This is a genomic window from Arsukibacterium sp. UBA5043, assembly GCA_002415085.1.
Classification (GTDB): domain Bacteria; phylum Pseudomonadota; class Gammaproteobacteria; order Enterobacterales; family Alteromonadaceae; genus Alishewanella.
Genome location: DIBV01000006.1, coordinates 494,026 through 550,733, shown reverse-complemented (window position 1 = coordinate 550,733; position 56,708 = coordinate 494,026). Strand labels below are relative to the sequence as shown.

General features: G+C 46.8%; 46 protein-coding genes and 1 tRNA gene (1 of these 47 running past the window's edge). 18 read left to right on the top strand and 29 right to left on the bottom strand.

Annotated features, from left to right (window positions below; translation table 11 throughout):
* Positions 1-184 precede the first annotated feature (184 nt).
* Positions 185-1,315 (bottom strand): GNAT family N-acetyltransferase/peptidase C39 family protein, encoded by a 1,131-nt coding sequence (locus tag B2Q61_RS09035; RefSeq protein ID WP_290618531.1) that lies wholly within the window; start codon positions 1,313-1,315, stop codon positions 185-187.
* Between the two features lie 162 nt (positions 1,316-1,477).
* Here B2Q61_RS09035 and B2Q61_RS09030 point away from each other — a divergent pair, with 162 nt between their 5' ends.
* Entirely contained in the window at positions 1,478-2,944 is a 1,467-nt protein-coding gene (locus tag B2Q61_RS09030) for a RimK family protein (protein WP_290618533.1), read from the top strand.
* A gap of 38 nt (positions 2,945-2,982) precedes the next feature.
* Here B2Q61_RS09030 and B2Q61_RS09025 read toward each other — a convergent pair.
* The 5 genes from B2Q61_RS09025 to B2Q61_RS09005 all read right to left on the bottom strand — a co-directional run bounded on the left by B2Q61_RS09025 (position 2,983) and on the right by B2Q61_RS09005 (position 9,244).
* Positions 2,983-3,068, bottom strand: a tRNA-Leu gene (locus B2Q61_RS09025).
* A gap of 126 nt (positions 3,069-3,194) precedes the next feature.
* The gene (locus B2Q61_RS09020; protein ID WP_290618535.1) at positions 3,195-4,142 is read right to left on the bottom strand and encodes an isopenicillin N synthase family dioxygenase; all 948 of its coding nucleotides are present in this window, start codon (positions 4,140-4,142) and stop codon (positions 3,195-3,197) included.
* Positions 4,143-4,158: 16 nt separating this feature from the next.
* On the bottom strand, positions 4,159-5,355 hold the full coding sequence (locus B2Q61_RS09015; RefSeq protein ID WP_290618537.1) for a NupC/NupG family nucleoside CNT transporter: 1,197 nt from the start codon (positions 5,353-5,355) through the stop codon (positions 4,159-4,161).
* 17 nt (positions 5,356-5,372) lie between these two features.
* A complete protein-coding gene (gene udk, locus B2Q61_RS09010; RefSeq protein WP_290618539.1) occupies positions 5,373-6,005 on the bottom strand; it encodes a uridine kinase in 633 nt (210 codons plus the stop codon).
* 125 nt (positions 6,006-6,130) lie between these two features.
* The gene (locus B2Q61_RS09005; RefSeq protein ID WP_290618541.1) at positions 6,131-9,244 is read right to left on the bottom strand and encodes a TonB-dependent receptor; all 3,114 of its coding nucleotides are present in this window, start codon (positions 9,242-9,244) and stop codon (positions 6,131-6,133) included.
* A 364-nt stretch (positions 9,245-9,608) separates the two neighbouring features.
* On the opposite strand from B2Q61_RS09005, the gene B2Q61_RS09000 reads away from it, so the two are divergent.
* Positions 9,609-10,739: an endonuclease/exonuclease/phosphatase family protein gene (locus B2Q61_RS09000; RefSeq protein WP_290618543.1), complete on the top strand. Its 1,131-nt coding sequence runs from the start codon at positions 9,609-9,611 to the stop codon at positions 10,737-10,739.
* Positions 10,740-10,780: 41 nt separating this feature from the next.
* Here the strand turns inward: B2Q61_RS09000 and rlmM are convergent, their stop codons facing one another.
* The 6 genes from rlmM to mutY are packed head-to-tail and all read right to left on the bottom strand — an operon-like array spanning position 10,781 to position 15,129.
* On the bottom strand, positions 10,781-11,863 hold the full coding sequence (gene rlmM, locus B2Q61_RS08995) for a 23S rRNA (cytidine(2498)-2'-O)-methyltransferase RlmM (RefSeq protein ID WP_290618545.1): 1,083 nt from the start codon (positions 11,861-11,863) through the stop codon (positions 10,781-10,783).
* Positions 11,860-12,237, bottom strand: a complete 378-nt coding sequence (locus tag B2Q61_RS08990) for a DUF423 domain-containing protein (RefSeq protein WP_290618547.1) — start codon at positions 12,235-12,237, stop codon at positions 11,860-11,862. The genes rlmM and B2Q61_RS08990 overlap by 4 nt, the downstream gene beginning before the upstream one ends.
* Positions 12,212-12,832, bottom strand: coding sequence for an alpha/beta family hydrolase (locus tag B2Q61_RS08985; RefSeq protein WP_290618549.1), 621 nt, complete (start codon positions 12,830-12,832; stop codon positions 12,212-12,214). Before B2Q61_RS08985 ends, B2Q61_RS08990 begins: the two co-directional genes overlap by 26 nt.
* Complete coding sequence (locus tag B2Q61_RS08980; RefSeq protein ID WP_290618551.1) at positions 12,813-13,748, bottom strand: transcriptional regulator GcvA; 936 nt, start codon at positions 13,746-13,748, stop codon at positions 12,813-12,815. The genes B2Q61_RS08985 and B2Q61_RS08980 overlap by 20 nt, the downstream gene beginning before the upstream one ends.
* Before the next feature lie 20 nt (positions 13,749-13,768).
* Complete coding sequence (locus B2Q61_RS08975) at positions 13,769-14,044, bottom strand: oxidative damage protection protein (protein WP_414631469.1); 276 nt, start codon at positions 14,042-14,044, stop codon at positions 13,769-13,771.
* Between the two features lie 2 nt (positions 14,045-14,046).
* Positions 14,047-15,129 carry an A/G-specific adenine glycosylase gene (gene mutY / locus B2Q61_RS08970; protein ID WP_290618553.1) on the bottom strand — a complete coding sequence of 361 codons (1,083 nt, stop codon included), beginning with the start codon at positions 15,127-15,129 and terminating at the stop codon, positions 14,047-14,049.
* 137 nt (positions 15,130-15,266) lie between these two features.
* Between mutY and trmB the strand changes: the two genes are divergently transcribed.
* From trmB to B2Q61_RS08955, 3 genes are read left to right on the top strand one after another with little or no spacing between them, the layout of a single operon-like run.
* Entirely contained in the window at positions 15,267-16,007 is a 741-nt protein-coding gene (gene trmB, locus B2Q61_RS08965) for a tRNA (guanosine(46)-N7)-methyltransferase TrmB (RefSeq protein ID WP_290618555.1), read from the top strand.
* Positions 16,007-17,026 (top strand): class I SAM-dependent methyltransferase, encoded by a 1,020-nt coding sequence (locus B2Q61_RS08960; protein WP_290618557.1) that lies wholly within the window; start codon positions 16,007-16,009, stop codon positions 17,024-17,026. Before trmB ends, B2Q61_RS08960 begins: the two co-directional genes overlap by 1 nt.
* A 4-nt stretch (positions 17,027-17,030) precedes the next feature.
* Positions 17,031-17,366, top strand: a complete 336-nt coding sequence (locus B2Q61_RS08955; RefSeq protein WP_290618559.1) for a hypothetical protein — start codon at positions 17,031-17,033, stop codon at positions 17,364-17,366.
* Here B2Q61_RS08955 and B2Q61_RS08950 read toward each other — a convergent pair.
* Positions 17,363-17,761 carry a DUF3293 domain-containing protein gene (locus tag B2Q61_RS08950; RefSeq protein WP_290618561.1) on the bottom strand — a complete coding sequence of 133 codons (399 nt, stop codon included), beginning with the start codon at positions 17,759-17,761 and terminating at the stop codon, positions 17,363-17,365. The two genes, B2Q61_RS08955 and B2Q61_RS08950, sit on opposite strands and share 4 nt — an antisense overlap.
* A 146-nt stretch (positions 17,762-17,907) precedes the next feature.
* On the opposite strand from B2Q61_RS08950, the gene B2Q61_RS08945 reads away from it, so the two are divergent.
* Together B2Q61_RS08945 and arcA are read left to right on the top strand one after the other, a co-directional pair.
* Complete coding sequence (locus tag B2Q61_RS08945) at positions 17,908-19,617, top strand: HAMP domain-containing sensor histidine kinase (RefSeq protein ID WP_290618563.1); 1,710 nt, start codon at positions 17,908-17,910, stop codon at positions 19,615-19,617.
* A gap of 195 nt (positions 19,618-19,812) precedes the next feature.
* On the top strand, positions 19,813-20,520 hold the full coding sequence (gene arcA, locus B2Q61_RS08940) for a two-component system response regulator ArcA (RefSeq protein WP_019676687.1): 708 nt from the start codon (positions 19,813-19,815) through the stop codon (positions 20,518-20,520).
* Between the two features lie 22 nt (positions 20,521-20,542).
* On the opposite strand, the gene B2Q61_RS08935 is transcribed toward arcA, so the two are convergent.
* Positions 20,543-22,834, bottom strand: coding sequence for an ATP-binding protein (locus B2Q61_RS08935; protein ID WP_290618566.1), 2,292 nt, complete (start codon positions 22,832-22,834; stop codon positions 20,543-20,545).
* Positions 22,835-22,873: 39 nt separating this feature from the next.
* On the bottom strand, positions 22,874-24,715 hold the full coding sequence (locus B2Q61_RS08930) for a cyanophycinase (protein ID WP_290618568.1): 1,842 nt from the start codon (positions 24,713-24,715) through the stop codon (positions 22,874-22,876).
* 420 nt (positions 24,716-25,135) lie between these two features.
* Here B2Q61_RS08930 and B2Q61_RS08925 point away from each other — a divergent pair, with 420 nt between their 5' ends.
* The 7 genes from B2Q61_RS08925 to B2Q61_RS08895 all read left to right on the top strand — a co-directional run bounded on the left by B2Q61_RS08925 (position 25,136) and on the right by B2Q61_RS08895 (position 38,125).
* Positions 25,136-28,063 (top strand): TonB-dependent receptor domain-containing protein, encoded by a 2,928-nt coding sequence (locus B2Q61_RS08925; RefSeq protein ID WP_290618570.1) that lies wholly within the window; start codon positions 25,136-25,138, stop codon positions 28,061-28,063.
* 74 nt (positions 28,064-28,137) lie between these two features.
* On the top strand, positions 28,138-29,622 hold the full coding sequence (gene yfcC / locus B2Q61_RS08920; protein ID WP_290618572.1) for a putative basic amino acid antiporter YfcC: 1,485 nt from the start codon (positions 28,138-28,140) through the stop codon (positions 29,620-29,622).
* Positions 29,623-29,632: 10 nt separating this feature from the next.
* The gene (gene iadA / locus B2Q61_RS08915; RefSeq protein ID WP_290618574.1) at positions 29,633-30,814 is read left to right on the top strand and encodes a beta-aspartyl-peptidase; all 1,182 of its coding nucleotides are present in this window, start codon (positions 29,633-29,635) and stop codon (positions 30,812-30,814) included.
* 401 nt (positions 30,815-31,215) lie between these two features.
* Positions 31,216-35,679 carry a glutamate synthase large subunit gene (gltB, locus tag B2Q61_RS08910; protein WP_290618576.1) on the top strand — a complete coding sequence of 1,488 codons (4,464 nt, stop codon included), beginning with the start codon at positions 31,216-31,218 and terminating at the stop codon, positions 35,677-35,679.
* Positions 35,680-35,695: 16 nt separating this feature from the next.
* The gene (locus B2Q61_RS08905; protein WP_290618578.1) at positions 35,696-37,108 is read left to right on the top strand and encodes an FAD-dependent oxidoreductase; all 1,413 of its coding nucleotides are present in this window, start codon (positions 35,696-35,698) and stop codon (positions 37,106-37,108) included.
* A 257-nt stretch (positions 37,109-37,365) separates the two neighbouring features.
* Positions 37,366-37,848: a putative 4-hydroxy-4-methyl-2-oxoglutarate aldolase gene (locus B2Q61_RS08900; protein ID WP_290619490.1), complete on the top strand. Its 483-nt coding sequence runs from the start codon at positions 37,366-37,368 to the stop codon at positions 37,846-37,848.
* 55 nt (positions 37,849-37,903) lie between these two features.
* The gene (locus B2Q61_RS08895) at positions 37,904-38,125 is read left to right on the top strand and encodes an addiction module protein (protein WP_290618580.1); all 222 of its coding nucleotides are present in this window, start codon (positions 37,904-37,906) and stop codon (positions 38,123-38,125) included.
* A gap of 266 nt (positions 38,126-38,391) precedes the next feature.
* Here the strand turns inward: B2Q61_RS08895 and B2Q61_RS08890 are convergent, their stop codons facing one another.
* The 9 genes from B2Q61_RS08890 to B2Q61_RS08850 all read right to left on the bottom strand — a co-directional run bounded on the left by B2Q61_RS08890 (position 38,392) and on the right by B2Q61_RS08850 (position 46,089).
* The gene (locus B2Q61_RS08890; protein WP_290618582.1) at positions 38,392-38,733 is read right to left on the bottom strand and encodes an antibiotic biosynthesis monooxygenase family protein; all 342 of its coding nucleotides are present in this window, start codon (positions 38,731-38,733) and stop codon (positions 38,392-38,394) included.
* 56 nt (positions 38,734-38,789) lie between these two features.
* Positions 38,790-39,008, bottom strand: coding sequence for a DUF6500 family protein (locus tag B2Q61_RS08885; RefSeq protein WP_290618584.1), 219 nt, complete (start codon positions 39,006-39,008; stop codon positions 38,790-38,792).
* A 19-nt stretch (positions 39,009-39,027) separates the two neighbouring features.
* Entirely contained in the window at positions 39,028-39,399 is a 372-nt protein-coding gene (locus tag B2Q61_RS08880; protein WP_290618586.1) for a DUF4440 domain-containing protein, read from the bottom strand.
* Between the two features lie 182 nt (positions 39,400-39,581).
* A complete protein-coding gene (locus tag B2Q61_RS08875; protein WP_290621869.1) occupies positions 39,582-40,514 on the bottom strand; it encodes a retron St85 family RNA-directed DNA polymerase in 933 nt (310 codons plus the stop codon).
* Entirely contained in the window at positions 40,504-41,436 is a 933-nt protein-coding gene (locus tag B2Q61_RS08870) for a retron St85 family effector protein (RefSeq protein WP_290618590.1), read from the bottom strand. The genes B2Q61_RS08875 and B2Q61_RS08870 overlap by 11 nt, the downstream gene beginning before the upstream one ends.
* A 418-nt stretch (positions 41,437-41,854) precedes the next feature.
* A complete protein-coding gene (locus B2Q61_RS08865; protein WP_290618592.1) occupies positions 41,855-43,501 on the bottom strand; it encodes an ATP-dependent nuclease in 1,647 nt (548 codons plus the stop codon).
* A 350-nt stretch (positions 43,502-43,851) separates the two neighbouring features.
* On the bottom strand, positions 43,852-44,316 hold the full coding sequence (locus tag B2Q61_RS08860) for an alpha/beta fold hydrolase (protein WP_290618594.1): 465 nt from the start codon (positions 44,314-44,316) through the stop codon (positions 43,852-43,854).
* Between the two features lie 46 nt (positions 44,317-44,362).
* Positions 44,363-45,007, bottom strand: a complete 645-nt coding sequence (locus B2Q61_RS08855; protein ID WP_290618596.1) for a hypothetical protein — start codon at positions 45,005-45,007, stop codon at positions 44,363-44,365.
* Positions 45,008-45,180: 173 nt separating this feature from the next.
* On the bottom strand, positions 45,181-46,089 hold the full coding sequence (locus B2Q61_RS08850) for a CPBP family intramembrane glutamic endopeptidase (protein WP_290618598.1): 909 nt from the start codon (positions 46,087-46,089) through the stop codon (positions 45,181-45,183).
* Positions 46,090-46,375: 286 nt separating this feature from the next.
* On the opposite strand from B2Q61_RS08850, the gene B2Q61_RS08845 reads away from it, so the two are divergent.
* The 3 genes from B2Q61_RS08845 (at position 46,376) to B2Q61_RS08835 (ending at position 51,317) form a co-directional block, all read left to right on the top strand.
* Entirely contained in the window at positions 46,376-47,833 is a 1,458-nt protein-coding gene (locus tag B2Q61_RS08845) for an FAD-binding oxidoreductase (protein ID WP_290618600.1), read from the top strand.
* A 147-nt stretch (positions 47,834-47,980) separates the two neighbouring features.
* Complete coding sequence (locus B2Q61_RS08840) at positions 47,981-49,021, top strand: RDD family protein (protein ID WP_290618602.1); 1,041 nt, start codon at positions 47,981-47,983, stop codon at positions 49,019-49,021.
* Between the two features lie 151 nt (positions 49,022-49,172).
* On the top strand, positions 49,173-51,317 hold the full coding sequence (locus B2Q61_RS08835; RefSeq protein ID WP_290618604.1) for a prolyl oligopeptidase family serine peptidase: 2,145 nt from the start codon (positions 49,173-49,175) through the stop codon (positions 51,315-51,317).
* A gap of 145 nt (positions 51,318-51,462) precedes the next feature.
* On the opposite strand, the gene B2Q61_RS08830 is transcribed toward B2Q61_RS08835, so the two are convergent.
* From B2Q61_RS08830 to B2Q61_RS08820, 3 genes are all read right to left on the bottom strand, one after another.
* Positions 51,463-51,996 carry a PRC-barrel domain-containing protein gene (locus tag B2Q61_RS08830; protein ID WP_290618606.1) on the bottom strand — a complete coding sequence of 178 codons (534 nt, stop codon included), beginning with the start codon at positions 51,994-51,996 and terminating at the stop codon, positions 51,463-51,465.
* Positions 51,997-52,107: 111 nt separating this feature from the next.
* On the bottom strand, positions 52,108-52,761 hold the full coding sequence (locus B2Q61_RS08825) for an alpha/beta hydrolase (protein WP_290618608.1): 654 nt from the start codon (positions 52,759-52,761) through the stop codon (positions 52,108-52,110).
* Positions 52,762-52,794: 33 nt separating this feature from the next.
* Positions 52,795-53,607, bottom strand: coding sequence for an MBL fold metallo-hydrolase (locus B2Q61_RS08820; protein ID WP_290618610.1), 813 nt, complete (start codon positions 53,605-53,607; stop codon positions 52,795-52,797).
* A 270-nt stretch (positions 53,608-53,877) separates the two neighbouring features.
* On the opposite strand from B2Q61_RS08820, the gene B2Q61_RS08815 reads away from it, so the two are divergent.
* Entirely contained in the window at positions 53,878-55,362 is a 1,485-nt protein-coding gene (locus B2Q61_RS08815) for a hypothetical protein (protein WP_290618612.1), read from the top strand.
* Positions 55,363-55,416: 54 nt separating this feature from the next.
* On the opposite strand, the gene B2Q61_RS08810 is transcribed toward B2Q61_RS08815, so the two are convergent.
* Positions 55,417-56,478 (bottom strand): lipocalin-like domain-containing protein, encoded by a 1,062-nt coding sequence (locus B2Q61_RS08810; RefSeq protein ID WP_290618614.1) that lies wholly within the window; start codon positions 56,476-56,478, stop codon positions 55,417-55,419.
* Positions 56,479-56,481: 3 nt separating this feature from the next.
* Positions 56,482-56,708 carry the end of a hypothetical protein gene (locus tag B2Q61_RS08805; RefSeq protein WP_290618616.1) on the bottom strand. 2,188 nt of this gene lie beyond the right edge of the window, so only the last 227 of its 2,415 coding nucleotides appear in the window; its start codon lies beyond the right edge, outside the window — the gene reads right to left on this strand; the stop codon is at positions 56,482-56,484.

The window sequence follows — 56,708 nt, the reverse complement described above, 5'->3', positions numbered from 1 at the left end:
TTTTTTAAGATTTTTGCAATCCGGCTTATCTCACCTGAAGCCTGCTTAGCGCAGCACCCCGTGGCATGGCGGGCATTATAGGGCGTTTTTGCAGAGCTGCAAGCGGTAAATCAATAAAAACCTGCGGCAATGAATCGTTTGCACAAAAAGCAGACGGATTAATCAAAATACCTACAGAACCCGCTTATTTTTTCTGCGCTCCGATAATAACAGCTGCCTTAAGTCGCTTTTTGCCATAGCTGAAAGCTTTGCTAAACACTTTATATTCGATTGGAATATATTGTCGCTCAGCTGTCGACAACCAGGGAATATCAGCCGTATCAGGATCGTTAATATAAATAAAATTATCATCGGCAGCGCACACTACTACCCAATGAGGTGCTTTGCTCTTATCAAATTGCCAGGTACTGATCAGAGCAATGATCAGCTTATCTTGTTGCAGGTACTGCTTAATTGCAGTTACAGTGAGTTCAGCATGATGAACTGTGACACCTTGCTGCTCAGTTTGTTGCCTGAAGGAATCATGTACCCGCTGTAATACTGCCTTCTTAGCTTCGCTGCGCACGCTATCACCAAACAGCAAGCCATCGTTGTTAAGATACACTTCTGTAGAAAAACCTCTGCGGTGCGCTGCAAGCGCTAACCCCCTGGGGCCACAGCCCCCATGACCACTAGTCATAAATATAGTAGTTGCCTCTCTCCATAGTTCAATTTCATGCTGATAAGGATTAAATAGCCCTGGCTTAAAATAATTGAAAGCCATTAATAAACTGGCAGGGCCGCAAGTAAACGGGGTGGTTTGAGCGATGTAAGGAACCTGTCTGGTAACCGAATCGCGCTTAAACTGAATCACTTGCTTCTGCATACAGATTGCATCAGCGTGATCTTCATAGAAGTCATGTTTTATCGCAAACTCATGATACTGCAATTTCTTATAGAGCTTTATTGCCGCTTCGTTGTCTTTGCGTACTTCTAACCGAAGCAGTGCGCAATGACGGTTCGCTGCTTGCACCTCAGCTTCAGCCATCAGCTTTTCGGCCAAGCCTTTTTGTCTGAATGCCGGGTCTACGGCTATTGAATACAACCGCGCCAGACTCGTGCCCCTGCGATAGATCAATAGAAAATACCCCGCAAGCGCCTCGTCAACCTCAAGCGCAATCAGGTCGCTACGTTTTTCAGTAATGAACCGTCGGAAACTACGTACACTTAACTTGTCTGAACTAAAGCAACGTTGCTCCAGCACCTGTAAAGCGGGAACATCAGCCAGCATCGCAGGTCGTAATCTGATATCGTGGTCCTGTTCTGACTTACCCATAAAATTTTTACCCTTAACATCATTCTCAATAATGGCACTACACGCATCTCACCAGTTATGCGTTTGAAATGCCAGTAAGAAATTCTGATGCTATGCTGAAAATAAATTTGCTGTCTTTCACTGCGATAATCAGTCAGGCTTGACATGCTAACAGGAGGCAACATGGCGAAACTGATAATAATAGTAGATAAAGCTCAGGACTGGGCACCTTTTCATCAATATGACGGCGTAATGAGTTTACCCGCCTACCTTAAGTGGTCTGCCAAGCAAAAGCAGCGGGTGCGGGTGATTAACCTGTGTCGCCAGTCACACTACCTGGGCAGTGGCTATTATTGTTCGTTACTGGCTGAAGCACGCGGCCACAATGTTATGCCCTCCGTTCGAGCATTCAATAAGTTTAACCGGCATGAAATTGCCGATATTGCTGATGAAGTGCCATTGGCTCTACTACAGCAATTAAATAAAGATCTGGCTGAAGAAACGGCAAGCCAGCTAACGTTTAATATTTACTTCGGAGAAACCGAGCATAAAGCGTTAAAAAAGGTTGCCTCTTATCTGTTTGAGGCTTTTCCGGTACCCATCCTCAGAGTAGAACTGCAGAAAAAAACCCGCTGGCAGGTTAAAACCCTGAAAATTGGTAGTGTTAACAAACTTACTGAAGCGGAGCAAAGTCTTTTCGGCAATATTCTGGAAAAATACAGCCATAAGATATGGCGGCTGGAGCCCGCTAACCGCAAGTTTAAATATGACTTAGCCGTGTTAGTTGACCCGAAAGAAAAGTTTCCGCCTTGTACGCCAAAGTCACTAGAATTGTTTGTCCGGGCAGCTAAAAAAGCAGCAATGGACGTTGAGCAAATCACGTCGAAGGATATTCACCGGCTTGCCGAGTTCGATGGCTTGTTTATCAGGGAAACAACAGCGGTAAATCACCATACATTTCATATGGCACAAAAAGCAGAACGCGAGGGATTGGCAGTAGTTGACGATCCCAGCTCTATCTTACGCTGTGGTAATAAAGTCTATCTGCATACCTTGTTTGAACAGCATAAAGTGCCTATGCCTGACGGTATTATGTTATTCAAGCAAGATGAGGACAACCTGGAACGCGCAGCCGATAGCCTTGGCCTGCCACTGGTGTTGAAAATACCTGATGGCAGTTTTTCCCGCGGCGTAATAAAAGTAAAAACGCTGACCGAATTACGCTCTACTCTGGACACTCTGTTCGAACAAAGCGCGATTATCCTGGCGCAGCGGTATACCTTTACCGAATACGACTGGCGAATTGGTGTGTTGAACGGCCAGGCTATATTTGCCTGTAAGTATTTTATGGCACGAAACCACTGGCAAATTTATAAACATGGCAAAGCCAAAACCGAAAGTGGTGGTTTTAGCACCTGCGCAGTAAATGAGGTACCGGCTCATGTATTAGATGCCGCCATTCGCGCTTGTGCTCCGATTGGGGATAGCTTGTACGGCGTAGATGTAAAACAAGACGGTGATAAGGTGTATGTTATTGAAGTAAACGACAACCCGAATATTGATGATGGTGTGGAAGACCTGCACCTGGGCAACAAACTGTACGATATTCTGGTAGAAGACTTTATCCGCCGCATCGAATTAAAACGGTAACATGTAGATGCAAAAAAACCGGCCAGGGCCGGTTAATTTGGTGCAGATGGAGAGACTCGAACTCTCACGCCTTGTGGGCACAAACACCTGAAGCTTGCGTGTCTACCAATTCCACCACATCTGCGTTATGTTTTGCACCAGGTGCCTAACATGGCGAGCAGTATAGCGATTCAAAATAACTAGTCAACTATTGAATTCAACTATTCTGCTCGTTTTTAACCGTTCGCCTATTTGCTGAGCAAGGCGCTATTTATTTCGCCTTTTTCAGCAAGCCAATTTCCTCTAAACGCTGCATTAAATAGTCGTTAGAGTTAATTGGCTCTGGATAGCGATTCGGCCGCTCCTCACTGATACACGTATCCAGTGTTTCAATCACAAAATCTGGATTAGGATGCATAAAAAACGGAATCGAATAGCGTGGCTCGCCCGCTGCCATATCCGCCGGATTTACCACCCGATGGGTGGTTGATGGCAATACATGGTTGGTTAAGCGCTGCAGCATATCGCCGATGTTGACCACTATGGTGCCTTCAATAGTCGTTACCGGCAACCAGCTGCCATCACGTCGCAGAATTTCCAGGCCCGCTTCATTAGAGCCAACCAGCAATGTGATCAGGTTAATATCTTCATGTTGGCCAGCCCGAATAGACTCGGTTGACGTATCTTTAATTGGCGGATAATGGATGGGTCGCAAGATCGAATTGCCGTAATCTACTTTATCAGCAAAATACTGCTGTGGTTGGCCAAGGTATAGCGCTAACGCCTCCAACACCCGATTGCCTAACTTTTCCAGTTCAGCAAACAAGGTGTACGTAGCCTCTTTAAAGCCAGGCACTTCAGCAGGCCAGATATTAGGGTATAAGCTTGGATGCGGAGCTGGACCTTCCAGCTCGCGCCCAACATGCCAGAACTCTTTTAAGTCAGGATGATTAGAGTCTTTTGCCTTCTCTACCCCAACGGCGGTATAACCCCGGGCACCGCCCTGCCCGGGCTTATGGTATTTTGTCTTAACCTCGGTCGGTAACGCGAAAAACTGCTTAATCGCACTGTAGGTATTTGCTACCACTTCATCCGGAATACCGTGGCCACTAATGCCGCAGAATCCAAACTCAGTGTAGGCCTTGCCAATTTCGGCAACAAAGTTATCTTTGTCGGTGGCAAACCGTCTTATATCTAACGTTGGAACTTGCTGTGTCATATAAAAGACCTGTTTGTTAGCCTAAGGAAAAAAAGAACCCTGCAATTGCAGCGCTCATTAAGTTGGCCAATGTTGCAGCAAGCAAAGCTTTTAAACCCAGCTCGGCAATATCAGCCCGACGACCTGGCGCCATACCGCCCAGACCGCCTAATAAAATAGCAATGGAAGAAAAGTTAGCAAAGCCACACAAGGCAATTGTCACAATTACCTGAGTATGGGCGCTTAACTGATCTTTCACCTGCACAAAGTCGAGGTATGCGACAAATTCATTGATCACCAGTTTTTGGCCAATAAAACTACCAGCTAAACGGGCTTCATCCCAGGATACGCCAAGAATAAATGCCAGCGGCTGGAACACATAACCAAAGATCAGTTGTAGCGTCAGGTTCTCCATGCCAAACCAGCCACCAACACCGCCAACAATGCCGTTAACCAGGGCAATTAAACCAACAAACGCCAGTAACATAGCACCAACATTCAGCGCCAGTTGCATACCACTGGACGCGCCAGCGGCAGCAGCATCAATCACGTTTGTATGCGGTTTTTCAGTACTAATTTCGTTGAGTTCATTCTTTGGCTGTTCAGTTTCAGGGATCAACATTTTGGCCATTAACAGGCCACCTGGGGCGGCCATAAAACTGGCGGCAATCAGATATTTCATCTCAATGCCTAATAAAGCATAACCAGCCAGCACAGAGCCGGCAACCGAAGCAAGACCGCCCACCATTACAGCAAACAATTCAGACCGGGTCATAGTGGGAATAAAGGGTTTAACCACTAAAGGCGCTTCAGTTTGGCCAACAAAAATATTGCCCGCAGCACTCATTGATTCAGGCCGACTAGTACCGAGTAACTTCTGTAATCCACCACCAATAATGTTAATCACAAATTTCATCACGCCGATGTGGTAAAGCACAGCGATTAAAGATGAGAAGAAAATAATCACAGTGAGCACGTTTATCGCAAACACAAACCGCCCCATCTCACCGAATAAAAATCTTATGCCTTCGTTAGCATACTGAATAACATTACTGACTGCAGCTGACATACTGAGCAGCACGTCTTTGCCAAATGGTATGTATAACACGAACGCACCGATTGCTAATTGGATAGCAAAAGCACCACCTACAGTACGCCATTTAATTCGACTTCGATGTTCCGACGCAGCAAAGGCCACCAGTAACAGGGCAAAAATACCCACTAATCCCATCATATGTTATTCCCTGATTATTATTCTGCCAGTAACTGACGAATTTTTGCTTTTATAATATCGATTGCAATCTGATTTTTACCACCACGGGTAACCACTAAATCGGCATATTGCTTAGACGGCGCTATAAATTCAAAAAAAGCCGGGCGCACTGTCGTTTCATATTGTTCCGTCACTGAGGCCAGGCTTCTGCCACGGTCTTCTAAATCGCGCTTAATCCGGCGCAACAAACAGATATCTAAAGGCGTGTCCATAAATACGCTGATATCAAACTGTTGGCGCAGCTTTTCATCATTCAGCAGCAAAATGCCCTCGACCAGAATAACTTTGGCAGCCTGCACTTTTATAGACTCATCGAGCCGGGTATGTAATTTATAGCTGTACTGGGGCATCTCAATACTCTGACCAGCACGCAAGCGCTGTAAATGCTCAACCAGTAAAGCATGCTCAAAAGCAGAGGGATGGTCGTAATTGGTTAACACCCGCTGATCAAACGATAAATGGCTTTGGTCCCGGTAGTAAGCATCTTCCGATAAAATAGCAATACGCTCGCCACCCAATTCAGCAACCAACTCCTGATAAACGGTTGACGCAAATAAACTTTTGCCTGATGCAGAGGCACCAGCAATCGCAATAATGGTATTTTTAGCCACAATAACGCCTACTTTCCGAAAAACAGCTGGCGATTATCGCTAATAATGCCGCAGATAGAAATAAAAACAGCTAAAAAAAATGCCAGTCGCAAGACTGGCATTTTTAGATTAAAACTAAACCTGGTTTAGAAGCGGTAGCTTACACCCGCTTTAATACGCCAGGTAGACTGTTCAGGCTCAAACAAATCCCAGTTTGCAACAGTCGGTGAACGGAACGGTTCATTATAAATATAACGACCTTCATCATCCAAGCCGCCAAAATCTACAATAGAATTGGTGGTGAATCGCATTCTGCGTACATCACCTTTTGAGCTATCCAACAGGTTTAACAAATTACTAATAGTGAAGTAAATTGTGCCTTTATGACCTTCCATAAAACCAGGAACATCTTGTTGGAAACTAAAGTCCATCGTCGTGATCCAAGGTGACGTATTAACACCTTTAGGTGCAAAACCACCCGCGTATTTACCAAGACCAACTTGATTCAGGTAAGACATAATTTCATCATACTGAATGCCTTCAGGGCTGATATTCGGATCACTCGGGCCAGTTGGTACGTAAACCAGATAGGCACTAGAACTATTGAACTTAGAGTTATCGCCGAAGTCACCATCACGGAACATACCAAAAGTATGACTGTAGTTTGTGCCAGAGCGACGCTGGAAGAACAAATTAAACCTTGAATCGTAACCTTCTACGAATTGATGGGTATACCCCAGTACCAATTTTAAGGAGTGCTCGATGGCATAATCAGCAGTGCCAATTAACGGCTGGTTACGGTCAACCACAATATTAAACTGGTAATTCGAGTCGGCTGTAGAAGAAGTACCAGGTGTACCTTCTTCTATGTCCTGATGGGTATAAGATGCAAAAGCATTTAAACCATTATCCCAGTTCTTCTGCAAAGTGGTAGTAAAGATCCAGGCGTTGCCGCTTTTATCTTCATTCGTTAACATCAAGTCATAATGATTTTCTTTGGCAGTAGGGTCACAAGGTTCATAGATATTGACACCCAAACTGGTTTCACCACTCTTACAGCGCGAGATATCAACCCACTGGTTGTTATCAGTCATCCACTTACGCATAACTTCTGCAGAGAAATTAACATCTTCTACCACACTAGGTACCGAGAAGCGGTAATCAGCGCTAACTCTGGCAATCCAGTCAGAAGGTATCTCATAATTCGGGTCGATAACGTTGGTAAAGCCATCACCAGGGAACATTGCATCCTGCACATTTTGTGGCACAGTTAACGATGTTACGTCTGTCAGATGAGAAGTTCCGGCTACAGCTGGATCAAAACTTACTAAAGTAGTACCGTCATTTGAGAATGAATTAGAAATATAGACGTTTGGTTTACCACCAGAGAAGCGACCAAAACCAGCATTCACGGTTAAATCATCACTAGCCGTCCACTTAACATTGAAGCGCGGCATAATAATCGACAAACCATCAAGATTTTCTTGATTCGAAAAGCCGTAACGACGCACGAAATTATCGTTTAGGGCTGGCTCGTCACTAACAAACAAACGCTCATAACGAAGACCCATCGCGATTTCTATATCGTCACTGAAATACCAGTTGTCTTGCACAAACAAGTTGCCAGAACCCATGGTAAATTCAGCTGCAGCGTCTGATGCAACGTTAGTAAACGCATTGTCATATATAAAAGAAGAAGCGTCGCCTGCGGCAAAATCCTCAATACTGCCAAATGTCCAAACACCTAACGCCCGGCGCACAAATGCATTATATACATCAAGTGACGCGTATTCACCGCCAAACTTGATCTGGTGATCACCGACCAGATAATTAAATTTAACGCCAAACTTTAACTCTTCAGTGCTTAATTCATTGGCATGACGAGCTTCATCCGGTCCAAAATTTAACAGACTACGGATAGTTATCTCACCATATTCATTAGTTTTGTTACCAGAAATAGAATCTACAGATTTAAGGTTTACATAAATCTCGCTGGATAAATCTAAGGTCCAGTCAGAAAACAATGCTGCCCGGTACAGATCCATATTTTGAGTGTAAGTATACCAATGGGTATCAAGGTTCAGGACGCCATTTGCACCTGTAGTCTGATTGCGAACTGATGAACCTTCACTGGAGTTATAAGTAAATGCAGCCCGGTGCTCATCAGTTATATTCCAGTCAAGCTTTAACAGAATACTTTCATCTTCAATTTCAGGCGCGGAGTCCCAGTCACCAATATCGTCAATGCCATAACGCGAGCTGGCAATATTGCGAATCTCAGTTAATTGTGCGTTGGTTATTAGCGCCTTGTTTACCGCATCACTGTCATTTGGTCCGGCAGTAACCTGAGCTGGCTCTGTGGTATTTTCAAATGAGCCGAAGAAAAATAGCTTATCTTTGATTAAAGGACCACCAAGGGTAAGGCTGTAGGTTTCACGTTCAAAATCAAGGCTACTACTATTGCGAGTGCCAGGAGTTCTAGGTCTGCCAGCCCACTCATCACTCATTTTTTCAAATGAAAATGAGCCGGTGAACTTATTGGTACCAGACTTAGTTACAGCATTAATCCGACCACCGCTGAAGTTACCCTCTGCAGCATCAAATGGCGCAACATCAACTGAAATTTGCTCAATAGCATCAATAGAAATTGGTGAGCGCTGCGTAGGATAGCCGTTACTATTTAAACCAAAGTCATCATTAACACCAACGCCATCAATGGTGGTACTGTTATATTTTGGGTTGCTACCGGCAATACTTAATTCAGCGTTGGAACCCGGCAGAATATTTGCGTAAGGGTTCATGCGCGCAACTTCTTTTAAGTCACGGTTGAAAGTTGGGGCGTTAGAAATGTCATCTTCATTAAAGAAGCTACTGCTTCCGGCATTTGCTGTGCCGGCAATTCTTGAACCGGAAACAGTGATTCGCTCAACTGATTCTAATTGCGCATTCAAACGGAATGTTTCACCAAGTGTTACAAAAATATTCTCGTATGTTTTTACACCGGCAGCACTGGTAATCGTTATAGTGTAAGGACCACCAACCCGCAAACCTGTGCTTGAAAACGCACCCGATTCATTGGTAGAGGCTACAGAACGGGTACCTGATGGAACATGCAAAATCTCTACTTTCGCATCGTCAGCAACCTGACCTGATTGTGTAACTACATTACCCCTGATAGAGGACGTTGTTTCCTGAGCCAAAGCGAGGTGTGACACGCCAAGACTCAAAGCGACTGCCAACGCTAAATGTTTAATTTTCATATTGTTTATCACCTGGTAGTTGATAGTAGTGTTCTAAATCGTTTGAATACATATGCTGTTTTCAACCTGGGGCTTAGTGTAGCGAACTTTTATGTCACTTTCGTTACATAACAATTTAACCGGGAACTTTTAAGCTCTTCTTTAGTCAAAGTGCGCCTGTCACGCAAGTGTAACATGGCTGGTCAGAGTTGCGAATAACCACAACTTAAATTGATTAAAAAATATCAATATTTTGCATAAAGCCGCAGCATGCTGGTGTTTCAGAACTGGCTTAGTTATGCTAGCTAACCTCTTAAAAAACTAATGTTTATTTATGCCTAATCACTTTTTCTTTTACTTTATTTTGCTTTGTTCCGGAGTAGCTATGGCCGACCAGGTTAACGAGATTAAGGTCGCAACCTTCAATGTCAGCATGGAGTCGACTAATTACCTGCCGCAGGGGGAAACCGGAAATAACCAGGTACTTGCGTCGATTCTGGCTAAGGGTGACAACCCGCAAGTACAAAATATTGCGGCTATTATTCAGCGGGTAAGGCCAGATGTATTGCTATTGAATGAATTTGACTATATTGCTAACGCTGAACAGGGTATTGAAGCCTTCATTAAAAACTATTTAAATCAGCCACAGGCTGGTAGCGAGCCCATTACTTATCCGTACTTTTATTATTCTACGGTAAACACCGGGCAACCAAGCCCGTTTGATCTGGACAATAGTGGCGTAGCCACCGGTGTTGGCGCTGATGCCTGGGGTTTTGGTTTTTATCCTGGCCAGTACGGCATGGTTATCCTGTCAAAGTATCCGATTGATTACGATAGTGTCCGAACTTTTCAGCATTTTAAATGGCGCGACATGCCAGGTTTTATGCCAACTTATAAAGAGGATGGCAGCCCCTGGTATAGCGAGGCAGCATGGCAGCAAATGCCGCTGTCGTCTAAGTCGCACTGGGATGTACCAATAAAAGTTGGTAACACAAAGGTGCACATTCTGGCCAGCCACCCTACTCCACCGGTGTTTGATGGCCCGGAGAATCGCAATGGAATCCGTAATCATGATGAAATCCGTTTCTGGCTGGATTACTTGACTCCCGGCAATGCTGGCTACATTTATGATGACAACAATAACAAAGGCGGCCTGGTAGCAGACAGCCGTTTTGTGCTACTCGGAGATTTGAATGCGTCGGCTGATGGTGATGGCGATGCAATAAATAGTGCGATAAAAGCTCTGGTATCACATCAGAGAATAAACCAAAGTTTTACCCCGGCAAGTGCCGGTGCTGCCCAAAACTCACCCGGGCAGGCACATGCTAAATATCATACCGCCGGTTGGCGTATGCGGGCAGACTACGTGCTACCGTCAAATGCCGGCTTTGTAGTGGAAGATGGTGGTGTATTCTGGCCGGAAAAAACCAGTCCGCTTTATCCATTGGTGGGTTCACGCGGTGCCAGCTCAGATCATCGCCTGGTTTGGGTGAAACTGAAATTAAGCGCTGACTGATTCAGCGCACAACTCAAATAAATGAAAAAAGAAACAAACGCTTAGAATTTTAACACCAGGTTTTGCACGTGTACCGTAACTTCTTCGCGGTCGTGGTACAGGTGCTTAACCTGTAAACGGAATTTAATATCCGCATCTAGCAGACGCTGCTCAAGCTGAGCCAATATATCGGTTACGGTTTCATAGCGTTTTTTCATCGGCAATTTTAAATTAAATATTGCCTCCTGACACCAGCCGTTAATCAGCCAATCCCCCATCCGCTGTGCAACCCGCTGCGGTTGCTCAATCATGTCGCAGACAAGCCAATATACGTTTTTCTTTTGCGGCTCGAACTTAAAACCATCCACGGTATAATGCCTGACCTGACCAGTTTGCATTAGCGACTCTGCCATAGGTCCGTTGTCGATAGCGGTCACCATCATGCTGCGCTTTACCAGTTGATAGGTCCAACCACCAGGGCTGGCACCTAAATCAACCGCATTTAGTCCACCGCCTAAACGCTTATCCCATTCAGGCTTCGGAATAAACTGCAGAAATGCTTCTTCCAGTTTTAAGGTGCTCCGGCTAGGCGCTTCATTGGGAAACTTCAACCGCATAATACCGTTTTCCAGCGGGCTGTTATTCTCCGGATAAGACAAGCCAACATAACCTTGCTGACCACTAAGTAACAACACGTGCAAAACCGGCGCTCGTTTTTGCTCTTTCTGCAATAATACGCCGGCTTTGCGCAAAGACTGACGAAGAGGTACGGTTAATTTGCGCGCCAGGGTTGACAAGGTTTTACCATCATTTGTTTCAGGATATTCAACCCGTAGCTCACCACAGCCGGTTAATTCAGCAGCAACAAGAGCTTCAAGTACGGGTGCTATTCGATCTTCAGACGGCAATTCAAGCAGTTCAGCCTGCAGCAGACACCATTGCCGGATGAAAATAAAGTGCTCAAATGGATAGTCTCGATAAAACTCGGCAAGACCATCAGCATCATAAGCTTCGAAGATAACGTAAGCTGAATTTGCTGTTAGTTTGCAAAAACCAAACACATCAAAGCTACTTGCTTTGTCCTGAATTTCTGCAGCGCATTCTTTTTCAAAACCCGCCCGGCAGTATAGTAATAGTTGTTTCATTTAACATCCTTTTGCCAGGCGCTTAGTGCAAGCAACAACCAGCCAATAATCAAAATTTGTCCGCCAAGCGGAGCCAGGGCAGAATAATACAAGGGTAATGTCAGCACCCCGGCAAATAAGGTCCAGCAAAATAACCAGAGCCCGATGTGCCAGCATAGCACCGCTAACTTTTGTAATTTTACAGCGGCCGAATTACGGCCCACTGTCAGTAGCGCCAGTGCATGAAATGCCAGCATACTAATAGCACTTATTAAGCGGCCAAATTCTTTGTGCTCCAGAGCGGCCCACAGGTGCATCAGCGCGGCTGCCAGCCCTACTGCAGCCGCGCCATATAAGGCGGTCAGGCTGTTACTGATTTGCCAGAAGTATTTCATCGATTACCTTATTGCAATAAGCGGCCGCGGCACAGATAACATCCTGTTGCTTCAGGCCACTTGCCTTGGTCGGTTTAAAGTCATGATCGGCCGCCGTTAACCAGTGCACATTAACCTTTGGCCAGCTTAAATCAGTGAGCTCAGCGCGTTTGCCAAAAGGGTCGCGCTCGCCCTGTAAAATATGCAGTGGCATTGCCAGGCTGCTGAAATGTGCGGTCCGCCATTGGCTTTTGCCAGGCGGATGAAACGGATAGCCAAAAGCAAATACCGCCCGCACCTGCGGCTCATCCGCCAGATCCAGCATACTGGCAACCCGACCACCCATCGACTTTCCACCAATAAATAATGGCAGCTGGTAATTGACCATACTGATTTGTTTTAAAAATTCTTGCTGCAACAACGCCATTTTCTCTGGAGGCCTTTTGCGACCCAGCGCAATGCTTTGTTGCATATAGCGGAAATTAAAACGCAACACTTCAATATTATGTCTGGCCAACGCTTCGGCCAAAGCAATCATATAGGGGCTATCGCAGCACGCTCCGGCACCATGAGCCAGCACTAAACAGGCCTTGGGGTTAGTCAATGGCGACAGCATTGGTAAATTGTTGTTCGGTAAATAGCAGTTGTTCCGCTGTGACCATATCCACCATCCACTGACGAAATGCTGTAATTTTACCCAGTTCTGCCTGACTTTCCCGACACACCAGATAGTAAGCGTCTTTACTAATCAGCACATGATTAAACGGCACTATTAAACGGCCCGAGTTAATATCTGGCCGCGCCAGTACGTTATGCGCTAATGCCACGCCCTGGCCATGAATCGCAGCCTGCAGCACCATCGAAGAATGGCTGAATATTGGCCCCTGATTGACATTAAACTGTTTAAAGCCCTGGCTGGTAAACCAGGCCTTCCAGGCCCGGCGTGAACTATCGTGCAGTAAATTATGTTTTGCCAGGTCAGTAGGCTCATTCAGCGGCTTGCCACTGTTCAATAGCAGTGGCGAACATACCGGTAACAAATACTCAGTATGCAGCTTGTCAGCTCGTAAATTGCGCCAGTTACCACGACCGTAATAGATAGCTACATCAACGTCATCAGTCAGAGACCCTTCATCAAGATCAACAGCTTTAATCCGGACATCGATATCCGGGTGCTGTTCACTAAACTGATTTAAGCGCGGTACCAGCCACTGAATGGCAAAGCTGGGCTGCAAACTTACGGTCAACGAACCTTTGGCTCCCCGCACCAGTAACTTCTCAGTAGCTTCATGCAACTGCAGAAAAATCTCTTTAATATCCAGAAAATAGCTTTGCCCCTCTTCTGTCAGTAACAGCGAGCGGTTTTTACGCATAAACAGTTTTAAGCCCAGATGATCTTCCAGCGCCTTTATCTGATGGCTTATCGCAGCCTGCGTTACATACATCTCTTCCGCAGCCTTAGTAAAACTAAGGTGTCTGGCAGCTGTTTCAAAAGCCTTTAATGCATTTAGAGGTGGCAGACGACGCGCCATAAATTTACTTAGCTCAATAATTAACTGGCTGGTGGCTTATAGCCTTCAATCTCAATATCCTGGCCTTGAAATAAAAAGGCTTCCATCTGCTGCTCCAGAAATTGCCGATGTTCAGGATTCATCATATTCAGCTTTTTTTCGTTAATCAGCATAATTTGCTTCGCCTGCCACTTACTCCAGGCCTCTTTGCTAATTGACGCAAATATTTTACTGCCAAGATCGCCCGGGTATAGCTGAAAATCCATTCCCGGCGCCTCTTTTTGCAAATACTGGCAAAAAACCATTCTACTCATCATCTCTACTCCTCACTTTGGGGTTGCAGTGCCTGCAGCTGTTGCAGCAGTATTTTAGCTGGTGCAGATAACCCCACCTGCGGTAATTGCGCTATTGTAAACCATTGTGCAGCAGTTTGCTCCTGCACCAGCTGAGGTTTTATAGCAACTTGCACCAGCAAAGGCGTTATCCATAAACGGAAATGACTGAAGGTATGTCGAAATGCCGGTAGCTCCAGCGTAGCTGATACCTTAACGTCATTTAACAGCAAATAATCTGATCGTAGCTGCTCACTGCTAAACTCAACAAACCCATATAAGCCTCCCCATAAACCGCTGGCTGGGCGTTGCTGCAATAAGATTTGCTGCTGATACTGCAGCATCAACCAGAAGCTTTGCTTTTCAGGGATGATTTTGGCCGGCTTTTTTCCCGGATAAGCCGTTTGCTCGCCGGTTTGAGCTGCCCGGCATTTTAAATGCAGTGGACATTGACCACAGCGCGGTTTGCTGCGACTGCATAATGTTGCCCCCAGATCCATCATTGCCTGATTAAATGCCGCTACCCTAGCCCCATCGGGGGTTACCTGTTCAGCCAGATGCCATAAACGCTGTTCTACCACTTTATTGCCTGGCCAGCCTGCAACCGCAGAAAATCGACTCAATACCCGTTTACAATTACCATCTAAAATAGGGTAATGCTGGTCCAACGCTAACGACAAAATGGCACCGGCGGTAGAGCGGCCAATCCCTGGTAGCGCCAGCACCCGGGCAAATTCAACAGGAAAAAGGCCGTCATATTCAGTCGCTATAATCTGGGCCGTTTTATGTAGATTACGAGCACGGGCATAGTAGCCAAGACCGGTCCACAAATGCAGCACCTGATCCAGCGGCGCAGCAGCTAAACTTTTCACATCTGGAAAATGCTGAATAAACTGCTCAAAATAAGGAATGACGGTAGCAACCTGAGTTTGCTGTAGCATCACCTCACTGAGCCAGGTTTTATAAGGTGTTTTGTTAATCTGCCAGGGAAGCGTTTTACGACCGTGCAGTTGATACCAGCTAAGCAGCTGATCTGAAAACCAATTAGCAGTATCTTTTTGCAACAGCACTCTCCATACATCACCCGGGGTTGCTAATAGCTGCGCAGTATAAGCAGCTTACGACTGAAAGCCAACGCAAAACGTCAGTTGAGCTTCAGCGTTAATATCCGCATAATGTGCGCCGCAGTTTGATTATGGAGCCATAAATGACCACCACCCCAGAGCAACCAGAAACCCGACAACCGGCAACAGAGCAAAGCGACAATATGCCTTACATGCGTAAAATCCGCTCTTTCGTGCTACGTGAAGGTCGGCTGACCAAAGGCCAGCAAAATGCGCTCGATAACCATTGGCCAGCATTTGGCTTAGATTATCAGAGCGAGCCGTTAAACCTGACTGAGGTGTTTGGTCGAACTGCGCCGGTGGTGCTGGAAATTGGCTTTGGCATGGGCAAATCGCTGGTTGAAATGGCCCAAAACAGCCCTGATAAGAATTTTATCGGCATAGAAGTACATAAACCTGGTGTGGGAGCCTGTCTTGGCGATGCCGCGGCAGTGGGTCTGAGTAATCTGCGTTTATTTGAACATGATGCAGTGGAAGTGCTCAATGACACTATTGCCGACGCTAGCCTTAGTACCGTACAACTTTTTTTCCCTGATCCGTGGCATAAAAAACGCCACCATAAACGGCGAATAGTTCAAAGCGAATTTGTTCAGTTACTGCGCCAGAAACTGCAGGTTGGTGGGGTGTTCCATATGGCTACTGACTGGCAGAACTACGCTGAGCATATGCTTGAAGTCATGCAGGCAGCCGATGGCTTTGCCAACTTATCTGCAACCGGCGATTATGTAGAACGACCGGAGCAGCGTCCTCTTACTAAATTTGAGCAACGTGGGCAGCGCCTCGGCCATGGCGTCTGGGATCTAATGTTTAAAAGGATAAGTTAATGCTCACTAACACCAGCCAGATGCTGTTGCGTAATATTGCCGATTTAACCGGCAATATTTTAATTGTCGAACCAGAAGCTGATGAACTCTGTCGCAGTCTGCAGGCAAACCTGCCTACAGATACCACCCTCAGCTGTTACACGACTAATGCGGCGGTTGCCAGCAGCTGGAGCCATCCGACAGCAACTTGCTATTTCAGTGCTTTGCCAACGTTTAACCAGCAATTTGACACAGTGGTAATATTTTACCCCAAGAGTAAAGAGCAGCTTAGTTTAACCCTGGCAAACATTGCTCCGGCACTAAACAGTAACAGCCAGCTTTATCTGGTTGGCGACAATAAGGGCGGCATTAAAAGCCTCAGCAGCCATGCCGATAAATTAGGTTTGCAGGCCAACAAACTGGACAATGCCAAACATTGCCTGTGGTATTTCCTCAGTGGTTCACTGCACACGCTGAGCAAACCCGCTTTCAGCCAGCACAAACTAATAATCAATAGCACCGAACTTAACATTTGCTCCATCGCCGGGGTATTTAATCATGGCAAACTGGATATTGGCACCGCTTTATTGCTGGATAACCTGGATCATATTACTAAAGGCAGTGTGTTAGATTTTGGCTGTGGCAGCGGCGTGATTGGCGCCTATCTTAAGAAACGCCATAGTGCACTTAATTTGTATTGTTCAGATGTTAGCGCGCTGGCAACGGAAGCTACCCGCCATACCTTAAGCGCCAATAACCTGCAAGGCACAGTAGTAACAGCAGATGGCTTACCGACACAACCGGCAAGCTTTGATCATATTGTCAGTAATCCACCGTTTCACACGGGTATTAAAACCGATTACAGCATTAGCGAAGCGTTTATCAGTCAAAGCAAAAGCCGTTTAAACTCCGCTGGAAGTTTAACTATTGTTGCCAATTCACATCTGGCCTACCACACTTTACTTGAACAAACCTTTGGCAAAGTGGCAATATTGGCCAAAGCTAATGGCTTTGTGATATATCAGGCAATTAAAAGGTAAGGCGATGGCACAGCGGTTAATTATGCTGACACGGCGAGTTCTGGCGATAGCACTGACTTTAACAGCAGTTATGCCGGCACAAGCCGATGTTGCACAGCAGTGTATTCAAAATAAAAACCGGATTAAAGCCTGTCCCCATCAATTGTACCGGGCAGATAAACTGCCTTCTCAAAATGAATTACAAATGCTGTGTATTTGCGTGGCAGATTTTCTGCCATTGCTGAAACAACCGGGCAGCGAGCAGCAGAGAATTGAACAAAATATGACCCGGCGCCAATACCAGGCAGAGTATCAGGAAGATTTGCCGGTGATTTTGGCCATTCTAAAGCGGCAACGTTAATCTGCCAGCAAAATTACTCTGCTTTCAAATAAACCAAGATATTCTTCGGTTTCCTGATACAACACCGGAACCAGAAACAGCTTATTATTGGTTACCCAGTAAATAGCATTCTGCCGCACCTTACGCGCCAGTTGTAACGCCTGCAATTTATCGCAAAATACTATCCAGCTTTTTTCCTGAAATTTTAGATCTGCAGATGCCCCGACTACGGCGCGAAAGGGTAGACGTGCTTGGTGTAATATAGCTTCAAACTGTTTATCCAGACACAAATTGACATGTGGATTTTTTAATTCACCTGCCGGATTCTGGGCACTGATAATCGCAAAATCTAACTGAATTGCCAGGCGTTGCCGGCAGAGAAACACACTGTCTTTGTAAGTTTGCCATAACGACATTTGTTACACCTACCGGAAACAATCCAGTTAACTATACCTGCCAGCCAGAAAATTACCAAACAGGTTTGCTAAAACGCCTTTAACTGCATAACATCAATGCTTAATCTGGAACAGTTGCAGCAATGTCAGCTATAAGTGAGCAATGCATGAAAGCAGTAGTCAACACCAGTTCAAAAACCAGTACGATCAGAAATGTACTATTTGTCGGAGTGATGACAATTTGCAGCCTGACTATCTGCGTTTCTATGCTCGTTTCGACTTTACAGGATATCAGACAACAGCGTCAGGCACTTATTCAAGAACTGCAAAGTTACGCCAGTATCATAGCGTTTAATGCACAAGCCAGTTTTATTGCCGCAGAACAACGCATAATGCAATCAGAGGCCGAGTTTGCCGATGAGCGGGAAAATATCTATAACGACTTCGCGCACACTGAAGAAAACCGATTGGGCTCTTTTGCCGCAGTACCTATGCTGCACAACATCCATATATACCGAGTGCAAAATACAACGGGTAAATTAGCCCTGTACTCAATATATAACACCCGGGGCATCGGCCCTTATCCAGCCCAGTACGACAACGTGGCCGCGTTTTTAAAACCAGAATTAAGTGATAATTACATAGAATTGAGCCGGGAAATCAGGGTTGGCGATACCCTTGCTGGTTATGTTTTTATCAGAGCCAGCCAGCAGGAATTGCAGACATACATTCAGAACAGCATTTTAATCGATTTATTAATTATCCTGTGTGCTTTAATTGTCGCATATTTTCTGACTAAGAAGCTCGAGCAGCGTTTTACTAGCTCGATCAACCAGTTAATACAATTAGTGCAACGAATCGCCAAAGATAAAGATTATCATCTGCGGGTAGCGCAGAGCGATGTAACAGAATTTAATATGTTTGGCAAAGCACTGAATACCATGCTGGACAAAGTTGAACGGCAAATGTTCAAACAACAACAAACCGAAACAGAAATTCGTGAACTTTATCAAAAATTAGAGCAGAAAGTGAGCGAGCGCACCGATGCTCTGAAATCGTCAAATCAGGAGCTGCTGAATACCCTGGCAACCTTACATCAATATCAGAACCAAATCGTCGAGACGGAAAAAATGGCCAGTCTGGGCCAGATGGTGGCAGGCGTCGCCCATGAGGTCAACACCCCAATCGGCCTTGGGGTAACCGCTTCAACCTTATTGCAGGACAGGCTGACTCAAATTGAACGGGCATTTACCGATAAAAAACTGACCTCCTCTCAGCTGGAAAAGTTTTTAAGTGAAAGCAAAGAAAACCTCGGTATCATTTACCGCAACCTGGAACGTGCAGCAAGCTTAATCAGCAGCTTTAAACAAGTTGCGGTTGACCAATCGAATGACAGCCAACGCAGCTTCAATATGGCGCAACTCATTAATGAAGTGTTGTTGTCATTACGCCCAAACCTTAAAAAACATCATCACCAGGTCGTGGTTGACTGCCCGGCGGAACTGATTATTGAGAGTAAAGCCGGGCCAATAAACCAGATTTTAATTAACCTTATAATGAATAGTCTGATCCATGCTTTTGACAATACCGATCAGGGTGAAATCACTATTTCAGTAAAAATCAGCGGCACCCGCTGCAAGCTGTATTACCGAGACAATGGCAGTGGTGTACCTGAGAATATTAAGAAACGAATATTTGATCCCTTTGTTACCACTAAACGGGGTGAAGGTGGCAGTGGTCTGGGATTGCATCTGGTCTATAATCTGGTGACGCAAGCATTAAATGGCACCATCAATTTTGACAGTACCCTGGGCCAGGGTGTGCAGATACTGATTGACTTTCCGGTAATAGACAACAGTTATAAAAACAAAAAATAAAATTACTTTGTTGTATTAAAAGGAATTTATAACCCTTAATAAGTAGTTACTAATGATTCAGCGCCAATTGTTAACAAAATTCTTGTTAACAATTGGCCGGCCCGTTATAATTGCGCCAATATTTGACATGTCCACAGCAACTATAGTAATTAGTACGCTATACTGTTCACAAAAAAAACATAAGGTTTAACTCTAATGCAAACACCTGTGATTCTGATCGTTGAAGATGAAGAAGTTACCAGACTCAATCTGGTTAATCTGTTCCAGGGTGAAGGCTATGATGTCATCGAAGCAGTTAATGGCGAAGAGATGTATCAAAAGCTGGAACAAAATCCGGTTAACCTGGTTGTTATGGACATTAACCTGCCAGGCAAAAATGGCCTGATCCTGGCGCGCGAATTACGCCAGAAAGAAAACATTGGTTTAATTTTCTTAACGGGCCGTGACAGTGAAGTAGACCGGATCCTGGGTCTGGAAATTGGCGCCGATGATTATCTGACCAAACCTTTTAACCCACGTGAATTAACGATTCGCGCCCGCAATCTGCTGGGCCGTACTGTCGCTCAACCTGTGGTTGAAGAACATAAAAGTATTGTTAAGTTCAATGGCTGGACCCTGGATGAGAACAGTCGTAACCTGACATCACCCAAAGGTATGGCGCGTCGTTTACCTAAAGGCGAATACCGGGCACTGCGTCTGATGCTGGACACGCCGGGTAAAATTTTTACCCGTGAACAGCTTATCCGACACATGACCGGCCGTGAATTACGTCCAAACGACCGCACGGTAGATGTGACCATCCGTCGTATCCGTAAGCATTTCGAATCAGATATCGACAGCCCTGAGTTAATCAGCACTATCCACGGTGAAGGTTATCGCTTCGTTGGTAAAATCGATAAGTAACCATCAGCAAGCTAACGAGGTATTAGTTAGCTTCGATAAAGTGTTGCAGAGCAGCCAGGTGCTGCTCTGTTTCTAAGTGATAGTCAACTAACTGCCGCTCCAGTCCTTGCCAGACTACTGGCCCTTGTTCAAACATTTTGGCCTGTTGTTGCACCCAAAGCAGACCAACTGATGCTGCCGCACCTTTAAGTTTGTGCGCCGACTCTTTAAACTCTACCGTATTTTGCTGCACAGCAGCTTCAATCATTTTATTAATGTAACCGGGTAACAGCTGCGCAAACAGCTGAGCGCTGCGTTTCATCGCTTCAGGTCCCAGTGACTGCATGTAATCCTGTAAGGTTGCCAGATCCAGGATCTGGTTTTCTGAAGCAACCTCTGTACGCGGGCTTAGCTGCTGTAGCTTCAATGCACTGGGCGAAAAAAGTTTCGCCAGCATCTGATCAAGCTTATTCGTGTTTATTGGTTTGGCCAACGCGCCATCCACCTGCACATCAGTCAACTGCTCTTCAGCCTTTCTGACATTAGCACTGAGTACTACTATCGGTATATTTTGCAAATGGCTCTCACTGCGAATATAACGGGCAATTTGGTCCCCGCTCATATCGGGTAGCTGCATATCCAGCAACACCAAATCGATATCGTCTTCTGTTTCCAGCAAGGCAATAGCATCTTCGCCTGTTTCTGCATGGATAACACTATGGCCTCGCTGCTCTAACAAGGCGGTAGCAATTTCGGCATTAAGGGGGACATCTTCAATCAATAGTATAACCAGTTCCGGGCAGGACACTGTGGTTTCACTTGGTGCATTGACCTGCTCAGTTGGCAGCAATACACTAAAACAACTGCCCTCGCCTGGCGAGCTGGTTAATGAGACTTTTCCACCCATCGCCTCCACCAATGCGCGTGACACCGACAAGCCAATGCCAGAACCCACAATACTTAAACGACGGCCATCAGTAGATTTATAATACATGTCAAAAATACGTTCCTGCTCAGCATTGGCAATACCAATACCGGTATCCTGTACTTTAAACAACAGCTCGGCGGGGTTAGTTTGCAGAGTACAATCAAGGGTTATCTGCCCCTGCGCGGTAAATTTAACGGCATTGTTAAGCAGGTTCCATAACACCTGACGCAACCGGGTCGCGTCAATTTTCAAATAGATATCCATGTCACCCTGACAGCGCAATTCAAAATTCAGTCCTTTTTGCTGACAAATCAGCTCGGCGAAGTTTGCAATATCATTTAAAAAGCCTTGAATATGAATACTTTGAAAAACAATGTCTAAGTCTTGCCGGTCAATTTTATCTAAGTCAATAATATCATTGAAAATGTTACCCAGGGTCTCGGCACTGCTGAAAATAGTATTGGCCCAACTGTGCTGCTCGGGCCCCAGGGTGCTGTCAAGTAAACGCCGGCTTAAGCCGACAATACCATTGAGTGGTGTTCTAAGCTCATGGCTTAAGGTGGCTATAAATTTCCCTTTGTCCTGATAGGCTTTTTCAAGTGCCTGCTCTGCCAGTTTTCGAGAAGTGATATCGCGGCCAAAACCCAGTAAGCCGATATAACGCCCCTGGCCATCGTAAAATGGAACTTTGCGCATTTCAAACCAGAGGATCTGGCCGTCCTGCTTCACAAATTCAACATCCAGAGTTAATTCAGTGTGCTCGGCCGCGGCTTCATACTCTGTTAAAATAGCCGCCTGCGCACTGTCTTCGGTATAGAGTTCCGCAGGATGAAAACCAATCAGTTCCTGTGATGATTTCCCCATGATGATTTCAAACATTTTGTTGCAGCTGGCCAGGTGGCCGTTTTCATCCCGGTAGTAAAACAAGTCAGGTGAACTATCAACAATCGAACGGATCAGCAAACTCTGCTCTTCCAGTTCCTGCTGGGTTTTTTTACGTTCAGAGATTTCTTTACGCAGCTCATCAACAGCACGTCGCTTAGCCTGAAATGCTTTCTTGCGCTCTTCTATTTCAAAATTAAGCTGACGGATACTGTCCTGCATATTCTGGTTAAGCAGGCGTTCCTGATGTGCAGAGTCTTTCAGGTACAACAAAGCAGCGTTAAGGTGCAGCACCAGATAAAAAATGCTAACAATAACCACCGGGCTGGCGAACATAACGAGCATCAACTGGGCCCGTAACATTGACCAGTCAACCACCACTGCAAACAATGCAGCGTAGGTATAGTGTCCTATCACCAGCAAGGCCAGCAAACTTAGCCATAATATAAGGCCGAGACGAAATTTGCCCCAGCGCACAATCAATGCAGCAAAAGCTTTAACCTTTGGGTGCACCGGACTTTGCATTATTCGATACCCTTTACAAAGCCATTATCCACAACTATCTTAGTTGGCAGGTTGCAGATCTACCATCATATTCCGATATGAACAGTATGCAATCTCTTCGGCTTGCTGTTTGAAGCTGCCTTGACGGGTATAAGAACTATGGTCTTTATACACCGTCACTGCATAACCCTGACCTACCTTAACAGCGCGTCCTTCCGCCTGACGTGCCTGGGTTATACACAGCAAATGACTAACTTGCTTATAATTGTCGCGCTCAAATATTTCACCTGAGCTAAGTAACGGTTGAGCCAGATTGTTGGGCGCAAATTTCCAGTCGGCAAACCGACTGCGTAACAGATTGGCATTTATCTCCAATTCATCACCCCGGGTCAGATAATGGGTTGCCACATTGCGTAGAGTCAACGCACTGCCTTCACCACTGCTATTGGCATTGCTCATATCAACAACGTACACACCTGACTCACCAGTTACCGCCATTCGCACGGCCCGCTGTGCAGCATCACCGCCAAAACCAACCAGCAAACCGGTATTTTCATCAATACCAAAGCCGAAGCGGCTCTGTGTATCATGCAACAAGCGGATCAATCTGCCCTGCCGGCCACGTTCAGAAAAATGAGTATCAAGCACACCCCAGCGAAATAACCCCAGACCACCACTGCCACTATAGGTAAGGTGGCTTTCGGCCAGGCCATTGTTACAACTAAGATCTTTGTCACAGCCTGGTTCCGGCGCGGGCAGATCAAAGGCGCCAAATTGCATGGCATTAAAGCTATCACCATTGGTAATCATCGGGGTGCGTTGGCCATTAAAGCTGCCACCCGACATCACGGCTGTGCCGGCGCTGGTGCCAGCCACTACAATTTGTCCCGCTGCCAGCATTCGTTCTATTTGCTGCAACTCAGCTGAGGCGGAGCCGTCATCCAGCCGCAGCGCTTTTAAGGTTAAGAGCTGGTCGCCACCATTAAAAAAGATACCATCTGCCCGGCGAATTTTCGCTACCGCGCCTTTACTGCCAGCCTGGCAAAACTCTGTTTTCTGGTCCATTAAATCCGGGTAAACGCGACGGCGTTGGTAACTGCCATGCTGTTCTGCCAGATGTTTATCCAGTTCAGCACAGCTATTTTTATCACCGCTTTGCCATGCGGCCTGATAAGCAGCACTGATCGGTAACCAACTGACATCCGCACCGGCTTCTGTAAATAAATTGGTATAAAAATCAACAGCTGATAATGGGTCACGTGATGACGCAGTGACCACCAGGATCCTGGGTTTACGCTGCTCACCCGCGATCTGTTGCGCCATCGAAACAAATTGCTGATACAATTCTTTAGTGAAATTATTTTTGGTGTTCGCTAAATCGGCAAATTCCCTGCTGCGCTGACTGCTGCGATTAGCTTTGCTCTCAGTCATTACCGGCACTTCGAGCTGATCCAGTACAAAATTTAATTCACGGCCGTTTAAGCCATTATAAACCGCCCGGCCAGATACCCAGATACCATCGACTTCAATCTCTGCGCTGCGCCATAACCGAAGCAACTCGCGTTCAGATACGGTGTCATTAGCCAGCTGTCCACGCAAAAACTCTAAAATTGCCAGGGTTTGCTGCTGTTCAATAATCCGATCTTCTGACCAGAAACTCTTACTGTTAATTGCTTGCAGATGTTCGGGACTTAACTGAAACAAGCTGTGCTTTTTCGCTGCATCAGAAAATACGTCGCTACTCAGACAATGCCGGGTGCTGGTTGAGCTGCAGGTAGCAAGCCCTCCTCCCATCAATAGCATCGAGTATTCAGGCATCGTTCTATTGTCATCATTGGCACTAAGAGTAAAAACCGGCATTGCCATTAAAATGGCTGATAAACAAGTAGTTATTTTTTTCATCGGCTCTTTCTTATTGTTTTTCAGGCCACCAGGGCCTGCAGACTACTGATAATGCGCCAGGCGCTAACCCCATATTTAAGGCATACAGATTATCCTGTATTGACTTCTTTGCCAATTAGAAGTAGAAATAAGATTGCTTTTGGCGCCAATTTGGTTAGTACCGAACAGCAAAAAATATATTTTTTAATTAAATACTCACTTTTCAAAGTAGCGATATGTTAAAGAAAGCACTAATGCTCGGCTCATATCACTATTCGTCCTACTACCTTTCCGAGTGGTTTAACGAATAGAAACTTATCAGGCAACTGCGGTTGACCTGAGGTTCTCAGTTCCAACAAACCCATTACAGCAAAAATAAAGCAAATATCAGGTATGGCTGATCCTTAGCTGATCGCGTGCCTGAAAAACACAGGTATTATTATGCGTAAATTAACCCCGCTGGCGCTGGCTATTGCCGGCAGCTTACTTGCGTCTCCTGTTAGCTATGCAGAGCAGGAAACAGCCAAAGAAGAACAAAAAGTCGAACGAATTGAAGTAACCGGTTCGCGGATCAAAGGTGTTGATCTGGAAGGCACCCAGCCGTTAGTCGTTATTTCAGCTGAGGACATTAAAAACTCCGGTGCCAGTTCAGTTTATGATCTACTGAAAGATTTAGGCCAGGTACGTGGCGGTAGTGGTACTTTCTCTACCTCTGAAAGCGGCGCGACATCAACTTCTACTCCTGCAGGCCAGGCGGCAGCGTCATTACGTGGCCTGGGCCCCTCTTCAACACTTACCCTGGTAAATGGCCGGCGGGTTGCGGCATCTTCTTTTGCAGCAGGCACCCAGAACTTTGTCGACGTAAACAGCATTCCGCTAGCAGCAATTGAGCGGATCGAAGTGCTGGCAACCGGTGCTTCAGCGATTTATGGCGCTGATGCCGTGGCTGGGGTAATCAACTATATTCTGAAGAAGGATTATGAAGGCGCAGAGCTGAATTTATCCTATGGCAACAGTACAGCCTCATCAGACGACAGCCGGATAAATGCCAATATCGTGATAGGCACTGAGCTGGCTGGCGGCAATTTAACCCTGTTCGCCGATTTATACGATCGCAAAGGCTACACCGCCCAGGACCGTGAGTTTACCCGTGAGCCCAATCTGGTCAGCAATTACTCTTACTTACCCAAGGGCATACCGAATATTTATTACTGGTCTACGGTAGATGGCAACGAAATAGCCAGCCCCGGCTGCACCAGCCCACTAGTGACTACTGAACTGGGCGAACAGATCTGCGCTTACTATGCTAATCAGGACGATGTGCTGGAAACCCCGTTTGAAAGCGCCTCTGCCGGTTTTAACTTCCGTAAAGAATTCAGCAACAATCTGATCTGGAATACCGACTTCTTCTATAGTCATACCTCGTCTGTATCCTCATCCAGCCCGGCGCCGATTAACCAGATAAGTGATGAAGAAGGCCCATGGGTGCAGGAAACGGCACTTGACGTGTTCCCTGCTGCGGTTCGTGACAGCTTACTGGATCAAATTTACATCGATCCCTTTACCAGTGAAGCAGGTCAGCGCTTGTGGGGGTTCAGGTTTGATGGCCGCTTTAATACGCCCAGAACAGTAGAAGTTACCAGTGATTCATTCCGGCTGGTCAGCAGTCTGGCAGGTAGCACAGAAAACTGGGACTGGGAAACCGCTGTGCTGTTATCCCGTTCAGAATCAGAGCAGCAAGCGATTGCCGGCATTTATAACCGTTATAAATATCATGCCGCTATTGCCGGCGAGCTATGTCAGGATGGCAGTATCGCCAGTTATGACAGTGACGCTGACAGCCTGAGCTGCAGCAGTGGCGCGGGTCTGGCAGGTGTTTACAACCCATTCTTAGCCAATGATGCTGCCAACGAAGCCCTGTTAGCGCTGGCGCAGGAGGTTCCGACCCGCGATGGTGTCAGCACGGTTTATGGCTGGGATGTACGCTTCAGCGGCGATTTATTTGAATTTAATGGTCAGCTGGTGCGTTCCGCCTTTGGTCTGGAGCTGCGTAAAGAAGAAATTACCGATACCCCCTCTGCCAATGCCCGGGCCAGTGCCGCCAATGGCTATCTGGTAGATGTGTTTGGTTTTGGCTCCAGCCTGTCTGCCGCCGACCGGATCCAGATGGCAGCCTTTGCTGAAATTTATGCCCCGCTGACCGATACTGTCGAGCTGCAGCTGGCGGGTCGTTATGATCACTATGACGACTTTGGCAGCACTTTTAACCCTAAAGTTGGCATTACCTGGCGGCCACTGGATAGCCTGGTTATTCGAGCCTCCTGGGCAACGTCGTTCCGGGCCCCATCACTTACTCAGGCAGGGGTAAAACTCAGAACCACTACCGCAACGTTTGACTGCAGTGCTAATCAGACGGTATCAGATTTGTACTGTGAAGGCGCTGGCTTTACCAGCAGCCCGAATGTACTGGAGCTGGGTAACGCCGCGCTGCAAGCTGAAACCTCAGAGTCTGTCAGTGTCGGTTTTGGCTGGAGCCCAACCCAGGACACGACCCTGACGGTAGATTACTGGCAGTTTGAGCATAAAAAGCTGGTTGATACCGATATGACAGCGATGTTGGCCCGCACGGCGACTGACGCCAGTGTCCGCCATTGCGGTCTGGTACCTGACGGTGAGTTAGGGATCTCCTACGATCCGGCACTCTGCGATGTTACCGATTCAGCCGGACGCACTGTAGAAGATGACGGTGCCAATATGGCAGAAATTCTCGATGCCTGGGTTGAGTACGATAATCCACGTTTTGCTGAACTGCCGTTATTCCGCGACCATGTTATCCAGCTGAACAACGTTGGCCGGCAGGACGTCAGCGGCATTGATGCCCGCTTCAGTCATACGCTTGATTTGGCCGCTGGCCGTTTAGGCCTGGATCTGGACTGGACTCATTATCTGGAGTTTGATCGCAATAAAGCGGGCTCGGATGAAGTTGAAGCGCTGATTGGCACCTTCCGTTACCCGGAAAACATTGGCAGTGCCAGTATTTCCTGGAGTGGTGAGGCGCTTTATCTGGGCCTGACCGCGCTGTACACTTCTTCTTATCAGGATGATACCGCGCGGCTGCGTAGCCGTAACCTGGACGAGCTGGATGAGTTAGGGCTGATTGATGCAGACGGCAATCGTGATGTGTCATCCTGGACCACCCTGCGGGCAAACATTGGTTATGACTTTGAGCATGCTTCGCTAAACTTTACTGTCGATAACCTGCTGGATCGTGATCCGCCAGCTGTGTACGGCAGCAGCCGCGGCTTCGACTCGATTAACCACAACGCCTTTGGCCGCAACTATCGTGTATCCTTTAGCTATTTCTTTTAATTATTAAAGCGGTGGGCGTGAGACTATAACTCTCCCGCCCGCCAATCACCGATAGCTATTACAAGGCTTACCCTATGGCTAACCAAGTAAAACAACCGGTGTCGATGCCGGACGCCTTTGTCATCCTGTTTTTTGTGATGATCCTGGCAGCGTTAGCATCGCACCTTATTCCGGCCGGCTCATTCGATATTATTGAAGTGGCCGCGGAAACTGACAGTGCCGTTAAAGCCAAAAGCCGGATTGACCCTGACAGCTTTACCCTGGCAACCGACAGCAGTGCCGGCGTACCGCTGTTTGCCGAAGGCGGCGGGGTCGGCTTTTTAAACTATGCCTTTGAAGGCATGGTGTCAGGTAACAAGTGGGGCTCGGCAGTGGGCGTTATCGCCTTTATCCTGCTTACCGGGGGTGCTTTTGGCATCATTATGAAAACCGGTGCTATTCACAATGGCATTCTGGCGTTAATTGAAAAAACCAAACGGCTGGAATTTGTATTTATTCCTTTGCTGTTTGTGTTGTTCTCATTAGGCGGTGCCATTTTTGGCATGGGAGAAGAGGCCATTGCTTTTTGCATCGTGCTGCTGCCGTTAATGCTGGCGCTGGGCTACGATGCGATTACCACCGTGCTGGTAACTTACATAGCGACCCAGATAGGTTTTGCCACCAGCTGGATGAACCCGTTTAATGTGGCTATTGCGCAGGGCATTGCCGAGATCCCATTATTATCGGGTGCTGATCTGCGCTTAGTGATGTGGCTGGTGTTTACCCTGTTCGGGGTTATTTTTACCATGCGCTACGCCGCCAGAATTAAACGCGACCCAGAAAGCTCGCTCAGTTTTGCCAGCGATCAGAAGTTACGAAGCCAGCAACAGCAGCAGGCAGTAAACAGCTACAGCAATATCGACAGTGTTATTCTCCTGGCATTTTTTGCCGGCCTGATCTGGATTATCTGGGGGGTTACCGCCCGCCAGTACTATATTCCGGAAATTGCCAGCCAGTTTTTTACTATCGGTATAGTTATCGCCATCATCGCGGTAGTGGGTAAAAGGCTCAGGGTAAACGATGCTGCCGATGGTTTTAAGCAAGGTGCGGCTGAGCTACTGCCGGCTGCGCTGATTGTCGGTATGGCCAAAGGCATAGTGCTGCTGCTCGGTGGTGATAATCCAGAAACGCCGTCGGTACTTAATACCCTGCTGTACTATTCAGGCCAGGCGCTTGGCGACTTACCTGCTTATTTATCTGCCTGGCTGATGCTGGTTATTCAGTCGGTATTTAATTTCTTTGTCGCCTCCGGTTCAGGCCAGGCTGCGCTGACCATGCCATTAATTGCGCCACTGGCCGATATGGTCGGCTTAAGCCGGCAAATTGCTGTGCTGGCTTTTCAGCTCGGTGACGGCCTGACTAACTGCATTATTCCTACATCTGCCGCACTTATCGGCTGCCTGGGCGTGGTTCGGGTAGACTGGACTATCTGGCTGAAATTCGTCTGGAAATTACAACTGTGGCTGTTTGCCCTGGCCAGTATCTTTATGCTGGTTGCGGTTGCTATTGGCTATCAGTAACGAGGTTATTTTGAACACAATTTTTCTGATTAAAAATGTCGAGGTTTACGCGCCACAGCATCTTGGCAAACAAGACATAATTATGGCCGGCGGCAAAATTATTGCCATTGGTTCGCAATTCAGCGCTGGGGGCAGCGATCTGCCCCTTACCGTTATAGACGGCAGCAACAATATTGCGGTACCGGGCTTTGTTGACTCGCTGGTCCACTTTATTGGCGGCGGCGGTGAGGGCGGTTTTGCCAGCCGCACCCCGGAAATGCAGCTGACAGATGCAACATTAGGCGGTGTTACCACGGCGATAGGGGTACTGGGCACCGATGCCACCACCAGAACGCTGACCAACTTACTGGCAAAAGCCCATGCGCTGCAAACTGAAGGTATCACCACGTACTGTCATACCGGCTCTTATCAGGTGCCTTGCCGTACCCTGACCGGCAGTATTACTGATGACCTTATTCTGATTGATAAATTTATCGGGGTTGGTGAAATCGCCATAAGCGATCACCGTTCATCGCAGCCAACCACAGATGAAATCAGAAAAGTGGCATCAGCGGCTAAAGTGGGCGGTATTCTGTCTGGCAAAGGCGGTATTGTCAGTGTGCATATGGGTGCGGGTGAGCGTATTCTGCAGCCAATTTATGATGCCGTTGCCGGCACTGAGCTTAGTGTAAAACAATTCTACCCTACCCATATGAACCGCAACCGCTCGGTATTTAACGCCGGGTTAGAGTTTGCCAGCCAGGGCGGCGTCATTGACTTTACTACCAGCACCACCGCCTACGATCTGGAACATGGCGAAGTTGCTGCGGCACAGGCGCTGGCCGAGGCGCTGCAGGCGGGTATTGAGCCAATCCAACTTACCCTTAGCTCAGACGGTAATGCCAGTTTGCCTATCTACAGTAAAAGTGGCGACTTGCTTGGTTTGCAGGTTGGCCAGGTAAGCACCCTGTATCAGTCGGCCCGCGATGCCATCTTAAAGCATAAGGTCAGTATCAGTGATGCTATCTGTGCCATCAGCCAGGCCCCTGCCACTGTGCTGGGTTTGCACCAGAAAGGCCGGCTGGCTGCTGGCCTTGATGCCGATCTGGTATTACTTAATCGCGATGATTTGGCAATAAACCAGGTATTTGCGATGGGCAGGCAGTTGGTGATAGCTGGCAAAGCCACCGTTAAAGGCATGTTTGAAAAATAGTTTCAGCCTGCAGCAGTGTTTAGCATAAGTATTTGCAAAGCATTGCTGCGACCGGCCCCAAAAAAGCTGCTGCGGCAGCTTTTTTTTATGCCAATCTGCTATAGATGGCGGAAATAACGCCAATTCATGTAATTTATTTTCATTTTAAGCACAGTAGTTCCAATTCCAAATAGACGGCCAGACGGTTAAACTTCACTTGCTTTTTTAACTTATTCTTAGTATACCTGTTCAGCTCGCCGTGTTTAGACAAGCAAACACTTTAGAGCAAATACACTACAACGCATGAGTCACTGAAAGAACACTCGTTATTTTCTTTCACAAGCGAACAATCATAATAAAAGAATAATAATTCATATTTTATAGATAATTATATATTTGCAAGGCAAGTTTGGAGGTAAGGCATGGCGTTGTATCAGCATAGTCAGGCGCGGGAAAATTGTGGCTTTGGCCTGATAGCACATATTGAAGGTGCGGCCAGCCATCGGATTGTCAGAACCGCCATTAATGGCCTGGATCGGATGCAACATCGCGGCGGCATTTCTGCCGATGGCAAAACCGGCGACGGCTGCGGCTTATTAATGCAAAAACCCGATAGCTTTTTCCGGGCAATTGCCGAAGAAAACGGCTGGAATCTGGCGAAAAAATACGGCGTCGGCATGATTTTCTTAAGCCAGGATCCGGTAAAAGCGGCTGAAGCTAAAGCGATAATTAATAAAGAAATTGCCCGCGAAACATTAAGCCTGGTGACCTGGCGCACCGTCCCCACCGACAGCAACGTACTGGGCCCGCTGGCGCTGGAATCGATGCCGCAAATAGAGCAGGTATTTGTTAATGCGCCGCACGGCTGGGGCGATCATGATTTAGAGCGCCGCCTTTATATGGTGCGCCGCCGGGTAGAGCAGCAGCTAAGCGCCGATGCCGATTTTTATATCCCGAGTTTCTCATCGCTGGTAACGGTATTTAAAGGCCTGATGATGCCGGCCGACTTACCGCGCTATTACACCGATTTAGCCGATATCCGGATGGAAACCGCTATTTGCGTATTCCATCAGCGTTTCTCCACCAATACCATGCCACGCTGGCCACTGGCTCAGCCATTTCGCTACCTGGCGCATAACGGTGAAATTAATACCATTACCGGTAACCGCCAGTGGGCGCGTGCCCGCCAGTATAAGTTTGCTTCACCATTGTTACCTGATTTACAGGATGCCGCACCTTTTGTCAGCCAGACCGGCTCTGACTCCAGCTCGCTGGATAATCAGCTGGAATTGCTGCTAGCTGGCGGCATGGATTTATTCCGTGCCATGCGGTTACTGGTGCCACCAGCCTGGCAGGGCAACCGGGTAATGGACGACAACTTAAAAGCGTTCTACGAATTTAACTCGATGCATATGGAGCCGTGGGATGGCCCGGCCGGTATTGTCATGACTAACGGTCAGCATGTGGCCTGTAACCTCGACCGCAACGGCCTGCGCCCTGCCCGCTTTGTGATTACCCGCGACAAACTGATTACCCTGGCCTCTGAAGTCGGGATCTGGGATTACACCCCGGATGAAGTGGTCGAAAAAGGCCGGGTTGGCCCGGGTGAAATGCTGGCAATCGATACCACTACCGGCCAGATTTGGCGCTCGGATGAAATTGATAATGATTTAATGGCCCGTCATACCTATCGCAGCTGGCTTGATGAGAACGTGCAGCGGCTGGTGCCTTATGAAAAGTATGAAACCGATTTAATCGGCAAACGGGTATTTGATGATGACACCATGCAGGTGTATCACAAGTTATTTAACTACAGCTATGAAGAAATTGAGCAGGTAATGACGGTACTGGCCAAAGATGGTCAGGAAGCCGTGGGCTCGATGGGGGATGATACGCCCATGGCGGTGTTATCGCGCAAGCCGCGCAACCTGTTCGATTACTTCCGCCAGCAGTTTGCCCAGGTAACAAACCCGCCTATCGACCCACTGCGCGAAGCGCATGTCATGTCGCTGGCCACCAGCATCGGCCGCGAGCACAACGTGTTTAAAGAAACCGCCGGTTATGCCCGCCGTATTCAGTTTGAATCGCCGGTGATGATGTATTCCGACTTAAAGCAACTGCGGCAGGCTGACGAAAAATACTATAAAAACCAGGTGTTTTCGTTAAATTTCGACCCGCAGCAGCACAATTTAGAGCAGGCTACTAAATCGTTATGTGATGCTGTGGTAACTGCTGTTCGTGACGACAAAGTGGTACTGGTGATCCTGACCGATCGGCGCATTGAGCAAGGCCTGATTCCTATTCCGGCAGCCATGGCCGTCGGGGCGGTGCAACTGGCACTGGTTAATGCTCAGCTGCGCTGCGACTCCAACATTATTATTGAAACGGCCAGTGCCCGCGACTCGCACCACTTTGCGGTGTTAATTGGTTTAGGCGCGACCGGTATTTATCCGTTTTTAGCCTATGAAACGGTCGAGCAACTGGTTGAAAAAGGTACCATTAACTTAAGTGCCCGCCAGGCAGTGCTTAATTACCGGAAAGGTATTAATAAAGGCCTTTATAAAATTATGTCGAAAATGGGCATTTCGACCGTGGCCAGTTACCGCTGCTCTAACCTGTTTGAGGCAGTAGGCATTAATAAAGACGTTATGCAGTTATGCTTTGCCGACGTTGCCTCGCGGATTGGCGGTGCCAGCTTTATTGATTTTGAACAGGACGTGCAGCAACTGGCCAATATTGCCTGGTTAAAGCGCAAACCAATGAACCACGGCGGCTTATTAAAATACGTACACGATGGCGAGTACCATGCCTATAATCCGGATGTGGTAACCAGCCTGCAAAAAGCGGTGCGCTCGGGTAAATACGAAGATTACCGGGTTTACAGTAACCATGTTAACCAGCGGCCGGTCGCTCATTTACGCGACTTGCTGCAACTGGCCAGTGACACTGACGGCATAGCCCTTGATGAAGTGGAAGCTGCCGAAAACTTATATCCGCGCTTTGATAGCGCAGCGATGTCTATCGGTGCACTCAGCCCCGAAGCGCACGAAGCGCTGGCGATTGCGATGAACCGGCTCGGCGGGCGCTCAAACTCCGGTGAAGGCGGTGAAGATCCGCGCCGCTTTGGTACCGAGAAAAACTCCAAAATTAAACAGGTTGCCTCGGGCCGTTTTGGCGTAACGCCGCATTACCTGGTTAATGCTGAAGTGATCCAGATTAAAGTGGCCCAGGGCGCCAAGCCCGGTGAAGGCGGCCAGCTACCCGGCGAAAAAGTCACCGCCGAAATTGCCCGGCTGCGCTATTCAGTGCCTGGCGTTACCTTAATTTCGCCACCGCCGCATCATGATATTTACTCAATTGAAGATTTAGCCCAGCTGATTTTCGATTTAAAACAGGTTAACCCACAGGCACTGATCTCGGTAAAACTGGTATCAGAGCCCGGTATCGGCACCATCGCCACCGGTGTGGCCAAAGCCTATGCCGATTTAATTACCGTGTCAGGTTATGACGGCGGCACCGGTGCCAGCCCGCTGACGTCGGTGAAATACGCCGGCAGCCCGTGGGAGCTGGGCCTGGCTGAAGTGCATCAGGCACTGGTTGAAAACGGCCTGCGCGACAGAGTACGGCTGCAGGTAGATGGCGGCTTAAAAACCGGCCTCGATGTGGTAAAAGCGGCTATTTTAGGCGCAGAAAGCTTTGGTTTTGGTACTGGGCCCATGGTAGCGCTGGGCTGTAAATTCCTGCGGATTTGCCATTTAAATAACTGCGCGACCGGCGTTGCCACGCAGGATGAAACCCTGCGCCGCGACCATTTTACCGGCCTGCCGGAAATGGTCATGAACTACTTTAAGTTTTTAGCCTTAGAAGTGCGCGAGCTGATGGCAGAACTTGGCGTTACCGAGCTTACCCAGTTAATTGGCCGCACCGATTTACTGGAAGCCAAAGCCAGCGAAACCCAGAAACAAGCGAAACTGGATCTGACCCCGATATTGCAGGCCAGCGGTGTTAGCTCGGATAAACCGCTGCATTGCGTTAAAAACAACACGCCGTTTGATCCAGGCGCACTTAACCAGCTGCTGCTGCAGCGCTGCGAACAAATGGTGCAGAATAAAACCGGTGGCCAGCTCAGCCTGCCCATTCGCAATACCGACCGCTCAGTCGGCGCAGCCTTATCAGGCTTTATTGCCAGCAAACATGGCAATCAGGGCATGGCAACCGATCCTATCCGCTTACGCTTTACCGGCACCGCCGGTCAGAGCTTTGGGGTGTGGAATGCCGGCGGCCTGCACTTAGCGCTGCAGGGCGATGCCAACGATTATGTCGGCAAAGGCATGACCGGCGGCCAGATAGCGATATTCCCGGCCAAAGGTGCCAGCTTTGCCAAAAACGGCTTTGCCATTGCCGGCAACACCTGTTTATACGGCGCGACCGGCGGTCGCTTTTATGCCGCCGGTCAGGCAGGCGAGCGCTTTGCGGTGCGTAACTCAGGCGCGTTAGCGGTGGTAGAAGGTACCGGCGATAACTGCTGTGAATATATGACCGGCGGTGTGGTGGTGGTACTGGGCTGCACCGGGGTGAACTTTGGTGCCGGCATGACCGGCGGCTTCGCCTATTTGCTGGACGAGCAGAACGACCTGGAACTGCGGTTAAACCCGGAGCTGGTCGAGGCGCTGGAGATCAGCACGCCAATATTACAGGAGCATTTACGCAGCCTGTTGCATCAACACGTGGAAGAAACAGGCAGCGATAAAGCGCAGCGCATCCTGTCTGATTTCAATAATTACTTAAGCAAATTTAAGCTGGTTAAACCAAAAACCAGCGATCTAAATACCTTGCTGGGACACCGCGCTCGCTCTTCTGCCGAGCTGCGGGTTCAGGCGATGTAAGGGCAAAGGGAACGTTATGGCACAGAATGTATATCAGTTTATTGACGTTAAACGGATTGATCCGCCCAAACGCTCACACAGCGAACGCACTATCGAGTTCGTGGAAATTTATCAGCCAATGACCAACACTCAGGTGGAAGGTCAGGCCGACCGTTGCCTCGATTGCGGCAACCCCTACTGTGAATGGAAGTGCCCGGTGCACAACTATATTCCGCAGTGGTTAAAGCTGGCAAACGAAGGCAAAATTATTGAAGCGGCCGAGCTGTCGCATAAAACCAATAGCTTACCGGAAGTATGTGGCCGGGTTTGCCCGCAAGACCGCTTATGCGAAGGCGCCTGTACCCTGGATGAAGGCTTTGGCGCCGTTACCATTGGCAGTATTGAAAAATACATTAACGACAAAGCCTTTGAAATGGGCTGGCGACCCGATTTATCAGCGGTGATTAAAACTGACCGCCGGGTAGCCGTAATTGGCGCCGGCCCGGCCGGTTTGGCCTGCGCCGATGTGCTGGTGCGCAATGGCGTATCGCCGGTGGTATTCGACCGCTATCCGCAAATTGGTGGTCTGCTGACCTTCGGTATTCCGCCATTTAAGCTGGAAAAAGAAGTATTAAGCCGCCGGCGCGATATTTTTGAAAGCATGGGTATCGAGTTTCGGTTAAATACCAATGTCGGGGTTGATGTCAGCTTCGACAGCTTGCTGGACGAATACGACGCGGTGTTTTTAGCCCTGGGTACCTATACGCCGATGAAAGGCGGTCTGGTTAATGAAGATGCGCCTGGCGTACATGAAGCGCTGCCGTTTTTAATTGGCAATATTAATAACCTGATGGGCTGGCAAACCGAGCATCCGTTTGTCAGCTTAAAAGACAAAACCGTGGTGGTGTTAGGCGGTGGCGATACCGCAATGGACTGCGTCCGTACCTCGATTCGCCAGGGCGCTACCAAGGTAAGTTGTGCTTACCGGCGCGACGAAGCCAATATGCCGGGCTCGCGCAAAGAAGTGCAAAATGCCCGCGAAGAAGGGGTAGAGTTTTTATTTAACCTGCAACCATTGGGGATAGAAGTCGACAGCGAAGGCAAGGTGTGCGGCGTAAAAGTGGTAAGCACCGAGCTTGGAGCCCCCGATGCTAAAGGTCGGCGCAGCCCAGAGCCCATTGCCGGCTCAGAGCAGGTACTGGCTGCCGACGCAGTTATTATCGCTTTTGGTTTTCAGCCAAGCCCACCGCAGTGGTTAATTGATATGGGTGTGGAGCTCGACAGCAAAGGCCGGGTTGTTGCCTCCGAGCAAAGCCCTTATGCGCTGCAAACCAACCAGCAGAAAATTTTTGCCGGTGGCGATATGGTATTAGGTTCTGATTTGGTGGTCACCGCCATTGCTCAGGGCCGCAAAGCTGCAGAAGGTATGCTGGATTATTTGCAGGTCTGACGACCTGCTTGTGCCATCTGCAAATCTGGAGTTGATAAGCGAGATTAGGTGTCGTGCTCCGTTGCACAGCTCGAACAGGCTTTTGCCAACCGCTAAGCCTGAGTTGATAAGCGAGATTAGGTTTGCCCTAAGCCAACCGTTGAAGCCCCGGACGGGCGGAAACGAGTCCCCATGGATGGGTTCACGACGTGTTGGCGTGGGCAAACCGGTTTGAGCAGTGCACAGTACTCTGCCCTGAGATTACAAGGACTAACATGATGCCCCACTTCACCCTACCCGATCTCTGCGACGCCCATGCCGACTGCATTCGCGTCGCCGAGCCCATTTTTACTAACTACGGTGCTACCCTATGTTTTGGCGGTGAAATTGTTACCGTTAAATGCTTTGAAGATAACTCCAAGGTAAAACAGCTGGTAGCAACCAATGGCCACGGCAAAGTGCTGGTGGTAGACGGTGGCGGCTCAAAACGCCATGCCCTGCTCGGTGATATGCTGGCCGAACAAGCGGCAGCAAATGGCTGGCAAGGTATTATTCTCAACGGTTGTATTCGCGACATCGACATCATTCGCCAAACGCCACTTGGCGTGCAGGCATTGGGTATTCACCCGATGAAAACCGACAAGCGTGACTTAGGTGATATTAACTTAACAGTGACGTTTGCCGGAGTAGACTTTATTCCCGGCCAGTATGTCTATGCCGATAATAATGGTATTTTGGTGGCGACGAAGCAGTTGGTTTGAGTTATCCAAGCGCTGTTGCTATTCTTTGCCAAAGTTACTTACTACGGCCAGTTTTATGATTACCGCTGAACAAATTAAACAGCTTTCTACAGCCGAAAAACTGCAGGTTATGGAAACCTTGTGGCAAGAGCTTACCGCCGAAGGGGCAGAACAGTTGGCCTCCCCCGAATGGCATCAGCAGGCATTGCAGCAGACTGAGCTTGCTGTCAGAGAAAGTGATGAAGTCACCCATGATTGGGAGCTGGCGAAACAAAGTTTACGCAGTAAATTCCGATGAAAATACAGGTTATTGATAAGTTCTGACCTTGGCTATTTTAATTAGCTTCGACCCCATTTTCTGCATGCTGGCGCATCGTTTCCCATTCGCGATTTACTACAAAATGCAAAAGCCAAATGAAATAGTTGTGTGGCGGTTGTTAGATATGCGGACCAAGCCAGTAAAGTCGGTTAAAAGCCTAAAATTAACCTAACATTTACTAACTGCTCCTCGGGATTTGCCAGTTAGCACAGGCAAAAGGCAAGACCTGACCCCACACTCTCCAGCTACAGGCCGTTGCTGGCGATAACATGATACTGGCCCGGTGAAACCACTATCGGCGCAGGAAAGCCGCTGCCCAGTACCCGCATGCCATCGTTATTTTCACCGTCGGAGTTGGCAAACCCCTTGCTTACCACTGCGGCAAAATGTTCGTACGACGCCCACACCACGATATTGACATACTGCATGCTGTCATCGTTCTGCCGGGTAATCGATTTATAAAGGGTTGAACTGACAAACCCTGCTTGTGCACTAAAGTAGTCCACATACTGTTGTCGCACCTGCTCTGCTTGCTGCTCCATGCCAGCAGGCACTGAAATGGTATTAATGACACTAAGTTGCTGCATGACTCACTTTCCTCTTCATGTCCGACGTTACGCATAAACTTGGCATTGCGGTGAAACTATAGCCCTGCCATAACCAACCGCTTTATTTTCAACGCTTTCTCAAAATGGTCCAGGCGGTGGGTTTGGATCCACCACGTCGCCGCTTCCATCAGTAGCTGGGGGTCATCATTTTTATTGGCGAAAAACGCATAAAACGACACCCCGACTGTTTCGCCTTTGGCGAGGATTTTTTTGTCACAAACGGCAATAATTTTTTGTCTTAACGCATCGCGCATCGGCTGGTAATTCCTGTGGTTAAAGTGGTCCGCACGGTGTACCCTGATGAAAAACCATCTGCCATTTTTCACCATCAAAACGCCAGATTGAGTTTCGCACCGAGTAACTTGGGTCATTGTCTGCACGTTGTATCGTGGCGCGGTAAGTTAACTGCGCCAGCCCATCAGCTAAAACCCGGCATTCAAAATCTTGCTGGCTTATAACCGGCGGCGTTTCCGCTGGCAGGCGCGCAAGCACATCGGCTTTACCAAAACAGCGCCCAGTTGCGGCAATCTCATAAAAATCATCGGCCAGATGACGGTTTAGCATCTCAGCTGAAAATCGAGTGGCAGGCTGTACAAGCAGCTGTTCCAGTTCAACTAACTGCTGTTTAACGGTATCGAAATTCAATCTTTTAAATCTCCGGCATGGCCGTTATGGCACTCAGAGCTGGTCAGGGTGGAATCACCTCCAGCCAGGTTGTACATGCGGATAATAATAGTGTGTTGGTAGCGACTAAGCAGTTGGTGTAAGAAAGCATTTTCAGGCTAGCAGCGACAAACAGCAAAACTTGAACACTAAGCGCAGTAAAACTATATTTTTAATGATTGGTTATAAGTCATTACAACTCTTATTTTTTCCGCACCATATTTAAGACATAAATTATTCAAAAATTCAGGTTCTACAGATTTTATATAAGACAAATAGCCTGAAGTATATTTTTTAAACTCTTCGTCTAATGATTCCCAATTAAATACTAAGGATTTTATTTCTCTTTTTTTTCCCCGCCCCACTGATATAGTACCTGAATTAGTTATTACCAAGCCCGTAACTATCATCCTTCTTTTCCTAGATGAGTGATACGTTTTATCAGAATTTATTTTTAATGATGATGGAATCTTTAATGAGGACACAATTTTGTACACATCTTTCTCTAACTTTTTTAAAATGTTCGGCGCATCGGTGGAGAAATAAAGATCATCCGCATACCTACTGTATTTAACTCCAATGCTTTCACATTTTTCATATAGTAAATTATCTAATCCAACACACATCGCATTTGTAAGCGCTGGAGATGTAACTGAGCCCATTACTAATCTTCCTTTGTAACAGACAAACTTAGAAAAAATCTCACTGTCCTCATCAGTCCACTCTATAAAATGCTTTTTTATAAATTCTTGGCAAAATTTATGTACATCTTTATACTCTATCGACTCAAAGAATGACTTAAAATCCATTCTTAGCAAGAATCGACTATTTAAATGTGGTTCGGCATTTTTCTTTGTCGTACAACCTAACTTATAAGCTTTGCAAGCATCATGCGTATCTAGCTTAGTTATTATGTGGTCATTAATAACACGCTGAACTGCTTTTAATTCTTTAGATGGATGATAGACAGTCCGTCTTCCACTACCATTCTTTTTATCAATCGAGAACCTTGAGTACAGGCTATTTACTTTACCGAGCAGAATAATAATATAATCGACTTCTAAAAAGGTTTTCGAGTGAATCACGTCAAGAATCAATTTTATGCACCGCCTCTAAAGTATTTATGTAATCCTTTATATAGACTAGATGACTAAGACATCTAGATCTGATGCTTTGAGATAAATTTAATAAAGGCTCTACCGCAATACTGTTTTTTAGATTGTTATAGTCTTTACAAAAATAGTACAGGTCATCTTCAATCATTGCCTTCTTAGTCATTTTTAAAGCAACACTTAAACTTATAAAAAACTCAATATCATCAACACCTGACTTCCCTTTTATATTAAATGCCTCTTTAAAAACGCTAACAACAACGTCTTCAGATACTGGTCCAATTGATATAATTACGAGGACAACCAAAAAAAGCATCTCTTTTCGTGTAAATTTTAACTCACCGTAAGTTTCTTCTTCGCTCCGTGAGGCGTATATTTTTGACCTTCTTACATCGACTCTTTCTAAAACATCAGGCATACACGTCAATATTGAGTCAAAATCCGCATGGATACACGGGCCATACTTTGAATCGTTGTTGACCCACCTTACAGGACCTGTGTTAATAAAAGATTCATCTTTTTCAAATTTTTTATTTAAAATCGGAAGCAGTTTTTTTCTAAGATCAGGTCCCATTGAAAAGGCACCAAGCTCTGCAACTGTTCCAAAAGATTCAACTAAAATCAAGACCACGTCTGAAAAGTCTGCAAGCCAATCTTCAAGTTCTAATGCGTTAACTGTCTTTTTTTTAGATTCAACAATTGTTTCCCACGCATATTCTGCTCGAAAAGTTAAGTTGTTTTTTGAGTGCTTTTTTATGTAGTTTTCGACTTTCAATCTGTTGGGAAAATTTTTCTCGTCACCCCCACATATGAAAATAATCTTAGGTAGCGGCTCGCTTCCAAAATATTTTCTTCTAACTAATTCTGGCTTTGATGAAGATGATTTAAAATGATCTAATTGTTTCATTAGTTCATTTCTAGCTAAGTAGAACTTAGGATGATTAAACCACATAATTCCCTTGAGTGCGGTTAGTTGAATACGTCCTTACAACAGGAGAGCAGATTAGATTCACAATTCATTCACAAATGAATTGGGGAGATTATCTGATCTTCTGGGTACTAAACAGAAGGTCAATCTGCTCTAGAGCAGATGGAGATTCTGTTTAGTACCACATGGATACATCACGATCTATTCGGGTTGGCTATACACCAACCACAAAAGTTACGCTTGAATAAGCACAACTTCAAACTAAGGACCCAATGATACTAATAGTTAAAAGCAAGTATGTCTATGATTGTTAGCACTCCGTTTTATATTTTGCCTAAAACCGTGCTTTGCCGGCAATTTTGAGCGAAACGGGAAATTTGTCCGACAGCAGCGCTTTTTAAGACATAGCATCAAGTTCTGCCTGGGTCGTATATAAGCCTTTGTGAGTTCCATCAATAATTGAATTTAATGACTCTCTCAAATCTCTATACTTAACATTTGTTTCAAAATCAGGGGATGTTAAGTGAGTAAAAAGGTTATAAGGTTTGTCTTTAGCTGGTGATTCATTCAGATAAAATCCTTCAAAATCTGGATTGTGAACGACAGTCGTAACTCGACCATTTGTTCCATCTGCTAGAGTTCGAATGTTTACATTGATTGTCCACATTGCGTTAGCTTTTCCATCTTTTCTAAGTTTTGTATCTAAATCATGCACTGCGATAGCATTAGCTTTAAATTGATCGAATATTTTTATAAACGTAGGGATGTTAGCTTTTCCTCTACAATTGATAACGCAGTATGAACCTTCAAGACCACTACTCTCTATAATGTATTGATATGCCAAGTATTCAGTATCACCCTCTACCAAAATAGCATTAGGATAAAAAAAGAACTCATTAACTGTTGGGCAGCAGCGGTTTAACATCTTTAAGTTATCTTTTTCATCTGAGTTAAACCGGGCTTTATCAGTCTTGAAGTAATAAACTCCCTGTTGGTTATTCGATACTTTTATCAGAGTGGTATGATCTTGTGTAAGGTCAATAAATACAGGCGAATGCGTTGTACAAATCACTTGCCATCCATCTAAGTCTGCCAGAGCATAGATAGCTTTTCTAGCTGCTCTAATTATAGAAGGATGTAGGTTTATCTCAGGCTCATCAATAAGTAACACCTTTGGCGTTTCGTTTTGAATTACTTTTGTTCCTTTTTTGTACATCCCCTCGCTACATAAAGCGTTTACAGCAGACCATAAAAAAGCCCTTTTTAAGCCTGTTCCTTGATGTTCTAGAGATGACGGATGATTGCTTGTCTTAACATAGAACTTACTACCATCTTTTATGGCGTCTTCTGCCTTAAACTTCCCAACTCCCGTCTCAAAACTGACAGTCGCACCTTGAAATAACTTATTTAACTCAAACTGAATTTTACCGCTTAATTGTCCGACGCTTCCAGCGAGCTCTTTATCAACTTCTTTAGCAAGTTTTTCGATTTCTGCGACAATACCTGCGACCTTACTCTTGTCGTCCTTTAATTTCCTAGCTGCATTTTTTGACGCCAAGTCTTTTACAACCTTCTCTAACGCATCATAACCATCATTAGGATTCAATCGTATTGGTATTGGCAATCGACTTTGTAATAATGTATTCCAACCACCTGCCCCACCCTTTATCCAGTCATTAGTCTTATTACTGAAACTATACTTCACACCATTTTCGTCTGGTATTTCCCACCGGATTTGGAATTTTGCACAATCTCCAAATTCAGGATCGTTTTGCAGATGCCACTCTTGCCCCAAGGTTCCAATATCATCTTGAGTCACATCATTAAAAACACCTGTAATAGTAATAGGTGTACCAGCATTTCGACCGTGAAAATGATCCAAGCTTAGCGCACTACCCATAGAGACATAAGCTTCATATGCATCCAAAATTGTGGACTTGCAGCTATTATTTGGGCCGACTAAAACAACGATGTTATCGATGAGTATTTTTATCTCATCCTTTATTCCTTTAAAGTTAGAGATAAGTAGTGCAGATAATTTCATAGGAACATCCTTATTAATAGGGCTTAACTCCGCCAATATAACCAAAGTAACTAAGTATTAATTTTTGAGGATAGGTCTGAACTTCGTGGGCAGGTCTTGCTTTTTTCCACGCTTTCGTTCGTTTTATAAACTTAGGCAGCACCAAAATGCCTTCCACTTTTACCTTAAACTTAAACAACGCAAGCATTTAAAATGGTTGAGCTATTTACCAGCTTTGATGTTATTTACCAATGCCAACAGCAGCTATCGCAATACTGCCATTTCGGCCTCAGATAAAACTAATGAACTTTTGATTTAATATTGATATTGACTGCAGCCAGCGAAGGCCAGGCTAACCAGCCTATGAGTTATCAGTAACTATTGTTCAGTAGAAGCTTGGCGGCGTTTAATATTGCAGCTGCACTGTCTTTGGGGTTGGTTTGCAGAATAAAGTGCGGGCCATTAATTTCTGCAAACGTTATGTTGGTATAAGCCTGCTGAAACTCCCGCTTTTTTGTTGTTGGTACGAGCCTGTCGTTTGTCGCCGCTATATATACTACAGGTACATTTGAAGTAAACCCATCATACTTAGTCTGGGAAATTACCCTGAGCCTTGCCTTAAGTACCTTGGCAGGAACCGTATTTATCGCAGCGTGGAACAAGGCTATTTGCTTGGGTGTTGCGTCTTTACCCAGCATCAACAACCGGTAAACAGCACCAGAAAAAGGCAACATCGTTAAATGGCGTAGCGGTAAAAACGATGCGATGTAGGCGATGAGCTTTTTAGGGCCTGACAGAAACGACGCAACAAAAATAATGCCTTTTAAATACGGCACAGGCTGTTGAGACAGGCAATGCCATTTATATTATTTGCTTATCTAGTTAGCTTTTGCGACTGGTAAGCAGGACAACACCCAACCAGGAAAACCATACAATTTGGCTTATACCAAAAATTTCAGTGAATATATCAGCCGGGTAAATGGTGAGAATGCCGACCACGCCAACGAAAAGCCCAAGGTAGTTAAGCGTTGTAGGAAGAGCTTTACCGTTAAGCGCTGCAATACTTAATAACAGAACCCATAACCCACCAACAATTTCATTTCCCCCACCCAGGCCTTCGACGACAGCGTTAATCGTTCTCCAGAGTGTCATAGCCTGTTCTGGTTGCTGAACTGATAGTTCCAGAGCTACAGCTAAGCCAATATTCGATACCATGCCGCTAGCTATTACCAACCCCACCCATACCACCCCAAAAATAGCAGCCATTTGGGAAAGGATTGGGGTGTTCACCTTCAGTCGCTCATGCAATGCCAGAACTAATACCGCCAGAAGGATGCCAAATAGCACATAGATAGTGAAAGTTACGATGGACAAGATGCCCTGATTTTCAGCCAGGAATGCAAATTTTTGCACAGCGTCAGCATCGGCAGGGAAATTCCAGAAGGCCCCAAAAAAAACGAAAGCTGACATGTAAATGGCAGCCTGAAGAAGCGCTGTGACACCACCTGCTTTTTGTAAGTTATTCATTGCTCTTCCCTTGCTCAAAAACATCAATTTAGCATCAAGTGATAGCTATTCACGGCTTTAAGTTGTAACAAAAGCTTGCGCCTCAACAAAGGATTGGCAACATTGCTTTTCAATTGGAAGTTCTGCTGGCAACAGCACTAACTTCAATTTCTATCGCCTTTTAGAGATTACCGTCAGCATGCACGCGCCAATTTTGTTTCAGCAGCCTGCGCCAGGCGCACCGCGGCTGATGGATAAAACCGCTGCTGCTTTTTTGCTAACCAGAGTAAAGCGGCTACTGAGATAATTACCATGACCAGGGTAATTACCGAGTCTTCCGGCCCTACTACGCCGCCGGTTAACCAGCTTGGGCCCTGATAAACACTTTGCAGAGGCGCCATTGCTTGCCAGTCGTCCAGACCGGATAACGGTAACCCGGTAAGCACCACAGTAAAATTCCAGGCGGCATGATGTGCCGCCACCACCCAGACGTTGCGCACATAAACATACATTACTGTCCAGAGCGCGCCAATTAAGGTGCCGGATATTACGGTAATAATTAGCGCCTGCAGGTCCATCTGGCCATCAATATTAGCGATATGCAGCAAGGAGAAAATCAGCGATTGCAGCCACAGTGCTGTTACCGTGCCCCACTGGCTTTCCAGTGCCTGAAACAACACCGCCCGGAACACAATTTCTTCAATAACAGCGGCCACCAGAATTACCAGAGCGATATCGGCTAAGCCGCTTTGCCAGCCACGGTAAGCGGTTACTTGGTATACACCGCCAGAAAATAAAAGTGCTGACACCAGGACAATCATCCCAGCACCAGCCAATAAGCCAACGGCGACCTTGCTAACTGGAAATTGCAATTCGGTAACAGGCCGCTTTTCGCCATAGCGCACATATACACCGTAGGCCAATAACATAACCAGTAAGATACCCACCCGGCGCAGCAGCGCGGTAGTTGGCTCATCAAGCTGAAACAGCCACTGTAAAGCCGGTAGCAGCAGCCAGCGGTACGCCATCACCGCCAGCGCGATAATAGTGATCGCCAGTAGCAATTTAGCCACAACCGCTTTAATAGATAAAATAACCGGCAACTTCCACTCCTTAACGCTGCAAAGAACATAACAACCATACATGGCGTTATGCCGCAACGGCTTCTGGGCTAAACGCTCAATAACACTAGCAGGGGTGATATGAAATAAAAAATATTATTAGGTAACAAAAGATGTCTGCAAGTTATTGAAGTTATGGCAGAACAGCTCTTTGCAAAGTAATGCCCGGACAGCGTGACGGTACGGCAATTATATCTGCGAACACATTGTTTTTTATGCGGGGGTTCATTATCTTAAGCGCTGTTAAATGACAGGGATGCTGTGAAAGATGATTAGGAAGTTAAGCATTGCCATGCTGGCAATAGTGGTAGCGTTACTATGTTGGTGTTTAAGTTATCTGCTGCCTTACATGACTCAGTCTGTAGTAGCCACTAACCCTCTTGTTATTAACGATATTACCCAGCTAAATCCCATCACTGTCACGAAGGTAATTGCCCCCCAAACTGAGGCGGAATTAGTGCAGCAACTGCTGAACTCAAGCGGCGCCGTATCTGTTGGTGGTGGACGTTATAGCCAGGGAGGCCAGACCGCATTGGCAGACAGCCTGCATATTGATATGCGCAGTTACAACAACATTGTTAGCTTTTCTCCGGATCAAAAACTCATTACCGTGCAGGCAGGTATAACCTGGCGAGCCATTCAAAACCATATTGATCCTTATGATTTATCAGTAAAAATCATGCAAAGCTATGCTGACTTTACTGTCGGCGGCTCGCTGAGTGTCAACGCCCACGGTCGCTATATTGGCGAGGGGCCATTAATTAATTCAGTGCAGGCGATCAAACTGCTGCTGGCCGATGGCAACGTAATTACGGCTACGCCCGAAAATAACAGCGAGCTGTTTTATGCCGCTATCGGCGGCTATGGCGCTATGGGTATTATCCTTGAGGCCAGCCTCCAACTTACTGATAACAGCCGGGTCCAGCGCCAGGTAGCCAACATGACTGCACAGGACTACCACGATTTTTTTCAGGCACAGATCCGAGATAATTCTCAAGTTGTGTTTCACAATGCGGTGCTTTACCCACCGCATTATAACCAAATCGCCGCAGTATCATGGTTGATCACAGACAGCCCGGTTACGGTAGCGAGCAGGCTGCACAGCCCTGACACCCGCTACTGGTGGCAACCAGCACTAACTGATTTTGTGGCGGATTATGATTTTGCAAAACGGCTGCGACAGTCCTGGTTGGATCCTGTGCTGTATCGCCAGAGAGCGGTGCATTGGCGCAACTATGAAGCCAGTTATGACGTAAAAGAATTAGAACCTGCAAACAGAACAAAGCAGACTTATGGTTTACGTGAGTATTTTGTGCCGGTTAAAAATTTTGATGGCTTTGCCACACAGCTGGCGGCGGTGCTGCAACAGCATAAGGTTAATGTGTTAAATGTTTCCGTAAGACATGCTTTAGCCGACAAAGGTTCTTTGCTGGCATGGGCACCTGAAGAAACCTTCGCCTTTGTTATATATTACCGCCAGGGTACTGATGAGCAGGCCCGCCAGCACACCGACCGCTGGAGTCAGCAGCTTATTGATACGGTACTGGCGCATGGCGGAACCTATTACCTGCCTTATCAACCCAGCGCAACACCGGCACAATTTCAACGCGCTTATCCGCGTGCGCCTGAATTTTTTCAATTAAAGCAGCAGTATGACCCGCAAAACCGCTTTAGCAGCCAGTTTTGGGCTAAGTACCAACCCTCGTTTATGGCTGATGGCAATTAGATCAATTGCTCAGGATCACAAAATACGATACCCAATCTGCATTGCGCTTTGAAAACCGGAAAAGCTTATTAAATGGCACTTATTGCTATCGCTTCTAGGCCGCTTTAGCGTAAATTGAATTTTTTTAAAATGGTAGAGCAACATTGCATGAGTCTGCACAATTTTGACGGTACCGCCACCATTACTGAAACAACCCCTGGGGTATATATTGATTTAAATGGTCAGCAACTCACGTCTCAGCAAGTGCGCGAAGTGGTTACCCCGCACGATTTTACCGTAGCCAATGCCCTGGTGGGTCGCTCCCTGGCAAAGCCATGGCGCCGTGGTGTGGCCATAGCCCTGGATGGTGTGCTTATCGCTTTACTTACCTCCGGCAGCTTTTTATTCCTGCTGCCTGTGGCGGCTTATCTGGCTTATCGCTGCCATTTACAACACAACAACCGACGCCGGAATATTGTCATCGCCTTCGCGCTGTTATCGTTGTTTTTATTACCACTGATGCCGGGGGAAACCGACGAGCGCAGCGACTACAACATCAAAGAAGGAGTGTTAATTACCACCAGCGCTATTGCACTTACCAGCACAGAGTGCAATGCCGAATGCGCTGATAAGCAGTTAGAGAATATCAGTGAGCAATTACGTGGCAGTAAGCTTACCGACGATGAAATTAATAGCATGATTACAGACTTGCTTGAGGATTCAATACTGACACCGGCAGAGCAGACGGTGGCACTGAATAAAGCGATGAGCAATATTAAACAGCATCGCCAACAAGCCGCGCAGCAGGCTACCGATAAGTTAATTCAGACGACCACCCAGTCAGAAGCAGACACCTCCTGGTGGCAAAAGTTAGCCCAATCGGATCACAGTGTGCTTAAATGGCTGCAAGGCATTTTAACTGACTTAGGCATTGGTTTTGGCTGGGCGGTGGTTTACTTCACGGTGTTTATCAGTTGGAATGGTGGCCAGACGCTTGGCAAAGCCTGTATGGCGATAAAAGTGGTGCAGCTAAATAACACACCGCTGACGCTGTGGCAGGCATTTGGTCGCCAGGGTGGTTACAGCGCAGGCTTTGCCACCGGGTTGCTGGGGTTTATCCAGATATACTGGGATCCAAACCGGCAAGCTATTCAGGATAAAGTAGCCGATACCTTAGTACTTAAAATAAGTACTGAAAATAAGTACTGAAAATATAAGCTGAATATACCAATTCCAGGTAAACCTCCTGGCAACAATCTGGTTTACATTGGCCGCCCATGTATTTAAATTAAAACCCTATACATTAAATCCCTAAACATTGAATACAGTGCAATAAAAATAATAAAACCCTGAGGCTACAATGAAACTAAAAATGATCGTCACGGTTGCAAGCTTATCTTTACTAAGCGCGTGTAACCCTGCAGATACCGCAAAGCAAGCCAATCAAGAAGTGCAAACACCCATGACAGCAAGCATTAGCGAAGCACCGCTATGGTTAGAAGAAGTTGAAGGCGAACAGGCCCTTACCAAGGTGAAAAACTGGAATAAGCGCACGCTGGATAAACTTACCAGCGACCCGCGTTTTAGCCAGTATCAGCAAGCGGCGTTAAATATTGTCAATGCTACCGATAAAATCCCCTATGGCACTTACCGCAACGATATGGTGTACAACTTCTGGCAGGATGAAAACCATGTCAGAGGTGTGTTACGCCAAACCAGTCTGGCTGAATACCGCAAAGCGCAACCGCAATGGCAAACGCTGCTGGATATTGATGCCCTCGCTGCCGCTGAAGGTAAAAACTGGGTATTTAAAGGGACCACATGCGCAGAAACTAATGACAACCTGTGCATGGTGTCGTTATCTGATGGCGGCAAAGATGCGGTAGAAATGCGTGAGTGGAACCGCGCCAGTAAAAGCTTCGTTGAGAACGGTTTTTATCTGCCGGAAGCAAAAACAGCCCTAAGCTGGAATAGCACCGACAGCCTGCATGTTGGCACCAACTGGGGCGATGGCATGCTAACCGACAGCGGCTACCCCTATGTGATTAAGCAACTGCAACGCGGCCAGTCGCTGGACGAAGCGGTGACGGTGTTCAGTGGCAATAAAACCGATGTCGGTGTATTTCCTTATGCGGTTATACACCAGGATAAGCAGTTAAATATGGTGGTGCGGGCCATTACGTTTTACGAGTCTGAGTACTATTGGCTCCCGGAAAAAGGCGACCCGGTGCAGTTGCCCATCCCCAACACCGCCAGTATCAACGGCATTTTTAAAGGGCAACTTATTTTAAGCCTGAAACAAGACTGGACCCCGCAAGGCAGTGCCAGCTCTTTTAAAAGTGGCGATTTAGTGTCTTTTGATATGCAAAACTGGCTGCAGAACAATAAAATTGGTGCTGTGCAATTGGTTTATCAGCCGGATCAACGTGCCACACTGGATGGCGTAGCGATTACCGCCAGCAAACTGGTGCTTAATGTGCTCGAAAACGTGGTCAACAATATCTACGTTTATGACTTCAACGACGGTAACTGGCAGCACAACAAGCTAGCGTTGCCGGATAACAGCACCATGTCGGTCTCTTCCGCCAATGATGACAGCGACATTATTTTTGTTAATCAAGAAAACTTTGTCTCGCAAGATACCCTGTATCAGGTCAATGTCAGCAACGCTGATATTGTAGCGATTAAATCTACACCGGCCCGGTTTGATGCCGCGGATTTAGTGGTGCAGCAATATTTTGCCAGCTCTACTGACGGTGAAAAAATACCGTATTTTGTGGTGCACAAACAAGGCATCACCCTCGACGGCAGCAACCCTACCCTGCAATATGCCTACGGCGGCTTTGAAGTATCAATGAAGCCCAGTTATTCCGGCATTCTGGGTAAAAACTGGCTGGAGCAAGGCGGTGTTTATGTGCTGGCCAATATCCGCGGTGGCGGTGAGTACGGCCCGGCCTGGCATCAGGCGGGGTTAAAAACGAAGCGCCAGGTTATCTACGACGATATGATAGCAGTAGCAGAAGATATCATTGCCAAAAAAATCACCTCGCCCGAGCATCTGGGGGTTATGGGTGGTTCAAATGGCGGCTTATTAATGGGCGTGATGTACACCCAGCGGCCTGATTTATGGAATGCCGTGGTGTGTCAGGTGCCACTGCTGGATATGTTGCGTTATCACACCCTGCTGGCAGGTGCGTCATGGGTAGGTGAGTATGGCAGCCCGGATATTCCGGAAGAGCGGGCTTTTCTGGAAAAGATATCACCGTTACACAATATTGATCCTAAGGGCGAATATCCTGCAATATTTTTTGTAACCTCGACCAAAGATGACCGGGTGCATCCGGCTCATGCCAGAAAAATGGCTTATATGTTAGAGCAGTATGGCCACAATTTTGAATATTATGAAAACATTGACGGCGGCCACTCTGCGGCAGCGAATTTACAGGAAACAGCCAAAAGAACTGCGCTCGAGTACACCTTTTTAAGTCAGCAGTTAATGAAGTAATAACTATAAATTAGCTATAGGACGGCTCTGAAAAAAAGAGGGTTACAGCGCTGCTGTAACCCTCTTTTTTATTTAGTCACCGAATAACGGTAAACCGTTTCATTCTGCGAGTTACACAACACAAGTTGCATAACACCAGCAGGAGTTAATTATGGTTAGTCGCATCGTCCATGTCGTCACCTAACTCCTCTGCCCCTTCCTCTAACTCATACCAGGCCGAAGCAGTGGCTTCTTTGGTATTCTCCCAGGCGCTTTCGCTAACACGCTTGGTTTCCTGCCAGGTCTGTTGCAGCGAAGCACTGGTTTGGTTCCACCAGTCCTCACTATATTCAGGCCGTTGTTTTAACTGGTCCTGGGTCATTTCCAAATGCACTTCATACTCCACGTTGCTAAAGCCTTTTTTGCCCGACTCTGGCACAACGGTAAAATCGCCACGTTGAACGACAACTTCTCTGCCGCCAAGGCCCAGTATTTCGCCAGTCTCAATAACTAATGAATGGACGGACATACCGTTACCCATCACGATATTCTCGACCTCACCAATTTCTTCACCGGTGCTGTCAAATACCTCAGCATCTTCAAGCTTGTCCATCGAGTATAATCCCTCTGCTGCTACTGCAGAGCCAGCCATTAAACTGGCAATAAGTGCAGGAAGGGCGAGTTTTTGAATATATTTCATAGTTTTTCTCCTTTGATGGAAAAATGTGCATGAATACCCCGAAAAAAGGGGAGAATTCACCAGCTTCAACGAATAGGGAGCAAAACTCATACCAAACTGGTTTTAACTAAGTTAGTCGCTGGCTCGGTGAACCCAATCCAGTAGTGGCTCAACCCATTCAACGAGCGGCAGATAGAACGCTCCATGCAACTTGCCGGTGGCTATTTTGATCTCGTTGAACGACTGCGGCTGCTCGGATTGCTCCGCAAGAGGTTTGCAACTCCCCGCTAATCTATCACTCGTCTCGTAGATCGATAGCACATGACCGGTTAGTCGCAGTTGTGTTGGAATTGGACCTTGCGGGCAAGCCGCCAGCAGCACAAAGCGAACTTGCGGCCGTCGCAGAACACTGGAAACCCGTATTGCGATGCCACCGCCTTTCGAGAAGCCGGCAACTACTATGTTTTCAGGCGGGACGCCACGATCTATCAATTCTTCGATTTGCGTGACAACAATACCAGCGTAAGCGTCCATATCAGTATCTGGCGGGCGCTGTGCCGAAATAACTACTGCCCCTCGGGAAGCGAGCGCCTCCAGTACGGCCGGGTAGTCGTAAAGCCCGAAACGCGGATCGGTAGGGCGAGGGCCGGCGTTTTCAATGATCCGGCCATGCAGGTAAATCACATAGGTCTTTGCCGGCTCGGGGGACGTTGGCACGTCGGTATGGACAGTTGCCACACAAGCCGGAGCAACTGCAGCGAATAAAACTAAAAACCAGGCCTTCATCGACTGCTCCTTGTAGGTGCTCCTTGGTTACATTTATTGCTCAAATGTGTCCAATGTTCTTTCGATAAATCTGATAAGCGCCTGCTCTGCTATGTATGGCTGCTCGTCATTGACATTGAATTTTTCATAAATACTTCTGATTTGCTCATCTTTGCTGATGTCGCTGGCGACCATGTTATCATCGTTAAGCGCTTGTACTCTGGCTACCCAGGCTGCGGTGTTTGTTCTGAATAACGCTAATTTTTCTTTAGTTGCCGGCGCGCCGTGCCCTGGAATAACAACTGCCGAGTTATCGCCAAGCGACTCAATGCCTGCCACAGCGCGGTTAAGCCCCGCCAGACCGCCAGACCAGAATGAAGGAATGGCTTTACCTCTGGTTTCATAGATGTCGCCGACAAAAATGCTATTGCTTTGCTTGTGATAAAACACCTGGTCGTTACCGGTGTGGGAACTGAACCGAAGCGCCTGAAGCTCCTCAAAGTTGTCAACATTGTCGATAAGCGCGCAGCCTTTAGACTGAAAATAATCGTTGCCGCTGGTATGGTCAGGATGACCATGGGTGTTTAACACAAAGCATGCCGTATGCGGAAAGGTAGCAGCGATAAATTGGCTTAATTGTTCCAGATTGGCGGTTCCTGCGGCCGGATCAATTAACACCACCCCCTGCTCTGTATTTAGTAAACCGATATTTGTCCATGAATCTGAAAACCGCAAAACATAAGCCTGGTCAGACATTTTATCTATAAGCATGTTTTCTGATGCTGCCAGAGTTTGCGGACTATAAAAATAAGTTGCAGCAAAAAGCAGCAGCGCTGCGACAGCGCTAAAGGTTAGCTTGTTTATCATTATTTCCTCAAAGCGATAGCCGCCAGTCACGTATCATCAGTGAAAAATCTAGCACGAATTGGCGGTAAATCATCGTAAACACTGCTCAGTATTGTAACAAAATCTTACACTAACCATGCCGTTTCGCCCTTGCAAGCTGCACAATGTGCATGATACTAATAGAAAAATTTCAACGTTCTTTGTGAAAGTCAGACCTGGTGCAATAGAAACTTATGTTTCTGTTTTGTTTCTCACCTGATTTTTCTGAATACATCTTTAAGGTTATGCAGTATGTCGTTGTTTCCCGGTAAAGGATTGTTAGTGCTAAGTCTGTTAACGCTTGGTGGCTGCACAGGCAGTAGTGACACCGTGCAAATGGGAGGGAAGTCAGCCCCCCTTTTCTCGCTGAACGGTAAGGTTATTGATGGCTATGTATCCGGGGCGACAGTTTGGCTGGACATTAATGGTAACGGCGAGCTCGACACCTTTGAGCCTTCAGCGGTATCCAGTGCTGCCGGAAGCTACTCACTGGAATTAACTGAACAACAACGCAGCTGTGTTAATTATGCCAGCCTTATTGTCGATGTACCTCTCGGCGCCATAGATGAAGATACCGGGCCGGTAACTGAAGCTTATCAAATGGTGCGACCACCCCGTTTGGAAGGGGTAATTCCGTTGGCTGATGCAGACATTTTTACTATTACCCCCCTGACCACCGTATTGGCTGACTACCTGCAAGCAGACTTGAATGCCGTTAATAATGAGCCGGTGTCTTGTGATGATTTAAAAAATAATGCGACGCTGCGCCAGCAAGTAAAAGACAAACTGCTCGACGCACTGGCCAACACCGTGCGCCGCTATAATTTGTCTACTGAAACCATTTTCTCAGACTATATCGACAACAACGATCAGCAAACTCATACGCTGGCCTTATCGATTGTTAAAGGGTTAAAAGCAGGTTATGCATACAAAGCGCAACTTGAAGCCGCCTATCCTGACGCCGTTTTTTCGCGGGTTGAATTTGCGCAATACAAACATTTCGAGCCAGATGTGCAGCCAGACTTTAAATACAGAGATAACTGGTTTCGACAAGTATCGGTTTGGTTAACGTCGGGTTTCATATCCGAAATGGTGCGGATGAATGATGAGTTATCACAAGAGCTGGCTGTTTATTCCCGCCGCAACGTTACAAGTGAACCCTGGGGCAACGGCCAGCTGCGCAGCCAATGGACAGGCGTAGAATGGGACCACAATAACCAGGGAAGCTACCTGTGTTCACTGGTAGAAAGTGTCAGCATTCAGCAAGAAGAGACCCGCTATACGTTGTCGAACAGTGGTGCAGAGGCCTTTGCCGATACACTGGATGACTGTCAGCCCGACAGCTTTAGCGACGGTGTTGAACGAAATTTCGGTGTCGATTATACCGAAAATGGCGTGTCTTTTGACTCCCGTTTTACCGTAAGCCTGAATGACCCCAGTTATACAGCATTGGCTGACTGGGTAGACCTGCGAGGTAAAGCCCAACAATTGCAGTTTTCCGAGATGATTGCCGTCTTCTCTGCCTTGCCATACAAATTTGAAGATCCGGTAGCTGAAGGGCTATACACATACTGGTATAAACGTCGCACAGACGATACGGGAGACTATCGGCTGCTTGAATACAAAGGCGTGATAAATAACGAAATGGAATGGTACCGCGAGGTGTATCAAGCCGATGGTACTTACATAAAGCAATGCACTATTGATGGTATAAGCTGGGAAAGCTGCGAGAACTAATGAAAGCGTTGGCGTAATACTAACAGCTGAACCGGAAGAATATTGCAAACACGGCTAATAGCCGGCTAATTCCGCATAGCCCGTACCGTTAAATCCGTTGGTTGCTTTTACCCGACCTTCCCAATATTGGGTCGACAGCCTATTTAAAGAATCTTTGGTGATGGTTTCAATCAGAATAGGTGTTGCGTCAGCCAGTTCAATTTTCCATTGACTTGGATATTCTGTGCCATCGATCGTGATATGGTCTAAAACGATTACATTGATCTCTTGCCGGGAGATTTGAGTTGCCTCGCCATTTGCGGCAATCCGGGTACCACTGCAGTAGTCATAATGTTGCTTTGCATCGCGGATACAAAATAACATTAAGCCTTGTTTGGGGTGCTGTTCACTAACCAGGCTAAACCAATCCCAGCCGAGTTGACTTTTATCCAGTAAACTTGCCGACCATTCTCTGTCATACCACGCATTACCCGACACCTTGTATTGTTTGCCATTAAACGTAACCGTGCCGCTGGTTTCTAAAAACGGATAGCTGAAATAATAAGACGCATGGCCGCTCGCTGTTTTCTGGCTATAGCCATTTTCACCATGCAAAGTAAGTGGGCTATTACCGAGCGACAGATCAATTGCATAGCCGTCCTGCTCAGCTTGCAGTTGTAGCGGTAAAAAGTCTTGCTGTGTGCTTTTTAACGACCAATCATCTAACTGCGCTGAGAACGGGCCTGCTGAAATCGCGGCTTGTCCTCTGCGGGCAAAGCGTTCAAACGCTATATGGGTTTGCTGCTGTTGCAGCGCAAAATGGGCAAAATAAAGCTGGTTGTCCCACCAGGCTGATGCAAAAGGTAAAGGCAGCTGTGTTCTGAATAACGTCCACTGCACACCGAATGTTTCACCAGTGTCTGCAGTGAGGTTCGCGGTGATATACCACCATTCAATGCCTTGCTCGGGGTGAGGGCCATGATCTTGCGGAAAAACCAGCCCCGTTTTTTTGTCGACCGGCTCACCACTTACTGTTTGCAATGCTTGCGAGCTTTTTGACGTTGCTGCAGGTTCATAGCCCAACAGCAATACCGTTAAAAGTAACATGAAGACGATCAGAAAAGCGTATTTAATCATCGGTTAATGCCTTTTTGGATGCAAACTGGCGGTAAGTTGCTTAACGGGCAGATAGGCGCATACCATAGCAGCGACCAGCAATAACACACAGGTACTTAACAGCGCTGGCAGGTCTGCATGCAAATGGATAGTCCAGCCAAATGCGATAGGCATCACAAATTTTAGTAACGCAAACCCAAGGGCGAAGCCTAATGGCAAGGCGAACAGGCAGGTAAAACCCACTAACAGGG

What these genes read in the sequence shown, in the direction of transcription:
- B2Q61_RS08990 (WP_290618547.1), bottom strand. Translation starts at nt 12,237, where the DNA reads ATGAAATACTTCTGGCAAATCAGTAACAGCCTGACCGCCTTATATGGC.
- B2Q61_RS09000 (WP_290618543.1), top strand. Translation starts at nt 9,609, where the DNA reads ATGGCCGACCAGGTTAACGAGATTAAGGTCGCAACCTTCAATGTCAGC.
- B2Q61_RS08895 (WP_290618580.1), top strand. Translation starts at nt 37,904, where the DNA reads ATGATTACCGCTGAACAAATTAAACAGCTTTCTACAGCCGAAAAACTG.
- trmB (WP_290618555.1), top strand. Translation starts at nt 15,267, where the DNA reads ATGACCACCACCCCAGAGCAACCAGAAACCCGACAACCGGCAACAGAG.
- B2Q61_RS09020 (WP_290618535.1), bottom strand. Translation starts at nt 4,142, where the DNA reads ATGACACAGCAAGTTCCAACGTTAGATATAAGACGGTTTGCCACCGAC.
- rlmM (WP_290618545.1), bottom strand. Translation starts at nt 11,863, where the DNA reads ATGAAACAACTATTACTATACTGCCGGGCGGGTTTTGAAAAAGAATGC.
- B2Q61_RS08985 (WP_290618549.1), bottom strand. Translation starts at nt 12,832, where the DNA reads ATGCTGTCGCCATTGACTAACCCCAAGGCCTGTTTAGTGCTGGCTCAT.
- B2Q61_RS08930 (WP_290618568.1), bottom strand. Translation starts at nt 24,715, where the DNA reads ATGAAAAAAATAACTACTTGTTTATCAGCCATTTTAATGGCAATGCCG.
- yfcC (WP_290618572.1), top strand. Translation starts at nt 28,138, where the DNA reads ATGGCTAACCAAGTAAAACAACCGGTGTCGATGCCGGACGCCTTTGTC.
- B2Q61_RS08815 (WP_290618612.1), top strand. Translation starts at nt 53,878, where the DNA reads ATGTCGTTGTTTCCCGGTAAAGGATTGTTAGTGCTAAGTCTGTTAACG.
- B2Q61_RS08980 (WP_290618551.1), bottom strand. Translation starts at nt 13,748, where the DNA reads ATGGCGCGTCGTCTGCCACCTCTAAATGCATTAAAGGCTTTTGAAACA.
- B2Q61_RS08865 (WP_290618592.1), bottom strand. Translation starts at nt 43,501, where the DNA reads ATGAAATTATCTGCACTACTTATCTCTAACTTTAAAGGAATAAAGGAT.
- B2Q61_RS08840 (WP_290618602.1), top strand. Translation starts at nt 47,981, where the DNA reads ATGAGTCTGCACAATTTTGACGGTACCGCCACCATTACTGAAACAACC.
- B2Q61_RS08810 (WP_290618614.1), bottom strand. Translation starts at nt 56,478, where the DNA reads ATGATTAAATACGCTTTTCTGATCGTCTTCATGTTACTTTTAACGGTA.
- B2Q61_RS08845 (WP_290618600.1), top strand. Translation starts at nt 46,376, where the DNA reads ATGATTAGGAAGTTAAGCATTGCCATGCTGGCAATAGTGGTAGCGTTA.
- B2Q61_RS08945 (WP_290618563.1), top strand. Translation starts at nt 17,908, where the DNA reads ATGAAAGCAGTAGTCAACACCAGTTCAAAAACCAGTACGATCAGAAAT.
- B2Q61_RS09005 (WP_290618541.1), bottom strand. Translation starts at nt 9,244, where the DNA reads ATGAAAATTAAACATTTAGCGTTGGCAGTCGCTTTGAGTCTTGGCGTG.
- B2Q61_RS08820 (WP_290618610.1), bottom strand. Translation starts at nt 53,607, where the DNA reads ATGATAAACAAGCTAACCTTTAGCGCTGTCGCAGCGCTGCTGCTTTTT.
- B2Q61_RS08975 (WP_414631469.1), bottom strand. Translation starts at nt 14,044, where the DNA reads ATGATGAGTAGAATGGTTTTTTGCCAGTATTTGCAAAAAGAGGCGCCG.
- B2Q61_RS08950 (WP_290618561.1), bottom strand. Translation starts at nt 17,761, where the DNA reads ATGTCGTTATGGCAAACTTACAAAGACAGTGTGTTTCTCTGCCGGCAA.
- B2Q61_RS08835 (WP_290618604.1), top strand. Translation starts at nt 49,173, where the DNA reads ATGAAACTAAAAATGATCGTCACGGTTGCAAGCTTATCTTTACTAAGC.
- B2Q61_RS08830 (WP_290618606.1), bottom strand. Translation starts at nt 51,996, where the DNA reads ATGAAATATATTCAAAAACTCGCCCTTCCTGCACTTATTGCCAGTTTA.
- B2Q61_RS09015 (WP_290618537.1), bottom strand. Translation starts at nt 5,355, where the DNA reads ATGATGGGATTAGTGGGTATTTTTGCCCTGTTACTGGTGGCCTTTGCT.
- B2Q61_RS08870 (WP_290618590.1), bottom strand. Translation starts at nt 41,436, where the DNA reads ATGAAACAATTAGATCATTTTAAATCATCTTCATCAAAGCCAGAATTA.
- B2Q61_RS08890 (WP_290618582.1), bottom strand. Translation starts at nt 38,733, where the DNA reads ATGCAGCAACTTAGTGTCATTAATACCATTTCAGTGCCTGCTGGCATG.
- B2Q61_RS09035 (WP_290618531.1), bottom strand. Translation starts at nt 1,315, where the DNA reads ATGGGTAAGTCAGAACAGGACCACGATATCAGATTACGACCTGCGATG.
- arcA (WP_019676687.1), top strand. Translation starts at nt 19,813, where the DNA reads ATGCAAACACCTGTGATTCTGATCGTTGAAGATGAAGAAGTTACCAGA.
- gltB (WP_290618576.1), top strand. Translation starts at nt 31,216, where the DNA reads ATGGCGTTGTATCAGCATAGTCAGGCGCGGGAAAATTGTGGCTTTGGC.
- B2Q61_RS08935 (WP_290618566.1), bottom strand. Translation starts at nt 22,834, where the DNA reads ATGCAAAGTCCGGTGCACCCAAAGGTTAAAGCTTTTGCTGCATTGATT.
- B2Q61_RS08905 (WP_290618578.1), top strand. Translation starts at nt 35,696, where the DNA reads ATGGCACAGAATGTATATCAGTTTATTGACGTTAAACGGATTGATCCG.
- B2Q61_RS08925 (WP_290618570.1), top strand. Translation starts at nt 25,136, where the DNA reads ATGCGTAAATTAACCCCGCTGGCGCTGGCTATTGCCGGCAGCTTACTT.
- B2Q61_RS09030 (WP_290618533.1), top strand. Translation starts at nt 1,478, where the DNA reads ATGGCGAAACTGATAATAATAGTAGATAAAGCTCAGGACTGGGCACCT.
- B2Q61_RS08900 (WP_290619490.1), top strand. Translation starts at nt 37,366, where the DNA reads ATGCCCCACTTCACCCTACCCGATCTCTGCGACGCCCATGCCGACTGC.
- B2Q61_RS08960 (WP_290618557.1), top strand. Translation starts at nt 16,007, where the DNA reads ATGCTCACTAACACCAGCCAGATGCTGTTGCGTAATATTGCCGATTTA.
- B2Q61_RS08885 (WP_290618584.1), bottom strand. Translation starts at nt 39,008, where the DNA reads ATGCGCGATGCGTTAAGACAAAAAATTATTGCCGTTTGTGACAAAAAA.
- B2Q61_RS08825 (WP_290618608.1), bottom strand. Translation starts at nt 52,761, where the DNA reads ATGAAGGCCTGGTTTTTAGTTTTATTCGCTGCAGTTGCTCCGGCTTGT.
- B2Q61_RS08955 (WP_290618559.1), top strand. Translation starts at nt 17,031, where the DNA reads ATGGCACAGCGGTTAATTATGCTGACACGGCGAGTTCTGGCGATAGCA.
- B2Q61_RS08855 (WP_290618596.1), bottom strand. Translation starts at nt 45,007, where the DNA reads ATGAATAACTTACAAAAAGCAGGTGGTGTCACAGCGCTTCTTCAGGCT.